Here is a 57,671-nt window from a genome sequence, read left to right on the forward strand (position 1 = left end):
CGGGACCGACCGGAGACGAACCGGCCTGCGCGGCAGTGTGTTCGGCGTGGCCACCGTGCTGGTGCTCCTTGCCGGACTGCTGAGCGCCTGTGGCGACGACGGGCCGCCGACCATCAACTACGTGGTCGACGCCGACATCGACAGCTACAACGCCAACACGGTCGACGGGAACGCCCGCGGCGTGCTGATGGCGACCACCCGGATGTTGCCGGGTTTCAGCTATCTGGGCGCGCAGGGCCAGGTGACCCCTGATCGTGACATCGGCACCGTCACACCGGTTCCGGGCGGATCGTTGACACTGCGGTACGACTTCAACCCGGAAGCGGTGTTCTCCGACGGGCAGGCACTCGACTGCGACGACCTGGTGCTGGCCTGGGCGGCGATGAGCGGACGATTCCCGGGTTTCCATCCGGCCACCACGGCGGGCTACCGCGACATCGAGTCGGTCGACTGCAATCCCGGGGACCGTACGGCCACCGTCACGTTCGCACGCGGGCGCGACTATCGCGACTGGCTGTCCCTGTTCGGGGCAGGCACGATGGTGCCCGCCCACGTCGTCGCCCGGACGGCGGGTGTTGCGGATGTCGTGGCGCCGATCCGTACCGGTAATCGGGCGGTCATGCCGCGGATTGCGAAGGCGTGGGACACCGGATTCGCCCTCACACCCGGGGACATCGATCCCGCCCGCTTCCCGTCGTCGGGACCGTATCGGGTGGAGCGGTACTCGGAGTCGGACGGACTGGTCCTCGTCGCGAACGAGAAGTGGTGGGGCGACGCGCCTGCGACCGGACACATCGCGGTGTGGGGGCGCGGCACCGATGCCCAATCCAACATCGCCGACGGCAAGTTCGACGTCGCCGACGTGACCGGTGGTTTCGCCGACGACGAGATCTCGCCGACGCCCGAGGCGCCGAGCGTGCACCTGCTCCCGCAGCCGAGCCGGGCACTGTCGGTGGAGCAACTCGTGCTCGCCGAGAAGGGCGTCTTCGGCGACGTCGCGATGCGCCGCGCCTTTGCCTCCTGCGTGCCGCGTGATGCTCTGGCCAGGCAGTTCGGGCAAGGCGCGCAGATGTGGAACCTGCGCGTACTCGCGCCGGCCGACAACCTCGCCGGCCAGCTCAACGGCGGTTTCGGTGCGGCGTATGCCCGACCCGATCTGGGTCGGGCGCGCACGCTGGTCGGCCAGAGCGCCGGACCGGCGCGTGTCCGGGTCGGGTACCTCGCACCCACGCCGCGACGTACGCAGATGGTCGCCGCGATCGCCGATTCCTGCAGGCGGGTGGGTCTCGACGTGGTCGACGCCGGCTCGCCGGACATCGCCCCGGTGCTTGGCACCGATGTGGATGCGCTGCTGGTGGCCAACGGCGCGTCCTTCGCCGCAGCGGGGGCCGCCAACCCGTCCCGGGATGCCTATCAGCTGCGTGGCGGCGATCCGCTCAACCTGGGTGGGTTCCGCAATCCGGCGGTCAGCGGTGCGATCGACGAATTGGCCACCGCCGATCTCGCCTCCGACCGTCTCGAGCTGGTCCGCACCATCGAGAACGCGGCGTGGGCGGAGATGCCGTCGATCCCGTTGTTCGCGGCCCCGCGGATTCAGCGATGGGGTGGCGGGGTCGATAATGTGGTGGCCGGGCTGGGGCGCAACGGCACCGGCTGGAACATGGATCGGTGGACGGTACGTGACTGAGCAACAGGAGCCGACCCGCTCCGGCCACGACGACGACGGCGATGCCGTCACCCGCGAGGCGCTGGCCGAGGCCCGTCGGCAGATCGAGGTGCATGCGCGGATGGTCGCCGACTTCCCGCAGCCGGGTATCGCGTTCAAGGATCTGACCCCGGTGCTGGCCGACCCGTCGGGCTTGTCGTCGATCGTCACGGCGCTCACCCACGGATGTCGCGACATCGGCCTGGTCGCGGGCATCGACGCCCGAGGGTTCCTGCTCGGTGGTGCGGTGGCATGCGAACTGGGCGTCGGGGTGTTGGCGGTCCGCAAGGGCGGCAAACTGCCCCCGCCCGTCCACAGCATCACCTACAGCCTCGAGTACGGCACCGCGACCTTGGAGATCCCGGCGAACGGCATCGATCTGTCCGGTCAGCGCGTGCTCGTCGTCGACGACGTGCTCGCCACCGGCGGGACCGCCGTCGCCACCGCCGACCTCCTCCACCAGGCAGGCGCCGAGGTCGTCGGGGTCGCGGTGATCATGGAACTCGACGGTCTCGGTGGCCGTGCGACCATCGCCGAAGGGCTGGGCGCCGCGCTACCCGTACATGCGGTGACCCACGGCTGAGCGCACACCCGCCGGACTAGACTCGTTTCATCGGTTGTTGCAGATCGGGGAGAGGAGGTCGCCGTGACCGACGAGGTCAACACCACTGCTCGACAGCGCGCGGGGGAGGCGTCCGCGGACGCTGCGGCGAACCGTCCGGCGAATCAGCCCGCCGATCTGGGGGCGCCGTCGTCGGCGTCGCGTCGCGTGCGCGCGCGTCTGGCCCGGCGCATGACCGCCACCCGCAGTCCGGTGCGACCGGTGCTCGAGCCGTTGGTGACCCTGCATCGCGAGATCTACCCGAAGGCCGACGTCGCACTGCTGCAGCACGCTTACGACGTCGCCGACGAGCGACACGAGGGACAGAAGCGCAAGTCCGGGGATCCGTACATCACCCACCCCCTCGCGGTCGCGACGATCCTCGCCGACCTCGGCATGGACACCACGACCCTGGTCGCCGCGCTGCTGCACGACACGGTCGAGGACACCGGGTACTCACTGGAGGAACTGGAGAAGGACTTCGGGCCGGAGGTGGCCCACCTCGTGGACGGCGTGACCAAGCTGGACAAGGTCGCGCTCGGCAGTGCGGCGGAGGCCGAGACCATCCGCAAGATGATCATCGCGATGGCGCGGGATCCGCGGGTCCTCGTCATCAAGGTCGCCGACCGTCTGCACAACATGCGCACGATGCGGTTCCTGCCGCCGGAGAAGCAGGCGCGTAAAGCCCGCGAAACCCTGGAAGTCATTGCGCCCCTTGCTCATCGGCTTGGAATGGCCACGGTGAAATGGGAGCTCGAGGATCTGTCGTTCGCGATCCTGCACCCGAAGCGGTACGAGGAGATCGTGCGTCTCGTCGCCGACCGGGCGCCGTCGCGCGACACCTACCTGGCCCGCGTGCGCGCCGACATCAACAATGCGCTCGGCTCCGCACGGATCACCGCGACGGTCGAGGGACGACCGAAACACTATTGGTCGATCTACCAGAAGATGATCGTCAAGGGTCGCGACTTCGACGACATCCACGATCTCGTCGGTATCCGCATCCTCTGTGACGAGGTGCGTGACTGTTACGCCGCCGTCGGCGTCGTGCACTCGTTGTGGCAGCCGATGGCCGGGCGTTTCAAGGACTACATCGCCCAGCCACGCTATGGCGTCTACCAGTCGTTGCACACCACGGTGATCGGACCCGAGGGCAAACCCCTCGAGGTGCAGATCCGGACCCACGAGATGCACCGGACCGCCGAGTTCGGCATCGCCGCGCACTGGCGCTACAAGGAGAACGGCTACCGGGACAGCGGTCGCAAGGGGAAGGGTCCGCGCCGCGCAGAGGTCGCCGAGATCGACGACATGGCGTGGATGCGCCAGCTACTGGACTGGCAGCGGGAAGCCGCCGACCCCGGCGAGTTCCTGGAGTCGCTGCGCTACGACCTCGCGGTACAAGAGATCTTCGTGTTCACCCCGAAGGGGGACGTGATCACGTTGCCCGCCGGGTCGACTCCCGTCGACTTCGCATATGCGGTGCACACCGAGGTCGGGCACCGATGCATCGGGGCCCGGGTCAACGGCAGGCTCGTCGCCCTGGAACGGAAGCTGGAGAACGGTGAGGTCGTCGAGGTGTTCACCTCGAAGGCGCCCAACGCCGGTCCGTCGCGGGACTGGCAGGAGTTCGTGGTGTCGCCGCGCGCCAAGGCCAAGATCCGGCAGTGGTTCGCCAAGGAACGTCGCGAGGAGGCTCTCGAAACCGGTAAGGACGCCATCGCGAAGGAGGTTCGCCGCGGCGGACTTCCGTTGCAGCGCTTGATGAGTGCCGAGTCGATGGCGGCGATCGCGAAAGAGTTGCGGTACGCCGACGTCACCGCGCTCTACACCGCGGTCGGCGAGCATCACGTGTCGGCTCGGCACGTGGTCAACCGGTTGGTCGCCTCGCTCGGCGGGATCGACGACGCCGTCGACGCGATCGCGGAACGGTCCACACCGTCGACGTTGCCCACGCGCAGCCGTCAGGGCGGTGACGCGGGCGTCGTCGTGGAGGGCGTGGACAACGTCGTCATCAAGCTCGCCAAATGCTGCACACCGGTGCCCGGCGACGAGATCCTCGGTTTCGTGACCCGAGGTGGTGGCATCAGCGTGCACCGCACCGACTGCACCAACGCCGGGTCGTTGCGTCAGCAGTCCGAGCGGATCATCGACGTCTCGTGGGCGCCGTCACCGGAATCGGTGTTCCTGGTGGCGATCCAGGTGGAGGCCCTCGATCGGCACCGCCTGCTCTCCGACGTCACCAAGGTGCTGGCCGACGAACGGGTGAACATCCTGTCGGCGTCGGTCACCACCAGCCGCGACCGGGTGGCGGTCAGCAAATTCACCTTCGAGATGGGCGATCCCAAACACCTCGGACACGTGCTGAACGTGGTCCGCAACGTAGAGGGCGTCTACGACGTCTATCGCGTGACGTCGGCGGCCTGAGTTCTCGGCCCTGCGGCTCCTGCTCGGGGGATCGCTTGTCGTGCAGCATCTTTGGCCCAGGTGACCGCCCGCCGCCACGTCCGAATCGCAGATGCGCCCTGGGCGGTTGTCGGCACCGGGGGAACGGCAATCTGTCCGGCCGTGCCCACACGAGATCCGCCCCACCCAGAGCCTGTCGACGTCCTGTCGACGACGGCCCGGGTGGGGCGGATCTCGTGAGTTGATGACCCGCGGAGCAGGTCGTCCGGGTCAGCTCTTGACGGTCGCGGTGGTGATGTCGACCGGCTGCTTCGGCCGGCCGTCCTCGGCACTGCCGTTGGGGCCGGGGGTGACGCCGTTGGCGGCAATCTTGTCCAGCACGGTCAGACCGGCCGGGTCGACCTTGCCGACCACCGAATAGTTCGGCGCGAGTTGGCTGTCCTGCATGACCAGGAAGAACTGGCTCGAGCCGGTGTTGGACTCACCCATCTGCGGGTTGTTGCTGTTGGCGATCGCAACGGTGCCGCGCGGATAGATCACCGGCTGCGTGCCCGACGACGGATCCGGCTGACCGGCCGGCTTGAGGTCGGTGGGCAGTTCGTCGGGGCTCGACCATCCCGGGCCGCCCGCACCGGTGCCGGTCGGATCGCCGCACTGCAGCACCTTCAGCGACTCGCTGTTGGTGATCCGGTGACAGGGGGTGTCGTTGTAGAACTTGTTCTCCGCCAACGAGATCACCGCGCCGGTGTTGCACGGTGCGCCGTTGCGTTCCAGCGAGACGGGGATGGCGCCCTGGTTGGTGTCGAACACCAGGTTCGCGGTCCCCTCCTTGAGCTGCTTGTCGCCGGGCTTGGGTGCTGTCCGCTGCTTGGCCTGACCCGCATGCATCTCGTCGAGGTAGGCCTGCGCCTGCGCCTTCTGATTGGCGGGCACCTCGGCGGGAACCTCCTTGGGCAGCTGATCGAAGCGGTTCGGCTGATCGGTGTACGCGCACGCCGTCCAGCGTGCCGCCTCACGATCGTCGAGGACCTTCTTGACGATCAGGGTGGTGGCGGTCGCGACGATCGCGACCACGACCACCGTGGACACCGACGCGATCACGATCTTGCGGCGACGGGCCTGCTGTCGTTCGCGTTCGAGGCGTTCTGCCAGCTTGCGCTTGGCCGCTTCGCGTCGTTCCTCGTTGGTGGACACGCGCTAAGACCCTCCTGAAGTCGTGGCTCCCCTTGATGATCGGCGCTGATGCTACCGCGACTGGCCAGTGTGCCAGCCGAACCTGAGAGTTCCATGGTCGGGGCGCTTTGTCACAATGGACAGATGCTGATCACCGGATTCGCCGCGGGGATGTTCCAGACCAACTGCTATCTCCTCGCCACCGAGTCGGGCTCCGAGGCCGTCATCATCGATCCAGGCCAGGACGCGGCGGCCCGGGTTCGCGAGTTGCTCGCCGAACACGATCTGACGCCGGTGGCGGTGTTGCTGACCCACGGTCACCTCGACCACACCTGGAACGCCGCCGAACTCTGCGACGAGTACTCGATCCCCGCGTACATCCATCCTGCCGACCGGCCGATGCTGGCCGATCCCGGGCAGGGGCTCGGACGGGCGCTGGGCCCGCTGATCGGCGACATCGAGTTCCGCGAGCCGGAGAAGGTGATCGAGTTCGCCGACGGTGAGGACGTCGACCTCGCGGGTATCCGGTTCTCCGTCGATCTCGCACCGGGACACACCCAGGGTTCGGTGTTGCTCGGTGTCGAGGTGCCGGTCGAGACCGACGCGGGGTCCACCGAGCTGGTGCCGGTGTGCTTCTCCGGTGACGTATTGTTTGCCGGGTCGATCGGGCGGACGGACCTGCCCGGCGGCGATCATCAGCAACTGCTCGACTCCATCGCCGCCAAGTTGCTGCCGTTGCCGGATCACACACAGGTGTTGCCCGGTCACGGAGCCCAGACCTCCATCGGTCAGGAGCGTGCGAGCAATCCGTTCCTGGCCGGACTGGCCACCAGCTCGTCTGACGCAGACGCACCCAAGAAGGGACGATACGGACTGTGAGCGCCGACTTCGCCGCGCCGCGGGGCATCCCCGACTATTTCCCCCCGAACTCCGCGGATTTTCGGCGGGTGCGCGACACCCTCACCGACGCGGCCCGGCTCGCCGGATACGGGCACATCGAACTGCCCGTCTTCGAGGACACCGGGCTCTTCGCCCGTGGCGTCGGCGAGTCGACCGACGTGGTCAGCAAGGAGATGTACACCTTCGCCGACCGTGGTGACCGCTCGGTCACGTTGCGGCCCGAGGGGACCGCTGGCGTGGTGCGCGCGGTCATCCAGCACGGTCTCGACCGTGGACAGCTCCCGGTGAAGCTCTGCTACGCCGGTCCGTTCTTCCGGTACGAGAAGCCGCAGACCGGCCGGTACCGACAGTTGCAGCAGGTCGGCGTCGAGGCCATCGGCGTCGACGATCCGGCGCTCGATGCCGAGGTCATCGCCATCGCCGACGAGGGCTACCGCCGACTGGGACTGTCCGGCTTCCGGCTGGAGATCACTTCGCTGGGTGACGACGTGAGCCGCGGGCCCTATCGGGCGGCGTTGCAGGAGTTCCTGTCGGGACTCGATCTCGACGAGGCGACACGCAATCGTGCACAGATCAACCCGCTGCGGGTGCTCGACGACAAGCGTCCCGAGGTGCGGGAGGCCACCGCCGACGCGCCGCTGCTCGTCGACTATCTCTCCGACGAATCGCGCGCCCACTTCGACGCCGTGCTCGCGCATCTGAAGCGGTTGGGAGTCCCCTACGAACTCAACCCGCGTCTGGTGCGCGGTCTGGACTACTACACCAAGACCACCTTCGAGTTCGTTCACGACGGCCTCGGCGCCCAGTCGGGCATCGGCGGCGGCGGCCGGTACGACGGGCTGATGCGACAGCTCGGCGCCAAACAGGATCTGTCGGGGATCGGTTTCGGACTGGGTGTCGATCGCACCATGCTGGCGATGGAGGCAGAGGGGGTCGCACACGCCGACGTCGCGCGCTGCCGGGTCTTCGGCGTCCCGCTCGGGGCCGATGCCAAATCCGAACTCGTGGGTGTCGCCGGACGGCTGCGGGCCGCGGGCATCAGCGTCGATCTCGCCTACGGCGATCGGGGCCTCAAGGGTGCGATGAAGGCCGCCGATCGGTCGGGTGCGCGTCTGGCCATGATCCTCGGTGATCGTGAGCTCGCCGAACGTCGCATCGAGGTCAAGGACCTCTCGACCGGCGACCAGCACGAGGTCGCGCTCGACGACGTGGTCACCGAGATCGGGCGGCTGCTGGCCTGAGCAGATGCCCCCGTTGCCGGGTGGCGACGCGGGGCAAGGCTCACCGTGTCATCTCGTCGGCGAGCACGTCCAGCGAGACCCCGCCGAGCGCAAGTGCACGGGCGTGGAAGTCCTTCAACGACCACTCCGGGTGTCTGGCCAGCGCCTGATCGCGGGTCTGCTCCCAGACGCGCTGTCCCAGTGCGTACGACGGTGCCTGTCCGGGCCAGCCCAGGTATCGGTTGAGTTCGAAGCGCAGCACCGTCCGATCCATCGCGACCGCTTCGGTGAGGAACCGCCAGGCCTTGTCGGCGTCCCAGATGCCGCCGCCCACCGATTCCGGTGCGGGTAGTTCGCAGTGGACGCCGATGTCGACGACGACCCGCGCCGCCCGCAGCCGTTGCGAGTCGAGCATGCCCATCCGGTCGCCCGGGTCGTCGAGCCAGCCGAGCTCGCCCATCAATCGTTCCGCGTAGAGGGCCCAGCCCTCCCCGTGCCCGGACGTGAACGACGCCAGCTTCCGCCAGGCATTGAGGTCGTCGCTGACGATGGCGGAGCCGAGTTGGAGATGATGGCCCGGTACACCCTCGTGAAAGACCGTGGTGGTTTCCTGCCAGGTGTGGAACACCGACTGTTCGGGCGGCACCGACCACCACATCCGCCCGGGGCGCGTCAGGTCGGCGCTCGGCTGCGTGTAGTAGATGATCCCGGTCGACGACGGCGCCAGACGGCATTCGAGACGCGTCAGGCGCGATGGCAGGTCGAAATGGGTGCCCGCCAGACCCGCGACGGCGCGGTCGGAGAGCTCCTGCATCCATGCGACGAAGGCATGTCGATCATGGATCGCATACTGCGGCAACGAGTTCAGATGGTCCATCGCGTCCCGGATGGAACCGTCGCCGACGAGCTGCGCGGCGATGCCCGACTGTTCGGAGACGATCGACCGCAGATGGTCGAGCCCCCACTCGTACGCCTCGCCCGGATCCACGTCGGCACCGAGATAGGCGGGCAGGAATCGGACGTAGCGGTCGCGTCCGACCGCGTCGACCTCCGATGCGGCCGGCGCGACCTCGCCGCGTAGCACCTCGGCGAGGTGGCCGAACGCACCGCGAGCGGCCTCCAGCGCGATGTGCAGCGCGCTCTGCAACGCAGGGTCCGCCGCGAACGGCGCGGTGTTGGTCGCGATCGCGTCGGTCGCCTCGTCGGCCTGGGCGGCCACCAGCTCCGCCTGACGACGGGCATGCGCTGGTCCGTGCGTGATCCGATGCCGCAGTCCCTCGACCACGGTGTCGACGCAGGTGGGGATCGCGCGCAGGCGAGCGACGAACACCTCGCGATCGTCGGCGGTGTCGGTGGGCATCAGATCGAAGACGTCGCGGATGGCCTGTAGCGGTGAGGCGATGACATTGCAGTCGCCCACGCGTTCACCTGCGTCGCCGAGGGCGATCTCCCGGCGCAGGGACGCGAGCATGGTGGCCACGGTCACCCGGTCGACATCGTCGACGACGGCCGCATCGGTCAATGCCGACACCGCCGACCGTGCGGCGGCGTCCTGCGCGGCGGCACCCGCGGGCGAGTAGTCGGGGAGCAGGTGGTCGTGGTCGCCGATCCCGACCTCGGTGGCGAAGATCGGGTCGAGACGCGCCGAGTCGGCCAGGTGGGCCTCGGCGAGTCGATCGACGGCGGTCGGTCGACGGCCCGGACGGTCGGCCCCGGTCACAGGTCGTTGGTCGCGAACGTGTCGCACTGACGCTGGTCACCGGACTCGTAGCCGATGGTGAACCAGCGGGAGCGCTGTTGCGCCGAGCCGTGGGTCCAGCCCTCGGGATTGGAGCCCGCACCCTGGATCGTGTCGTCGCCGATCGCCTTGGCGGTCTGGATGACGCTGTCGATCTGCTCCTGGGTGAGCGGTTCGAGCATGGCGTCCGGCCCCTTGTCGGCGTGGTAGGCCCACACCCCGGCGAGGCAGTCGGCCTGCAACTCGATGCGCACCGAGCCGGACATGGGTCCCTGCGACCCCATGCGCTGGCCCTTGGCCAGCACACCGGTCAGGTTCTCGACATGGTGGCCGTATTCGTGGGCGACCACGTACTCCTGGGCGAGTGGCCCGTCGCTGCCACCCATCTGGCGCAGCGTCGCGAAGAACGACGGGTCGAAGTACGCGGTTTCGTCGGCGGGGCAGTAGAAGGGCCCGGTCGCCGACGACGCGGCCCCGCACCCGGTGCTCACCGATCCGGAGAAGATCGTGGTCTTCGGTTCGGTGTATCCGGGCATCTGCTCCGACCACACCTTGTTGACGCTGTTCACCGTGGCGACGATGCGGCAGACATCGTCGGTGTTGGCCTTCTCGATGGTGCACGACCGGATGTGCGCATCGAGTTCGGCGGCGTCCTGGCTGCTGACCCCGGAACCGGTGCCGGTGCCGCCGGTGATCGAACCGGGGTTGATCCCGAACAACAGCGCGACGATCGTCAGGATCAGGCCTGCGCCGCCGCCGAGGGCGATGCGGCCCATCCCGCCCCCGCCGCCCCCACCACCGGAGACGGAGCTGGTGTCCAGGGGACCGCCGCCTTGAAATGTCATGGACCGAGCATATTCGTCGTGAGGCGACAGGCGGTTTCGAACGACGACATGACGACACGCGTGTCGGCATGTGTTCCGGCGACGGCCGGTGCAGGTCGGGTCCGGTGCCGAACGTAGGATGAGCTCGGAGATTCATCGATCGCCGTTTCAACTTGTACCCGTCCTGGGAAGGATTCCGAGTGCTCCGCACGCATCTGGCCGGTTCGCTTCGTCGCGCCGACGCTTCGCAGACCGTCACCGTCACCGGCTGGGTCGCCCGTCGTCGTGACCACGGTGGCGTGGTGTTCATCGATCTGCGGGACCGCTCGGGCGTGGTGCAGGTGGTGTTCCGTGCCGAGGAGGTCGCCGAGTCCGCGCACCGCCTGCGCGCCGAGTTCTGTGTCTCGGTCACCGGCGTGGTCGAAGAGCGGCCTGCCGGCAGTGAGAACCCGAACCTGTCCTCGGGCGACATCGAGATCAACGCGCAGAGCCTCGAGGTGCTCAACGCATCCGCACCGTTGCCGTTCCAGCTCGACGAGACGCCCGGCGAAGAAGCGCGCCTCCGGTACCGCTACCTCGACCTGCGTCGCGAGGGACCGAGCCATGCGCTGCGTCTGCGCTCCCAGGTCAACGCCGCGGCGCGCGGCGTGCTCGCGCAGCACGACTTCGTCGAGATCGAGACGCCCACACTGACCCGGTCGACCCCCGAGGGTGCTCGCGACTTCCTGGTGCCCGCGCGTCTGCAGCCGGGCACGTTCTACGCGCTGCCGCAGAGCCCGCAGCTGTTCAAACAGCTGCTCATGGTCTCCGGGATGGAGCGCTACTACCAGATCGCGCGCTGCTACCGCGACGAGGATTTCCGGGCCGATCGCCAACCCGAGTTCACCCAGCTCGACATCGAGATGAGTTTCGTCGACCAAGACGACGTGATCGCGCTGGCCGAAGAGGTGCTGGCCGCGTTGTGGAAGCTGATCGGGGTGGAGATCACCACGCCGATCCCGCGGATGACCTACGCGGATGCGATGCGTCGCTTCGGCACCGACAAGCCGGATCTGCGGTTCGACATCGAACTCGTGGAATGCACCGACTACTTCAAGGACACCCCGTTCCGGGTCTTCCAGGCCCCCTACGTCGGGGCCGTGGTGATGCCTGGTGGGGCCTCGCAGCCGCGTCGTCAGCTCGACGCCTGGCAGGAGTGGGCCAAGCAGCGCGGCGCCAAGGGCCTCGCCTACGTGCTGGTGGGCGAGGACGGAGAACTCGGTGGACCGGTCGCCAAGAACCTCTCCGACTCCGAACGCGCCGGACTCGTCGCGCATGTGGGCGCCGACCCGGGTGACTGTGTGTTCTTCGCGGCCGGACCTGCCAAGGCACAACGGGCGCTGCTCGGCGCTGCTCGCGGCGAGATCGCCGCACGACTCGGGCTGATCAAGGAAGACGACTGGGCGTTCACCTGGGTCGTCGACGCGCCGCTGTTCGAACCGGCAGACGAGGCGACCGCGTCGGGCGATGTCGCCGTCGGCTCGGGGGCGTGGACTGCGGTGCACCATGCCTTCACCTCTCCCAAGCCGGAGTCCCTTGCGGTGCTGGAGTCCGATCCGGGTGCCGCGCTGGCCTACGCCTACGACATCGTCTGCAACGGCAACGAGATCGGCGGCGGTTCGATCCGTATCCACCGTCGCGACGTGCAGGAACGGGTCTTCGAGATCATGGGGATCGGGCACGACGAGGCGCAGGAGAAGTTCGGCTTTCTGCTCGACGCGTTCGCGTTCGGTGCGCCCCCGCACGGCGGTATCGCCTTCGGCTGGGACCGGATCACCGCGCTGCTGGCCGGCGAGTCGTCGATCCGAGAGGTGATCGCGTTCCCGAAGTCGGGCGGCGGCGTGGATCCCCTGACGGACGCACCCGCACCCATCACCGCGCAGCAGCGCAAGGAATCGGGCATCGACGCCAAGCCGGTGCCGCGCAAGCATGCCGAGTCCGAGACCGGGGCCCCGGCCGACGGGGCATGACCACGTCGACACCGGCGCGGTCGGCTGCGGTGATGGTGCCGCGTATGCCCGACTCGCGCCGGACACGTACGGTTCTGCGGTGACCGCCTCGTCGAACACCCCGGCCGCCGACGGCCTGCCCGAGGTGTTCGACCGGTACCGTCCGGGCGGCTCGGCGGTCGGCGAGATCGATCCGTGGACCACCGACGAGACCCCGGGGCCTGCCCGGTACGACGAGATGCTCGACGATGCCGGGCGACCGCGCGCCGCATGGGCCGACCTGGTGGCCGGCTACGGGGCGCGCGGGGAGAACCGACTCCGGGCCGCGGCTGCGCGACTGTCCGCCGCGATCAGCGACGACGGGGTCATCTACAACGATTTCGACGGCCATCAGACCGTTGCCCGGGACTGGCCGATCGATCCGGTCCCGCTGCTCGTCGACGGAACCGAGTGGACCGAGCTCGAGAAGGCGATCACGCAGCGCTCGATGCTGCTGGATCTGGTTCTGCGGGACCTCTATCGCGACCAGCAGACCATCACGGACGGCGTGATACCGCCGGAGATGGTGTTCGGCCATCCCGGCTACATCCGCAAGGCCGCTCGGCTCGAGGTCGCGGGCCCGCATGCCCTGTTTCTGCACGCCCTCGACCTCGGACGCGCCCCCGACGGCACGGTGGAGGTGTTCGCCGACCGCACGGGTGCCCCGTCGGGCGTCGGGTTCGCGATTGTCGGCAGACGGCTGATGTCGCGGACCTTTCCGCAGCTGTTCCAGCAGAGTGCGCCACGTCCCATGACGACCTTCGCCGGCACCTTGCGGCTCGCGCTCGTCGACTACGCGCCGCCCGGCGTCGACGACCCGACCGTGGTGGTGCTGAGCCCGGGAAGCATGTCGGAGACCGCGTTCGACCAGGCATATCTGGCATCGGTCCTCGGTGTTCCGCTCGTCGAGGGCACCGACCTGACCGTCCGCGACGGGGTCGTCTACATGCGCTCGCTCGGCCGGTACAAACGTGTCGACGTGCTGTTGCGGCGCGTCGATGCCGAGTTCGCCGATCCGCTCGATCTGCGGACCGACTCACGTCTGGGCGTCGCTGGACTCGTGGAAGCGATCTCCCGCGGGACCGTGACGGTGGTCAACACCCTGGGCAGCGGTGTGCTGGAGAACCCGGCGCTGCACACGGTGCTGCCGCAACTGGCGCGACATCTCCTCGACGAGGACCTGCAGTTGCCCTCGGTCCCCACCTTCTGGGCCGGAGACGACCTACAGCGCAGCAAGATCCGCGCCGACATCGATCGGCTGGTGCTCACCAACTTCCACACCGGCGAAGAAGTGCTGACCCCCACCGTGACGGCGCAGGAGCGATCCGATCTGGCCGCGCGTGTGGAGGCAGAGCCATGGCAGTGGGTGGCACGGACCGTCGAGGCGTTCTCGGTGGCACCGAGTATGACGCCCGGGGCGGGTGCGGGGCACGGGCCGCTGCGAGCGGCGCCGGTATCGCTGCGTGCCTTCAGCGTCGCGCAGGGCCCGACCTATGCGGTGATGCCCGGCGGTCTCGGGTCGGTGCTCGCCGACGGATCCGCCGGTGCCGCTCTCGGCGGCGTCGCGGCCAAGGACGTCTGGGTGACCAGCTCCGACGTCGTCGGGCACGTGTCGCGTAAATCGTCGACCCGAACCACGCCGGAGGACGAGATCAGTGTGCGACCGGGACTGCCGGCACGCATCGAGTACTCCGATGTGGCGGCCGGGGCGAGCCCGCGCGTTCTCTCCGACCTGTTCTGGTTCGGCCGGTACGGCGAACGCACCGAACTGGTCACGCGGATGGCGAAGGTCGCTCGCGAGCGCTACCAGGACTTCCAGTACCGGCCGTGGATGAGTGGGTCGGCGTCGGTGCCGCTGCTCCTGCACGCGATCGCCACCGCAACCGCAACCGCGGGCTATCTCGGTACGGTCGAGCTGATCGCAGGCCCCGACGAGGCGGCCTCGCCTGCCGACCGGGTCGACGAGGCGCTGGCCAAGATCACCGACCTCACCGTGGCCCGATCGGTGCCGGGCACCATCGCCTTCGCCCTCGACCACCTGGTGTCGACGGCCCGAGCGGTACGCGATCAGATGTCGACGAGCACGTGGATGGTGCTACGCCCGGTCGAACGGGCGTTGGACCGGCTCGCGACCGGTGTCCGCGCCGCGCGAGACGACGACGGCGCGCTGGCCGCCGATTTCGATGTGGCATCCGAACTCGAGAGCGCCCACGACGATGTGCTGCACGGCGTGCTCGCCCTCGCCGGTCTACAGGCCGAATCGATGGTGCACGACGCGGGTTGGATGTTCATGGACCTCGGGCGACGGATCGAGCGTGCACTCACGGTGGCCGAACTGACCGGCGCGATGTTCGGCGAACAACACGACCGCGACGTCGAACAGGCATTGCTGGAGTCGTATCTGATCGCCAACGAATCGTCGGTGATCTATCGACGTCGCAACCGCGGACTGTATCGCCTCGATGCGGTCGCCGAACTGCTGTTCTTCGACGAACGCAATCCGCGAGCGCTGATCTATCAGCTCACGCTGATGCGCCACGACCTCGCCTCGGTTCCCGACGAACTCCGGTCGGCCGCGGCCGAACGGATCGTGGCCGACCTCATCGCCGAGCTGCGTCGATCCGATCCGGTGGATCTCGTCGCGGTCGGTGCAGACGGCAGGCGCGGGGATCTCGCCGAGCTGATGTCGGTGCTGGCGCACGGGTGCCGGGAACTGTCCGACACGCTGGCCCGGACCCGGTTCGCGCTGCCCGTCGAGGCCCAGCCGATCTGGGGCGGGGGAGGTGACGGCACGGCATGACCGCGCGACGCTACCGGGTCATCCACCGGACCAGCTACACCTACGACGACGTGGTCTCGTCGTCGTATGGTCGGTGCTATCTGACACCCCGCGAACTGCCGCACCAACGTGTGCTCGACACCCGGGTCGAGATCAGTCCCGAACCCGACGACCGGTCGACCGGCGTGGATGTCTATGGAAACACCGACACCTACTTCCACGTCCGTACCGGCCACGACGAGCTCGTGGTCACCGCGACCTCGATGGTCGACGTCGATCCGCCCGACCCGGGCGTGTTGTCGTCGCCTGCGGCGCTGGTGCCCTGGGAACAGGCGCGACCCGCGGTGGCCGGGCCTGCCGGCGCGGCGGCGGTGGAGTTCACCCTGGACCTCAGCCCGCCGGAGATCACCGATGCGGTGACCGAGTATGCGCAGGCGGTGTTCACCCCCGGCCGGCCGGTCGGCGAGGCGGTGGTGGACCTGACCTCGCGGATCTTCCACGACTTCACCTACAAGTCGGGGTCCACGGCCATCAGCACCCGGGTGGACACCGTCCTCGAACGTCGAATGGGCGTCTGCCAGGACTTCGCCCGCGTCGCGATCGCCTGCCTGAGGTCGGTGGGATTGGCCGCGCGCTACGAATCGGGCTACCTGGCGACCGATCCGCCGCCGGGTCGCGAACGGATCTTCGGCGCCGACGCGAGCCATGCGTGGGCCGCGGTCTGGCTGCCCGGTGGTCAGTGGCTGGCGTTCGATCCGACCAACGACAAACTCGTCGACGAACGCCACGTCACGGTGGCCTGGGGCCGCGACTACGACGACGTGCCGCCGCTGCGCGGGGTGATCTACACGGAGTCGAAGAAGAGCCGGATCACCGTGTCGGTCGATGTCGGACCGGTCGAGGGGGACAGCGCCGACGACACGCCCGGGCACGGGAGATCCGGCGTCGGTATACCAGAGAACTGACCCGCCTCGGACGATCATGTGCCATTGTTGACCGGCGTTGCGCCAGACCAGATCTGGCGCGCACAGGGGCGGAACTTTCCGATTGCAGTCCGATGACGGGACTGACGATATGAACCACTATTGGGTAGGTTGGTTGGTGCCATGACGGTAATCACTGAAAGTCGCATCGCCACTGTGGTGCGCGCGGCCGAGACGGTGCTCTCGCACCGGGCCGGTTCCCCCGTCACCCTTGCCGATCCCGAAGACCTCGGCGGAAGTGGTCGCACGGTCGTCGTGCGGGCGCGGGTGACGGTCAACCCGTTGTCGATGGATCGCAGCCTCGTCATCAAGGCGCTGCCCGCCGACGAGGACCCGCGTGCCTTCCATCGCGAACTCGCGTCCTACAAGTACGCGACCGCCCTGCCCACCGAGTCCCGGCCGGGTCCGCAGCTGATCGCCTCCGATCCGGAGGCGCGGTTGCTGGTCCTCACCGATCTCGGCCACGGCCGGTCGATGTCATCGCTGCTCTCGGGCACCGATGTCGCCGAGACGTCGCACGCGGTCAGCGCGTGGGGTCAGGCGCTCGGACGGATGCACGCCGCCACCGTCGGTGGTGAGGTGGACTACCTCGCGCTGTTGCGTCACGGGGCACCCGACGCCGACGAGGAGGACGTCCTCGGTGAGGCCGCCCAGCGTGCGGTGGCCGACGCACCGGCGATGCTGACCCGGCTGGGGGTCGAGCTCCCCGACGACGTGCACGCACGGCTCGTGGACGCCTGCGGGCTGTTCGGCGAGGGCGATCACCGTGCTTTCAGCCCCTCCGACGTCGGGCCGGAGAACATCCTGCTCAACGACGACGGTGTGCAGTTCATGGACTACGAGTGGGGTGGCTTCCGAGACGCCACACTCGACATCGCATACGCCCTGGCCACCTTCGGCACCCAGCTCTCCCATGTCGGCGGTGCACATCGCACCGATCTCGAGATCGCGATGATCGACGCGTGGCGCTCCGAGCTCTATCCGATCTGGCCGGCCCTCGGCCACGACGGTGAGTGCTCGCGCAAGATCCTCACCGCCAGGCTCCTGTGGGAGTGGCTCGCGACGGCGTGGATGCTGCCCGCCGACGACCGCGGCGGACTCGGTGCACCCGCGAGTCCCGCGGGACACACCCACGACTGGTCTTTGCACACCAACGACCCGCGCGTGGTGGTGGCGCGCTGGACGGCTCTCGCAGCCGCAGCCGACCGGGTCGGAGACACCGCGACGGCGGAGTTCGCGACCGGGCTGGGCGCCGCGCTGCAGCACACCTGGCTGTCCTGACCGGGGTCGGAATGGATGGCCTCTTCGACCCGCCCACAACCATGCCCGCTGCAGGCTCCGGCGGTCTGACGTCGGACCCCGCGCCCAACGCGCCGTTGGCGGTCCGGATGCGGCCGAGTTCGCTCGACGAGATCGTCGGGCAAGAACACCTCCTCGGCGCGGGATCCCCGCTACGCAGGCTGATCAACGGATCTGGTGCGGCGTCGGTGCTGCTCTACGGTCCGCCGGGCACCGGCAAGACCACCATGGCGGCACTGATCTCACGGGCCACCGGTGGTCGGTTCGAGGCGTTGTCGGCATTGTCGGCGGGCGTCAAAGAGGTGCGCGCCGTCATCGACGTGGCGCGGCGCCGACTCATCGAAGGCCAGCAGACGGTGCTGTTCATCGACGAGGTACACCGCTTCTCCAAGACCCAGCAGGACGCGTTGCTCGACGCGGTCGAGAACCGCATCGTGCTGTTGGTCGCGGCGACCACGGAGAATCCCTCGTTCTCGGTAGTCGCGCCGTTGCTGTCGCGCTCACTGGTCCTCCAACTGCGCTCGCTCACCGACGACGACATCCGTGAGGTGCTCGGTCGCGCGATCGTCGACGAGCGAGGCCTCGCCGGCCGCGTCGAGGTCACCGATGCCGCACTCGATCATCTCGTCGCGGTGGCGGGCGGCGACGCACGCCGGGCGCTGACCGCGCTGGAGGCGAGCGCCGACGCCGCCGAGAAGGACGACCTCGACGTCGCCGACGTGGAAGCGGCCATCGACCGCGCCGCGGTGCGCTACGACCGCGACGGCGATCAGCATTACGACGTCACCAGCGCGTTCATCAAATCCATCCGCGGATCCGACGTCGACGCCGCGCTGCACTACCTGGCCAGGATGATCGCGGCGGGGGAGGACCCGCGCTTCATCGCCCGTCGGTTGATGATCCACGCCAGCGAGGACATCGGCATGGCCGACCCGATGGCGTTGCAGACCGCGGTGGCCGCCGCGCAGGTGGTGGCGCTCGTCGGGATGCCCGAGGCGAGGCTGGCACTCGCGCAGGCAACGATCCACCTGGCCACCGCGCCGAAATCCGCGGGTGTGGTCTCCGCGATCGGAGCCGCCCTCGCCGACGTCGCCGACGGGAAGTCGGGGGCGGTGCCCGCGCATCTGCGCGACAGCCACTACGCGGGCGCGACCGGCCTCGGCAGTGGCATCGGGTACCGCTGTCCGCACGACGACCCCGACGGTGTGCTCGCCCAGCAGTACCCGCCGGACGATCTCGTCGGCGTCGACTACTACCAACCGACCGACCACGGCAACGAACGGGAGATCGGCGCCCGCCTGGGCAAACTGCGCAGCATCATCCGCGGTGCGGTGTCACGCTCCCGGCGCCGGTAACCTTCGGCCCGCTCGCTACGCTCCCGGCGCCGGTAATCCCGGTTCCGCGATCATCCGTTCCGCCACGTCCCGATCGCCACGTCGTTCCGAGACCGACAATCCGGCGATCACCCCGTCGCGGTTGCGTGCCGGCTGGTTCTGCGACAGCTTGGCCTTGCCCTCCCACCGGGTGATCGCCACCTCGACACCCACGATCGCCCGCAACTGGTCGGTCACATAGTCGGCGGGCGCATCCGAGACCGACCACGGCTCGGTGCGGTCGCGCTCATGTCGCTCGCTCAGCGCCGTCACCTGCTCGCGCAGCCAATCGGGGTCGTCGACCACGTGGAGCCGGCCGTAGACGGCGATCACCTCGTAATTCCAGGTGGGTACGGTTTTCCCGGTCTCGGCCTTGGTGGCGTAGAACGTCGGCGAGATGTACGCGTCGGGGCCGGGGAAGATGGCGACCGTCTCCACCTCGGGGCTCGCCGATCGCCAATGCGGGTTCGCCCGTGCCACATGGCCGAGCAAACGGTGACCTGTGTCGTCGTAGAGCATCGGCAACGGGGTGACCGCCGTTGCGCCGCCATCGCGGTCCGGCGTCGTCAGATAGGCGAGGCGAGCCTCTCGCAGGGCGTCGGCCACCTCGTCGTCGCTCATCGAGAACTTCCGGGGTACGTACACGAAGCACACGATATCGATGCCGCACAGCTGCGGCGGCGCCGTCCTGCCGGTGCCGGTGACCTGCTCACACCCGACCCGGCGGTACCCTGGAGTGTCGCGACCGAACTCCTTCGCCGCCAACCGACAGCCCCGAAACCCCTCACCTAGGACGAACTCAGTGCAGACGCATGACATCCGGCAGCGCTTCCTGGATCACTTCATCAAGGCGGGCCACACCGAGGTACCGAGTGCCTCGCTGATCCTCGACGACCCGAACCTGCTGTTCGTCAATGCCGGCATGGTGCCGTTCAAGCCGTACTTCCTCGGTGAGCAGACCCCGCCATACGATCGGGCGACCAGCGTGCAGAAGTGTGTGCGCACCCTCGACATCGACGAGGTCGGCATCACCACCCGCCACAACACGTTCTTCCAGATGGCGGGCAACTTCTCCTTCGGTGACTACTTCAAGCGCGAGGCCATCGGATTCGCGTGGTCGCTACTGACCAACAGTGTCGCCGACGGCGGTTACGGCATCGACCCGGAAAAGCTGTGGCCGACCGTCTACCTCGACGACGACGAGGCCGAATCGATCTGGCGTGACGAGATCGGTGTGCCCGCCGAGCGCATCCAGCGGCGCGGCCTCAAGGACAACTACTGGTCGATGGGCGTTCCCGGACCGTGCGGCCCGTGCTCGGAGATCTTCTACGACCGCGGACCCGCCTACGGCGTCGAGGGCGGTCCGGAAGCCGATGAGGACCGCTACATCGAGATCTGGAATCTCGTGTTCATGCAGAACATCCGCGGTCCGGGTGGCGGCAAGGACAATTACGAGATCCTCGGACCGCTGCCGAAGAAGAACATCGACACCGGCATGGGCATCGAACGAGTCGCCTGCCTGCTCCAAGGCGTCGACAACGTCTACGAGACCGATCTGCTCAAACCGATCATCGACCTCGCCGCCCAGGTCACCGGGCGCGCCTACGGTGCGGGAAATCACGACGACGACGTGAAGTTCCGCGTCATCGCCGACCACGCGCGCACCTCGGCGATGCTCATCGGCGACGGCGTGCTACCCGGCAATGACGGGCGCGGCTACGTGTTGCGCCGTCTGCTGCGTCGCGTCGTGCGATCGGTGCGATTGCTGAGCGCAGGCAGCGAGGCCGGCGGGGCGACCCCGGTGGCCGCCGAACAGCCGACGATGGCGCAGTTCATCAACCTCGTGATCGACACCATGTCGCCGTCGTATCCCAACCTCGCCGAGCAGCGTGAGCACATCGTCGACGTCGCGGTCGGCGAGGAGGCATCCTTCTCCAAGACGCTGGCCGCGGGGTCCAAGCTGTTCGCCGACGCCGCGGCGGCCACCAAGGCCGACAAGCGCTCGACGATCACCGGTGACGACGCCTTCACCCTGCACGACACCTACGGCTTCCCGATCGACCTCACCCTGGAGATGGCGTCGGAGGCCGGCCTGCAGGTGGATCAGGAGGGCTTCACCGCCCTGATGGCCGAGCAGAAGCAGCGCGCGAAGGCCGACGCCACCGCCCGCAAGACCGGCCACGCCGACCTGTCGGTCTACCGCGAGTTCCTCGACCGCGGACCCACACAGTTCACCGGCTTCGACGAACTGATCTCCGAGGCGCGGGTGCTCGGATTGGTCGCCGACGGTGCGCGGGTGCAGACCGCCGCGCCGGGAACCGAACTCACCGTGGTTCTCGACCGGACTCCGCTGTACGCCGAATCCGGTGGCCAGATGGCCGACGTCGGCACCATCACCACCGGCGACGGTGTCCGACTGCGCGTCACCGACGTGCAGAAGGCTGGCAAGAAGGTGTGGTTGCACAAGGTCGTCGTCGACGAGGGAGAGATCGCCGAGGGCGACGAGGTGATCGCCTCCGTCGACCAGACCTGGCGACACGGGGCCACCCAGGGGCATTCGGGTACGCACATGGTGCACGCGGCGCTGCGCCAGGTGCTCGGCCCGTCGGCGACCCAGGCAGGGTCGCTGAACCGTCCGGGGTACCTGCGCTTCGACTTCCACTCCGGAAAACCGCTGTCGGAGGGCCAGCGCCGTGAGATCGAGGAGATCAGCAACGCGGCCGTCGAGGCCAATCACCCGGTGCACACCTTCGAGACCGGGCTGTCGGAGGCCCGGGAGATGGGTGCGCTCGCGCTGTTCGGCGAGAACTACGGCGACATCGTGCGTGTCGTCGAGATCGGTGGCCCGTTCTCGATGGAACTCTGCGGCGGCACCCACGTCGCGTCGTCGGCGCAGATCGGTCCGGTCACCGTGATCGGCGAATCGTCGGTCGGTTCCGGCGTGCGACGCGTCGAGGCCTACGTCGGCATGGACTCCTTCCGGTACCTGTCCAAAGAGCGTGCATTGCTCGCCGGCCTCGCGTCCTCGCTGAAGGTGCCGTCGGACCAGGTTCCCGGACGCGTCGAACAACTCGTGCACCGCCTTCGGGACGCCGAGAAGGAGGTCGAGCGGATGCGTGCGGACGCCGCACGCGCCGCGGCAGGCGGACTCGTCGACGCCGCGGTGACCGCCGGCGCGACCCTGCTCGTCGGCGGGCGACTGCCCGACGGCCTGGACGCCAACGGCCTGCGCACCATCGCCACCGACCTGCGCGGCAAGGTCGCCGACCGCCAGTCGGTCATCGTGCTCTTCTCCTCGACCGGTGAGGGCGAGTCGGTCAAGCTCCCGTTCGTGGTGGCGACCACCGAAGCAGCCCGTGACCGCGGCATCAAGGCCGGTGACCTGGTCAAGGAGATCGGCGCCCTCGTCGGGGGCCGCGGCGGCGGCAAGCCCGATCTCGCGCAGGGATCCGGCACCGACTCGTCGGGTGTGGATGCGGCGATGGCCCGCATCCGCGAGCTCGTCCGGGATCGATGACCTGGACACGCGGACGCCGTCTCGGCGTCGACGTCGGCAGCGTCCGCGTCGGGGTCGCCGTGTGCGATCCGGACGGCATCCTGGCGACCCCAGTGGAGACCGTGCAGCGCACGACCGAAGGCGACGGGGACATCCGTCGTATCGCCGCCCTCGTGGAGGAGTACGAGGCGATCGGCGTCGTGGTGGGTCTGCCCAAGACACTTCGCAACGAATCCGGCGCAGCCGCCGACGCCGCGCGAGAGTTCGGTGGCCGCCTCGCCGCGCGCATCGCACCGGTGGGTGTCGAGTATCACGACGAGCGTCTGACCACGGTCACCGCGACGCAGGCCCTGCGCGCAAGTGGTGTGAAAGCGAAATCGTCGCGCGCCGTGATTGATCAAGCCGCTGCGGTCGCTATCCTGCAGGGGTGGCTGGATACGCGACGATGACTTCCGCATGCGACCGGCCAGACGGCACAGCGCAATTCGCGATCACGAAGTTGCGCTGCAATGCATTCGAAGCCCACACCGTCGGGGGAGGGACCACCCGGTGACCGACGAACGCCGCCGGGTGCGGCGCCACGAGCTCGCCGACGCGCCCACCGAGGAACTCGACCTCGACCGGTTGCGGTACTTCACGCAACCCGGTGAGGGCAAACCGATGACCCGACACCGCCGCCGACGCGCGATGCCGGAGGTGATCGAGCCCGCCGAAGCCGCCGGTACACCCGTCGAGCCTGCTGCGCCGATGCCGCCTGCGCCGGCTCCTTCTGCCCCGCCCTCTTCTGCCCCGCCCGCGCCGACGCCCGCACCCGACCAGCCGTTGCGGCTGTCCTCGGGCGAGTACAGCGATCCGCTGCGTACCGCGGTGCCGCATCGGCAACGGAAACGTCCCGCCCCGGCACCCCGCGCCGCAGCCGCGCGCACTGCCGCCACCCCGACCGCAGCCACCCCGACCGCAGCGGCTCCGGCAGCAGCATCCGCGACTGGATCGATGCCTGCGGCGTCGCGACCCGCCCCGACCGAGCCGCCCGTCGAGGCGCCGGATGCGGCCGGTGGCGGCGGCCGCCGACGAACTCACTTCCTCGACGACGACCGTGACGCACCGGATCGTCGTCGGCGCCCACGACGCACGAGCAACAAGGCGAGCAGAGCCGCCCGGCACACCCGCCGTCGCGTGGTGCTCGCCGTCGTCGGTGTCTGCCTGGTCGCGATGGTGGCCGCGGTCGGGTTGTTCGGGCTGCGGTCGATGGGTGTCTTCGAGAACAACAAGGACTACGACAACGCGGCGGGCACCTCCGATGTCATCGTGGACATCCCGCAGGACTCCACACTCATGGACTTCGGTCGCATCCTGGAAGACAACGACGTCGTCGGCAGTGTCAACGCGTTCGTGAAAGCGGCTGACGGGCAACCGATGTCGGGTGGCTTCTACAAACTGCGGACCCAGATCCCGGCGGCGACGGCGGTGGAGATGATGACCGACGGCAACGCGCATCGGGTCGGACGCATGGTGGTCCCGGAGGGACTGCAACTCGACAACAAGACCGGCATCGACGACAAGATCACCCCCGGCATCTTCCAGATGATCTCGGACGCGACATCGATCACCGTCAACGGTCAACAAACCGGGGCCAGCGTGGAGGCCCTCGAGAAGGCGGCCGCCGAGGACAGTCCGGAAGCCCTCGGTGTGCCGGAGTGGGCTCGTCCCACCGTCACCGAGCTGACCGGCGATCATCGCCGCATCGAAGGTCTCATCGCACCCGGCACGTGGGAGACGATCGATCCGCAGGACTCGCCGACCAAGATCCTGCACGACCTGATCGTCGCCAGTACCAACCGATTCGAGCAGTGGGGCTTGTTGGGGCAGACCAGCTCCGGGCTGACGCCCTACCAGACGCTCGTCGCGGCGTCGGTCGTCGAACGTGAGGTCGCCAGCGCAGACGATTACGCGAAGGTGGCTCGGGTCATCCTCAACCGCTTGGCGAAAGACCAACGGCTGGAAATGGATTCGACCGCGAACTACACGGCCGCGGTGACGAACATCGACGTGCACGGCGACAGCTACAAAGCCGACAACAAGTGGAACACCTACCGCAACCAGGGGTTGCCGATCACGCCGATCGGTGCGGTCGGACAGCGAGCGCTCGCCGCGACGGAGAATCCGACGTCCGGACGCTGGCTGTACTTCGTGACCATCGACCGGGAGGGCACCACACTGTTCGCGGACACCTTCGAACAGCATGTGCGCAACCGGGAGAAGGCATGTCAGAACGCGCTGCTGTCCACGGGGTGCAGCTGACCGCCATGGCCTCCACAGCTCGCCGGGCCGCGGTGCTCGGTTCACCGGTCGGTCATTCGCGCTCACCCGACCTGCATCGTGCGGCCTACCGTGCCCTCGGGTTGACCGACTGGACCTACGACCGGATCGAGTGCACCGCAGAGCAACTGCCCGTCGTGGTGGGCGACGCCGGAGAGGAGTTCGTCGGCTTCTCGGTGACCATGCCCGCCAAGAAGGCCGCACTGGCGTTCGCCGACGAACGCACCGCACGCGCCGAACTGGTCGGCTCGGCCAACACCCTGGTCCGCACCGCGGCAGGCTGGCGCGCCGACTGCACCGACATCGACGGGATCACCGGGGCTCTGGCGGAGGTCGGCGCGGATTCGACGGTCAACGCCTCCGCGGTGATGATCGGCGCGGGCGGCACGGCATTGCCGACGGTGGCCGCCCTGTCCGAGGCCGGGTACACCGAACTGGTCGTGGTCGCCCGCGACGAGGGGCGCGCGACCCCCGTGCTCGAACTCGCCCGCCGACTGGGGATGTCGTCGACGTTGCTGCCGTTCACCGCCGGGGGAGACCTCGATTCCGCATGCGCCGATGGTGGCGTGTTGATCTCCACGGTCCCCGCGGATGGCGCGGCAGGCCTCGTCGACTCGCTACGGCTTGCGCGCACGGTCATCGACGTGATCTACCACCCGTGGCCGACGCCGCTGGCCACTGCGGTCGAGTCCGCGGGCGGTCGGGTCGTCGGCGGTCTGGTGATGTTGCTCAACCAGGCATACAGCCAGGTCGAACAGTTCACCGGTCGCACTGCGCCGCGCGCCGCGATGGCGGCCGCGCTCGACGCGACGATCTGAGCGCCGTCTAGCAGGAACCGCCGGGATGGATGCGCAGGCATCCACAGGCCGGTCAGCGGTGCACAGGTGCCCGCGCACCGGCCGCGTACGTCGCCGGGCAGACCGCATCCTCGACCGATGACGACGTTCGCGTGCCCGATGTTCGTGGTGCCTGTCTGGTTGGCGGTCATCGCGATCACCGACCGGCGAACCGGTCGCATTCCGACCGCGCTGGTGTGGCCCGGTGTCGCGGCGGTGGCGGCATATGCCGCGGTCCACCCCGTCGTGGCGGTGGCCGCGTTCGTCACGGCCATGCCCTATCTGGGGGCCGCTTTGGCGCGCAGCTGTGGTGGTGGCGACGTGAAGCTCGCGTTCGCGGTCGGAGGTATCGTCGCTGATCCGGGTGTCTGCCTGTGCGTCGTCCTGCTGGCCGCGGTGCTGTCGCTGATCACCCACGCCGTCGGTGCGTCGGTACCGCGCGCCCGCCCGCACGGTCCGGCGCTGATCATCGCCACGATCTGTGGTTTGGCACTCACCTGAGCGGCGGGTCGAGGCGCTCGTTCGCGCTGCGACACAACATGGAACAATTGAGCACTGTGTTGCGCTGGATAACTGCCGGAGAATCCCACGGGCCGGCCCTGGTCGCCATCGTCGAGGGCATGATCGCCGGTGTCGAGATCACCTCGTCCGACATCGCCGAACAGCTCGCCCGTCGTCGTCTCGGCTACGGCCGCGGTGCGCGGATGAAATTCGAGGCCGACAAGATCACGCTGGTCGGCGGTCTGCGCCACGGCGTGTCGATGGGCGGCCCGATCGCGATCGAGATCGGCAACACCGAATGGCCCAAGTGGGAGACGGTCATGTCCGCCGACCCGGTGGATCCGGCCGAGCTCGAGGGCAGCGCCCGCAACGCCCCGCTGACGCGGCCACGCCCCGGGCACGCCGACTACTCCGGCATGCTCAAATACGGCTTCGACGACGCGCGCCCGGTCCTCGAGCGGGCGAGCGCCCGGGAGACCGCGGCTCGCGTCGCGGCGGGCACGGTGGCCCGCAACTTCCTGCGCCAGGTCTTCGGCATCGAGGTCGTCTCGCATGTCATCTCCATCGGCGCGAGCGAACCGTACGACGGTCCCGCGCCCCGCTCGAGCGATCTCGCGGCCATCGACGACAGTCCGGTCCGGGCCTTCGACGAGGCGGCCGAGAAGGCGATGATCGCCGAGATCGAGGCCGCCAAGAAGGACGGCGACACGCTCGGCGGTGTGGTCGAGGTGGTCGCCACCGGTGTGCCGGTGGGGCTCGGCTCCCACGTGAGCGGCGAGACGCGACTCGATGCCCGTCTCGCGGGCGCCCTCATGGGCATCCAGGCCATCAAGGGGGTGGAGGTCGGTGACGGCTTCACCACCGCCCGCCGTCGCGGCAGCCAGGCACACGACGAGATGGTTCCCGGCGCCGACGGCGTGCTCCGCTCGACGAACCGTGCGGGCGGACTCGAGGGCGGGATGACCAACGGCGAGGACGTGCGTGTGCGCGTCGCGATGAAGCCGATCTCCACCGTGCCGCGCGCATTGTCGACGGTGGACATGTCCACCGGTGAGGAAGCCGTGGCCATCCATCAGCGTTCGGACGTGTGCGCCGTGCCCGCAGCAGGCGTCGTCGCCGAGTCGATGGTGGCGTTGGTGCTGGCCCAGGCCGCGTTGGAGAAGTTCGGCGGCGACTCGGTGGCGGAGACCGCCGAGAACCTCGCCGGGTATCTCAAGCTCATCGACTCCCGTCCGCCGCACACCGCGTCATGAGTGCCGCGACATCGCCCCGCCGCCCGGCCGTGGTGCTGATCGGCTTCATGGGGGCCGGCAAGTCGACCGTCGGCAAGGTTCTGGCCGACCGGCTGGGCCTGGACTTCATCGACACCGACACCGAACTCGTCCGCCGAGAGGGCCGGGCGATCCCGGAGATCTTCACCACCGACGGCCCCGAACGCTTCCGGGAGATCGAACGCGATGTGGTGCTCGACGTGTTGCGTAACCACACCGGGATCGTCGCACTCGGTGGTGGCGCCGTGATGACGCCCGCCGTCGCCGACGGGCTGGCCGGCCACCGTGTCGTCTACCTGCAGATCACCGCCGACGACGGCTACGAGCGTGTCCGCGGTTCCGACCGGCCCCTGATCGCCGGTCCGGATCCGCACGAACGCTATCGCGAACTGCTCGCCGAACGTGATGAAACCTACCGGCGCACCGGCACTTTCGTGGTCGATGCGACCGCCGGAGACGCCGACGGGGTCGCCGACGTGATCCTCGCCGAACTCGCTCGTGAACTGGTACCGGAAAGGGCGCCGACCACATGACCGACCCCATCGCGATCACCGTGAACGCCGGATCGCCCTACGACGTGATCATCGGGCGGGGCCTGCTCGACGACGTGGCGACCGCGGCCCGTGGTGCCGACCGGGTGGCGATCCTCTACCAGCCGACGCTGGGCAAGACCGCAGAGCAGATCCGCGAGTTCTTGAGCGACAAGGGTTTCGACGCCCACCGCGTGGAGATCCCGGATGCCGAAGCAGGTAAGGACCTTTCCGTCGCCGCGTTCTGCTGGGACGTCTTCGGGCGGATCGGCCTCAAACGCAACGACAAGGTGATCAGCCTCGGCGGGGGAGCGGCCACCGATCTCGCCGGATTCGTGGCCGCCACCTGGATGCGCGGTATCGGCGTCATCCACATCCCGACGACGCTGCTCGCGATGGTCGACGCGGCGGTCGGAGGCAAGACCGGGATCAACACCGACGCGGGGAAGAACCTCGTCGGCTCCTTCCACGAACCCGATGCGGTGCTCATCGACACCGCGACTCTCGAGACCGTGCCGCGCAATGAGGTGGTGGCCGGGCTGGCCGAGGTGATCAAGACCGGCTTCATCGCCGATCCGGTCATCCTCGACATCATCGAGGCCGATCCGGAGAAGGCCGTGGATCCGGCGGGTTCGGTTCTGCCCGAATTGATCCGACGCTCGGTGCAGGTGAAGGCGGACGTGGTCTCGGCGGACCTGAAGGAATCGTCGCTACGCGAGATCCTCAACTACGGTCACACACTCGGCCATGCCATCGAGCGCCGGGAGCGCTATCGCTGGCGACACGGTGCCGCGGTGTCGGTGGGACTGGTGTTCGCCGCCGAGCTCGCCCGGTTGGCCGGCCGCCTCGACGATGCCACCGCCGATCGACATCGGACCGTCCTCGATCTCGTCGGTCTGCCCACGACGTACGACGCGGACGCACTGCCCGACCTCATGGAGGGGATGTCAGGCGACAAGAAGAACCGGTCCGGGGTGCTGCGCTTCGTGGTGCTCGACGGCCTGGCCAAGCCGGGGCGTCTCGAGGGACCCGATCCACAACTGATCGCCGCGGCCTATTCGGCCGTCGCGGGTGACGCGCCGAGCTCCACGGGCGGCGTACTGCTGTAGGGGATCGCCCTGTCCCGACCCTGCGGGTGCCTGCACCATGCGAACCGCCCCGAAGAGCAGACGCTCTCCGGGGCGGTTGTGTGTGAGTCCTACGGCGGAGCTCAGCTCGCGACGTGCTCGCCGTCGCGGTCGGGGTGCACCGACCAGTCGTCTTCGTTGGGCTGCGACTTGCGCTGATCGCGACGGACCAACCAACGTCCGATCGCGGCACCCACGAACGCGGGCACGAAGATCAGCAGCGCGGTGAAGGAGCCGCCGGCGAAGATCTCGATGAAGAAGCCGGACTCCCCGATGCCGGCGAAGACGAAGCGGCCCAGAATCCAGCAGATGAGACCGGCGACGACGCCGGCGAACACGCCTGCCTTGAGCCAGCGGACCGTCAGGTCCTGGTAGTCGTCGGGGTCCGGGTTCGACCGAGCGTCGCCCATGCCGTCGATACCGCCCCAGAGAACCGCCACGAGGACCACTGCCGCGATTGCGATCGTCTTCCAGACGGTCGAGTGCAGCGGGGCGTTGACCACCGCCACACCGAGCAGGACACGGGCGATGACGTGTACGGCGGTCATGAACGAACCGCGCAGCAACCACGAAGACATAGCGGATAGGGTACGCAACGGCGAACGTGTTCCAAAACACATCCCCATCCATCGGGATCCGATCGCGGTCGGCGGCGCACTTGTGAGGGGCGACCGGGCCGTCCTGGACTAGCGTGGAGGGATGCCTGCCGACCTGATCATCAGCGACCATCGCGCGCGCCGCGACCGGCTGCGCGCGCTGCTCGCCGACACCGACCGACCCGCCGAGGCGTTCGTCGTCAGCGACCTCGTCAACGTTCGCTACCTGACCGGTTTCACCGGCTCCAACGGTGCGGTCCTCGTCAGCGCCGACGACCCGTCCGCCGACCGCATCTGTACCGACGGGCGTTATCTGACCCAGGTGGCCGAGCAGGCCGGAGACCTCGAACCCGTCATCGCCCGTAACTGCCTCGCCGAACTCGCGGTCCGTGCTCGCGACAAGGGGGCCGCGACGATCGGCTTCGAGGCGGACGCGGTGACCGTTGCCGAGCATTCCGCCCTCGTCGACCGGCTGGCCGACGGCCAACGCGGTGCCGCGCCCACGTTGATCGCCCGGACCGGGCTCGTCCAGGGGCTGCGCGAGGTGAAGGACGACGGTGAGGTCGAACTGCTGCGTCGTGCGTGCGCGGTCGGCGACCAGGCATTGGCCGCCATCATCGACCGTGGCGTGATCGCGGCCGGGGCCACCGAACGTGAGGTCGCTCGGGCGCTGGAGTGGGAGATGTACGCGCGCGGTGCCGACGACATCGCGTTCGAGACGATCGTCGCTGCCGGTGCGAATTCGGCTGTGCCGCATCATCGTCCGACGGGCGCGGTGCTGGCCGACGGTGACTTCGTGAAGATCGACTTCGGTGCCGTGGTGGGGGGTTATCACTCCGACATGACCCGCACCTACGTGTTGTCGCGGGCCGCGGACTGGCAGCGCGAGATCTACGACCTCGTCGCGACCGCGCAGGCGGCGGGACGTGCGGCGCTGCGTCCCGGTGCCGACCTGCGTGGCATCGACGATGCGGCCCGGTCGGTGATCGTCGAGGCGGGGCACGGTGAGCACTACGTGCACGGCCTGGGGCACGGAGTCGGATTGCAGATCCACGAAGCGCCGGGGATCGGCGCGTCGGCGACGGGTACACTGCCATGCGGCGCAGCGGTGACCGTGGAACCCGGCGTCTACCTCCCCGGCCGAGGTGGCGTCAGGATCGAGGACACTCTCGTCGTCACCGGCCCGCAGACGGGCGGGGGCACGCCGGAACTGCTGACCGCCGCGGACAAGACATTCACCGTCATCTGACGGCAATCCACGACGTTAGGGAAGAGAACAAGCATGGCGACCACCGCCGATTTCAAGAACGGCCTCGTGCTGCGCATGGACGACCAGCTCTGGCAGATCCAGGAGTTCCAGCACGTGAAGCCCGGTAAGGGACCGGCCTTCGTGCGGACCAAGATCAAGAACGTGCTCAGCGGCAAGACCGTCGACAAGACGTTCAACGCGGGCGTCAAGGTGGAGACCGCCACCGTCGACCGTCGTGACATGACGTTCCTATACAACGACGGCACGGACTACGTGTTCATGGATGCGCAGGATTACGAGCAGTTCGCACTCGCCCCGGAGACCGTCGGTGACGGCGCTCGGTTCCTGCTGGAGAACATGACCGTCCAGGTCTCGCTCAACGAGGGCACCCCGCTGTTCGTGGAGCTTCCGGTCACCGTGGAACTCATCGTGTCGCAGACCGATCCGGGTCTGCAGGGCGACCGGTCCACCGGCGGGACCAAACCCGCCACCATGGAAACCGGTGCCGAGATCCAGGTGCCGCTGTTCATCAACACCGGCGACAAGCTGAAGGTCGACTCGCGCGACGGCAGCTACCTCGGCCGCGTCAACTCCTGATCGGCTCGGCGCGCACCCGTGAAGCAACCCGGTACCCGACACAAGGCCCGCCGCCGCGCGGTCGATCTGCTGTTCGAGGCTGAGGCCAAGAACGTCACCCCCGGACAACTCGTCACCGAACGCCGCGAATACGTTCGGTCCGACGAGAGCGTCGGTGCGATCCACGACTACACCGCGACCGTGATCGACGGACTGACCGCCGACATGCCCCAGATCGACGCCGTGGTGTCCTCGCATCTGAAGGGCTGGACGCTGCAGCGGCTGCCCGCGGTGGATCGTGCGATCCTGCGTCAGGCCACCTGGGAGTTGTTCAACGTGACCGACGTCGACACCGTGGTCATCGTCGACGAGGCGGTGGAACTCGCCAAGGAGCTCTCCACCGACGACTCGCCCGCATTCGTCAACGGTGTGCTGGCGCAGATCGCCGAACTCGCGCCGCAGGTGCGTGCCGCGGCCGCCGCCGAGGCGGGTGGCGGCGCCCGGCCACCGGCGGGTGACGCAGCCGACAGCGCCTCCGAGCAGGACTGACGTCACACCGAAACGGTTCGTGGTCGCCCGACCGGTCCGTGTAGAGTGACCGGCGGAAAGACATCCTTTAACGATCCGTCCTGCGAGGCGGAGAAGGAGGTCGGGCTGGCCATGCCCACCGACGATGTCCGGCCCAGGGGCCGGGTCCTGCTCGACGAGTCCGACGTCGCGCGAACCGTCGCCCGCGTCGCCCATGAGGTGATCGAGAAGACCGCCCTCGACGCGCCCGGCGCTGCGCGTGTGGTGATCATCGGAATCCCTACTCGCGGAACATATCTCGCGGCACGATTGGCTGCCAAGATCAACGATTTCGCGGATGTCGACGTCCCTGTCGGATATCTCGACATCACGCTCTACCGCGACGACCTGCGGGCAAAACCGCATCGGCCGCTGGAACGGACGGTGGTGCCGGCGGGCGGTGTCGACAACGCGGTGGTGATCCTCGTCGACGACGTGCTGTTCTCCGGTCGCACGGTGCGTGCGGCGCTCGACGCCCTGCGTGACCTGGGCCGGCCGGCCTCGGTGCAGCTGGCGGTGCTGGTCGACCGCGGACATCGCGAACTCCCGCTGCGCGCCGACTACGTGGGCAAGAACATCCCGACCTCTCGCGAAGAGAACGTCTCGGTGCATCTCGTCGAGCAGGACGGTATCGACGAGGTGGTGCTGACCCCGGCTCCCGATCCCGGCACGACGACCACGGAGGTCGGAGCCTGATGCGGCATCTGCTGTCGGCGCAGGACCTGACGCGCGACGAGGCCACCGAACTGCTCGACGAGGCCGAACGCTTCGAGCAGGCGCTCACCGGACGCGAGGTCCGGAAGCTGCCGACCCTGCGCGGCCGCACCGTCATGACCGTGTTCTACGAGAACTCCACCCGCACACGCGTCTCGTTCGAGGTCGCGGGCAAATGGATGAGCGCCGACGTCATCAATGTCAGCGCGTCGAGTTCGTCGGCGGGCAAGGGCGAGTCGTTGCGCGACACCGCCAAGACCCTGCACGCCGCCGGGGCGGATGCGCTGATCGTCCGGCATCCCGCCTCCGGTGCGGCACACCAGATCGCCGGCTGGACCGCCGACGAGAACGGTGACGGCCCGGCGGTCATCAACGCCGGCGACGGCACCCACGAACACCCGACTCAGGCGTTGCTCGACGCGTTGACACTGCGCCAGCGCCTCGGTTCGCTCGACGGACGCCGGATCGCCATCGTCGGCGACGTGTTGCACTCCCGGGTGGCGCGTTCCAACGCACACCTGTTGTCGACGCTGGGCGCCGAAGTGGTGCTGGTGGCCCCGCAGACGTTGCTGCCGGTCGGCGTCGAGGACTGGCCGGTCGTCACGTCGACCGATCTCGACGCGGAACTCGCGGCGGTGGACGCGGTGATGATGCTGCGCGTCCAGGCTGAGCGGATGAACGGCGGATTCTTCCCGAGTGCGCGTGAGTACTCGGTGCGCTACGGGCTCAATGACCGCCGCCTGGCGATGCTCGCCGACGAGGCGGTGGTGCTGCATCCGGGACCGATGTTGCGCGGCATGGAAATCGGGTACTCGGTGGCGGACTCGCCGCGCGCCACCGTGCTCGAGCAGGTTCGCAACGGCGTACACGTACGGATGGCCGTCCTGTTCCGCCTGCTCGTCGGTACGGACAGTTCGGGAGCACAGTGAGAGTGGAGATGCAGAAGTGAGTGCTGGTTCGGTCCTGATCACCGACGTCCGGCCCTACGGGGAGGGCGACCCGGTCGACGTTCTCGTCGTCGACGGTGAGATCGCCGAGATCGGCCCCGGACTGCGTGCGCCGGATGACGTCGACCGCGTCGTCGGGAACGGAGCCGTGCTGCTGCCCGGGTTCGTCGATCTGCACACGCACCTTCGTGAGCCGGGTCGTGAGGACACCGAGACCATTCGCACCGGTTCGGCCGCCGCCGCACTCGGCGGCTACACGGCTGTGTTCGCGATGGCCAACACCGATCCGGTCGCCGACAACTCCACCATCACCGACAACGTCTGGCGCACCGGTCGTGAGATCGGGCTCGTCGACGTCCATCCGGTCGGTGCGGTCACCGTCGGTCTGGGCGGTACCCAACTCGCCGAGATGGGCATGATGGCCGCGGGCGCGGCGCAGGTGCGGATGTTCAGCGACGACGGCAAGTGCGTCGACGATCCGCTGCTGATGCGCCGCGCGCTGGAGTACGCGAAGAGCCTGGACGTGCTGATCGCCCAGCATGCCGAGGAGCCGCGTCTCACCGTCGGCGCCGTGGCCCACGAGGGCGCGGTCGCCTCGCGACTCGGGCTGGCCGGTTGGCCCCGCGCCGCCGAGGAATCGATCGTGATCCGCGACGCTCTGCTCGCCCGCGATGCGGGTACCCGGGTGCACATCTGTCATGCCTCCACCGAGGGGACGGTGGAATTGCTGCGCTGGGCACGCGAGCAGGGCATCTCGATCAGCGCGGAGGTGACGCCGCATCACCTGATGCTCGACGACACGCGATTGTTGGGCGCCGGGAGCGAAGCGAGCGGGCCCGGTGTGGTGGGCGCCGGGAGCGAAGCGAGCGGGCCCGGTGTGGTGGGCGCCGGGAGCGAAGCGAGCGGGCCCGGTGTGGTGGGCGCCGGGAGCGAAGCGAGCGGGCCCGGTGTGGTGGGCGCCGGGAGCGAAGCGAGCGGGCCCGGTGTGGTGGGCGCCGGGAGCGAAGCGAGCGGGCCCGGTGTGGTGGGCGCCGGGAGCGAGGCGAGTGGGCCCGGCACCGGAGCGTACGACCCGGTCAACAAGGTGAACCCGCCGCTGCGCGAGCGCCGCGACAACCTCGCGCTGCGCCAGGCGCTGGCCGACGGTGTGATCGACTGTGTTGCCACCGACCACGCCCCGCACGCCGCGCAGGACAAGGCGTGTGAGTTCGCGCAGGCCCGACCCGGCATGCTCGGCCTGCAGACGGCCCTGGGTGTGGTCGTCGAGACGATGGTGCGCTCGGGTCTGCTCGACTGGCGCGGCGTCGCACGGGTGATGAGTGAGCGTCCGGCACAGATCGTCGGCCTCACCGACCAGGGACGACCGATCGCGGTCGGAGAGCCCGCCAATCTGGCCCTGATCGATCCGGACACCTCGTGGGTCGTCGAGCCCGACGAGTTGGCGAGCCTGTCCGCGAACACTCCGTATGCGGCGTTGACCATGCCTGCGACGGTCACCACGACGGTCCTGCGCGGGATCGTCACCGCGCGCGACGGTGAGGTGACCAGATGAGCGGTTTCGAGCTCGTCGTGCTGTTGGTCGTGATCGTGGTGTGGCTCGGCTTGAGCGCACTCGTGCTGCGCGGCTGGCGCAGACGAGGTCGACGTCAGGCCGAACTGATCGGCACACCCCCCGCCGTTCCGGACGATCTGCCCGCCCCGACGCACGGCCCGGACTCCGGCCTGTACGTCGGCAGCACGATCGCGCCGAGTTGGCAGAACCGCGTGGCGGTGGGCGACTTCGGGGATCGGGCCGCCGCCGCGATCTCCTCCTATCCCGACGGGATCCTGATCGACCGCAAGGGTGCTTCCGGCATCTGGATTCCGCGGTCGTCGATCACCGCCGTGCGCACCGAGCGTGGGCTGGCGGGCAAGGTGATGACCGCCGACGGGGTGCTGGTGATCCGCTGGGTCCTGCCCAGCGGCACCGAGATCGACTCGGGGCTGCGCGCCGACGACAAGACCGTGTACCCGGAATGGATCGCCGAGGACCCGGATGAAGAGCAGAGGAAAGAGTGATGAGCACAGCAGTTCTGGTGCTGGAGAACGGCCAGGTCTTCCGCGGTGTGCCGTACGGGGCCGTTGGCGAGACCCTCGGTGAGGCGGTCTTCTGCACCGCGATGACCGGGTATCAGGAAACCCTGACGGACCCGAGCTATCACCGCCAGATCGTGGTGGCCACTGCGCCGCAGATCGGCAACACCGGTTGGAACGACGAGGACGACGAGAGCCACGGCGGCAAGATCTGGGTGGCCGGGTACGCCGTGCGCAACCCGACCCGACGAGTCTCGAACTGGCGCGCGACCACCTCGCTGGAGGAGGAGCTGCAGCGACAGGGCGTCGTGGGTATCGCGGGGATCGACACCCGGACAGTGGTGCGGGTGCTGCGTGACCACGGTTCCATGCGTGCCGGGGTGTTCTCGGGTGCGTCGGTTGCTTCCGACGACGAGCTGGTGGCGCGGGTGCGTGAGCAACCGGAGATGAAGGGCGCCAACCTGGCAGGCGAGGTGACCACCGACGCCGGCTATGTGGTGGAACCCGAGTCGGATGTCCGGTTCACGGTCGCCGCGATCGATCTCGGTATCAAGACGAACACTCCGCGGATGTTCGCCCAGCGAGGCATCCGGGTGCACGTGCTGCCCTCGACGATCGGCCTCGACGCACTCACCGACCTGCACCCGGACGGGGTGTTCCTGTCCAACGGGCCCGGCGACCCGGCGACCGCGGACGCGATGGTGGAGCTGACGCGTGGCGTGCTCGGCGAGGGCCTGCCACTGTTCGGCATCTGCTTCGGCAACCAGATCCTGGGCCGGGCGCTCGGCCGCGGCACCTACAAGATGAAGTTCGGGCACCGGGGGATCAACATCCCCGTCATCGACCACGCGACCGGTGCGGTGTCGATCACCGCCCAGAACCACGGGTTCGCTCTCGAGGGCGAGGCCGGCGAGGAGTTCGACACCGACTTCGGGCGGGCGCGCGTGAGTCACGTGTGCGCCAACGACGGTGTCGTCGAGGGAGTGGAACTGCTGTCCGGGCAGGCGTTCTCGGTGCAGTACCACCCGGAGGCGGCCGCCGGTCCACACGACGCCGCTTATCTGTTCGACAAGTTCGTCACCCGACTCGAGGGTGACCGTGCGCAAGGAACGAGGGCCTGATGCCGCGCCGCACAGACATCTCGCACGTCCTGGTGATCGGGTCCGGCCCGATCGTCATCGGCCAGGCATGCGAGTTCGATTACTCCGGAACCCAGGCCTGCCGGGTGCTCAAGTCCGAGGGACTGCGGGTCAGCCTGGTCAACTCGAACCCGGCCACCATCATGACCGACCCCGAGTTCGCCGACGCCACCTACATCGAGCCGATCACCGCCGAGTACGTGGAGAAGGTCATCGAGGCCGAACGCGACGCAGGCCATCCGATCGACGCGGTGCTGGCCACCCTCGGCGGCCAGACCGCGCTGAACACGGCTGTGGCGCTGCACGATCGGGGCTCGCTGGAGAAGTACGGCGTGGAACTCATCGGCGCCGACTTCGACGCGATCCAGCGTGGTGAGGACCGGCAGATGTTCAAGGACATCGTCGCCAAGGTGGGTGGCGAGAGCGCCCGCTCACGGGTCTGTCACACTATGGACGAGGTTCGCGACACCGTCGCCGAACTCGGCTACCCGGTCGTGGTGCGGCCGTCGTTCACCATGGGCGGGCTCGGCTCGGGCATGGCGTACGACGAGACCGACCTCGAGCGCATCGCCGGCGGCGGGCTGGCGGCCTCGCCGACGGCCAACGTGCTGATCGAGGAGTCGATCCTCGGGTGGAAGGAATACGAACTCGAGCTGATGCGTGACAACCGCGACAACGTCGTGGTGGTCTGCTCCATCGAGAACCTCGACCCGGTCGGTGTGCACACCGGCGACTCCGTGACGGTCGCGCCTGCGATGACCCTGACCGACCGCGAATACCAGATCATGCGTGATCTCTCCATCGCGATCCTGCGTGAGGTCGGCGTGGACACCGGTGGCTGCAACATCCAGTTCGCCCAGGATCCGCGTGACGGGCGACTCGTCGTCATCGAGATGAATCCCCGCGTGTCGCGGTCGTCGGCGCTGGCGTCCAAGGCGACCGGATTCCCGATCGCCAAGATCGCCGCGAAACTGGCGATCGGCTACAGCCTCGACGAGATCACCAACGACATCACGAAGGAGACGCCCGCCTGTTTCGAGCCGACGCTCGACTACGTGGTCGTGAAGGCGCCGCGGTTCGCGTTCGAGAAGTTCCCCGGCGCCGACGACACGCTCACCACCACGATGAAGTCGGTGGGCGAGGCGATGAGCCTGGGGCGTAGCTTCGCCGAAGCGCTGGGCAAGGTGATGCGGTCGTTGGAGACCAAGGCTGCCGGATTCTGGACCGAACCCGATCGTCCCGACCCGGCCACCGTCGATCTCGACGAGCTGCTCGAGTCGCTGCGGACGCCCAAGGACGGTCGTCTGTACAACCTGATGTTGGCCTTCGACGCCGGTGCCACCCTGGAACAGATCCACGAGGCGACGGCGATCGATCCGTGGTTCCTCGCCGAGATCGGTGGGATCGCGGCACTCGGCGGTCAGGTCCGCGACGCCGATCGGCTCGACGAAGATCTGCTCCGGCAGGCCAAGTCCTCGGGCTTCTCCGACAAACAGATCGCCGCGCTGCGCAGCGATTTCGTCGACGAGGCCGCTGTGCGCGAGTTCCGGCTGGGGCTCGGGGTCCATCCCGTCTACAAGACGGTGGACACCTGCGCCGCGGAGTTCGAGGCACGCACGCCCTACCACTACTCCAGCTACGAGCTCGATCCGGCGGCGACCAGTGAGGTTGCGCCGCAACCGGATCGGCCCAAGGTGCTGATCCTCGGGTCGGGACCCAACCGCATCGGGCAGGGCATCGAGTTCGACTACTCGTGTGTCCATGCGGCACTCACCCTGTCCGAGGCCGGGTACGAGACGGTGATGGTCAACTGCAACCCGGAGACCGTCTCCACCGACTACGACACCGCCGATCGCCTGTACTTCGAGCCGTTGACGTTCGAGGACGTCCTCGAGGTCTATCGCGCCGAATCCGAGTCGGGCACGGTCGCCGGGGTGATCGTGCAGCTCGGCGGTCAGACGCCGCTGGGCCTCGCCGATCGGCTGTCGGAGGCCGGGGTGCCCATCGTCGGGACCAGCCCGGAGGCCATCAACCTGGCCGAGGATCGTGGCGAGTTCGGCAAGGTGCTCACCGCCGCCGGCCTGCCGGCGCCCGCGTTCGGCACCGCGACCAGTTTCGACGAGGCACGCGAGACCGCCGCCCGGATCGGCTACCCGGTTCTCGTGCGTCCGTCCTACGTGCTCGGCGGACGCGGCATGGAGATCGTGTACGACGAGCCCTCGCTGGCCGATTACATCTCTCGTGCAACCGAACTCACACCCGACCACCCGGTGCTGGTCGACCGATTCCTCGAGGATGCGGTGGAGATCGACGTCGACGCCCTCTGCGACGGCGACGAGGTCTACATCGGCGGCGTGATGGAACACATCGAGGAGGCCGGTATCCACTCCGGTGACTCGGCGTGCGCTCTGCCGCCGGTCACCCTCGGTCGCTCCGACATCGCGATGGTGCGGGCCTCCACCGAGGCATTGGCCAAGGGCATCGGTGTACACGGACTGCTCAACGTCCAGTACGCGCTCAAAGACGACATCCTCTATGTGCTGGAGGCGAATCCGCGTGCGAGTCGCACCGTGCCGTTCGTGTCGAAGGCCAGTGCGGTGTCCCTCGCCAAGGCATGCGCCCGGGTGATGCTCGGTGCGTCGATCGCCGAGCTGCGCGAGCAGGGGTTGCTCAAACCGACCGGTGACGGCGCGGATGCGCCGTCGGACGCGCCGATCGCGGTGAAGGAGGCGGTCCTGCCGTTCAACCGGTTCCGCCGCCACGACGGCAGCGGGGTCGATTCTCTGCTGTCGCCGGAGATGAAGTCCACCGGCGAGGTGATGGGCATCGACGCCGACTTCGGACGTGCGTTCGCCAAGTCGCAGACCGCCGCGTACGGCTCACTGCCGACCTCCGGCGCGGTGTTCGTGTCGGTGGCCAACAAGGACAAGCGGGCGCTGATCTTCCCTGTCAAGCACCTGGCCGACCTGGGGTTCGAGATCCTGGCCACCGAGGGAACCGCAGACGTGTTGCGGCGCAACGGTATCGACTGCCTTACCGTCCGCAAGCACTCCGAGGCGGCAGCAGGCGAGCGCAACATCGTCGACATCATCAAGGCCGGCGAGGTGGCGATGGTGATCAACACGCCGTACGGCAACTCCGGACCACGCGTCGACGGCTACGAGATCCGCAGCGCTGCGGTGTCGGTCAACATCCCGTGCATCACCACGGTGCAGGGGGCGAGTGCGGCGGTGCAGGGTATCGAGGCCGCGATCAACGGCGAGATGGACGTGGAGTCCATCCAACGTCGCCACGCGGTGCTGATCGCGGGCCGACGATGAGCACGCCCGCGCCGGCCGGATTCGACTCCCACCTCCGACATGCGGTGGGGGAGCGCGGACGGTTGTGCGCGGGTGTCGATCCGCACACCGAGTTGCTCGAGCAGTGGGGATTGCCGGTCACGGCCGACGGTCTCGCCCGGTTCGCGGACATCTGCGTGGAGGCGCTCGGTCCGGTCGCCGCGGTGATCAAGCCGCAGGTGGCGTTCTTCGAGGTCTTCGGTGCGGCCGGGTTCGCGGTGCTCGAACGGGTGATCACCGGCTGCCAGGAGGCCGGTGCACTGGTGCTCGCCGACGCGAAACGCGGCGACATCGGCTCGACCATGGCGGCGTATGCCACCGCCTGGCTCGACGACTCCTCGCCGCTGTGCGCCGACGCCGTCACCGTCTCGCCGTACCTGGGGTTCGGCTCGCTCGCGCCTGCCGTCGACGCGGCCCGGGCGGGCGAGCGCTGTCTGTTCGTCCTGGCCCGCACCTCGAACCCGGAGGGCGCCGCCGTGCAGCTCGCCGACTCGGGTGGGCGTCCGGTAGGGCAGTCCATCGTCGACGCCGCGGCCGCGGAGAACGCCGACGGAACCGGGACCGTAGGCCTCGTCGTCGGTGCGACGCGAGCGCACGGACTGGATCTGTCGCGACTGGACGGCCCGATCCTGGCGCCCGGCCTCGGAGCCCAGGGTGCGACGGCCCGCGAGCTTCCGGAGGTGTTCGCCGGTGCGGACACCACACGGGTGTTGCCGTCGAGCAGCCGGGGAGTGTTGCGTGCCGGGCCCGATGTCGCGACGCTGCGTGCCGCATGCGTACAGGCCCGTGACGAGGTCGAGGCGGCCTTCGGCGGATAGGTCGCCCTGTCGTGCTCGCGATCGTGCATTCGTCCCCGCAGTGGGCCCGCCGGCGCGCGTGCGGTGCGGCCCGCGCCTGCGGTGCGGCCCCACGTGCGATCGCCTGCTGCGACACGCGCGAGGGCAAACCTCATTCCGCCAATTTCCGGGTCACCACTCCCGTCACACCCGTATCAGCCCTGGCAGATGCGGGTTTTGCGGTGCGTCGGGGGTGAACCCGTCCCGACCTGCCTGCGGACTGTGTGTGACCTGGGGTTTCTCGGCAAAACAGGTAGTCAACGCGCTGTCGCCGACGACGGTCGGCACGATGGTCGCGACGGGTGGGTGGCGGCACGCTACAGCACCGCGTCGCGGCGAATTCGCAGGGGTGGCGCTCGCAAATGCCTGCTCACGTGAGTACGGTCGCTTTCGCCGCATCATTCGGCGGCGGTGGCCGGATTGCGCCACCCGCCATCAGGCACCGCAAGGCGACTGATGACAGTCCAATCGAAGAACGAAAGACGGAGGAACCCCGTGGCCCTTCCCCAGTTGACAGACGAGCAGCGCGCTGCCGCGTTGGAGAAGGCAGCTGCCGCTCGGCGGGCCCGCGCCGAGCTCAAGGAGCGCCTGAAGCGCGGCGGCACCGACCTCAAGCAGGTCCTCAAGGACGCCGAGAACGACGAGATCCTGGGCAAGATGAAGGTCTCGGCCCTGCTCGAGGCACTGCCGAAGGTCGGCAAGGTCAAGGCTCAGGAGATCATGACCGAGCTGGAGATCGCCCCGACCCGCCGTCTGCGCGGCCTCGGCGACCGTCAGCGCAAGGCGCTGCTCGAGAAGTTCAGCTCCTGACCGAGCAGTCCTCACGCGCGAGGGGCCGACTGGTGGTACTGGTCGGCCCCTCTGCCGTGGGTAAGTCGACGGTCGTGGCCAAGGTCCGCGAGTTGCTGCCCTCCTTGCACTTCAGCGTGTCCGCGACCACTCGGGATCCGCGCCCGGGCGAGGTCGACGGACGCGACTACCACTTCGTCAGCGGAGCGGAGTTCGATCGCATGATCGCCGACGACGCACTGTTGGAGTGGGCGGAGATCCACGGCGGCCTGCAGCGATCGGGCACTCCACGCCGGCCGGTCGTCGACGCGCTCGAACGCGGCGAGCCGGTTCTCGTGGAGGTCGACCTGGTCGGGGCGCGCAACGTGGTGCGACGCCTGCCGGAGGCGATCAGCGTCTTCTTGGCGCCGCCGAGCTGGGATGAACTGGTCTCCCGGTTGACCGGCCGAGGCACCGAGACCCCCGAGGCCGTGGCACGCCGGCTGGAGACCGCGCGCACCGAGATGGCCGCGCGTGACGAGTTCGACCACGTGCTCGTGAACAGCGAAGTCGACCAGGTGGCCTCGGAGTTGGTATCCTTGCTGGTCGGGCCCGACGAGCGACCCGTGGCCGAAGACTTTTCCCACCGAGCACAGTGATGCAGGAGTTTGTGTGAGCACCCAGACGAATTTCGATGTTTCCGAGATCGCCGACGCACCGGCGTATGACACCCCGTTGGGAATCACCAACCCGCCGATCGACGAACTCCTCGAGCGTGCGTCGTCGAAGTACGCGCTGGTGATCTACGCGGCGAAGCGTGCGCGGCAGATCAACGACTACTACAACCAGCTCGGCGACGGCATCCTCGAATACGTCGGCCCGCTCGTCGAGCCGGGTCTGCAAGAGAAGCCGCTGTCGATCGCCATGCGCGAGATCCACTCCGATCTTCTCGAGCACACCGAAGGCGAATAGAGACCCCGGGCGCGCCGATGACCACAGCGCAGAACGCGGGCGGACGCCGTCGTCGGATCCTGGTGGGCGTGGGCGGCGGAATCGCCGCGTACAAGGTCTGCTCGGTGATCCGACACTTCACCGAGACCGGTAACGAGGTCCGGGTCGTGCCGACCGAGGCGGCATTGAAGTTCGTCGGCGCCGCCACCTTCGAGGCCCTGTCGGGCCATCCGGTCAGCACCGACGTCTTCGACGACGTGGACCAGGTCGCCCACGTCCGACTCGGTCAGGGCGCCGACCTCGTGGTCATCGCGCCGGCCACCGCCGATCTGATGGCGCGCGCCGCATCCGGGCGTGCCGACGATCTGCTCACCGCGTCGTTGCTCACCGTGCGATGTCCCGTCCTGTACGTGCCCGCGATGCACACGGAGATGTGGGAACACCCGGCAACCCAGGCCAATGTCGCGACGCTGCGCGCACACGGCGCGACCGTCATGACCCCGGCGTCGGGACGGCTCACCGGCACCGACAGCGGTCCGGGCAGACTGCCCGACCCGCAGGAGATCTCCATGATCGGCGAACTCCTGCTCGAACGCGCGGATGCGCTGCCCTACGATCTGGCCGGTGTCCGAGTGGTCATCAGTGCCGGCGGCACCCGCGAACCGCTCGATCCCGTCCGCTTCCTGGGCAACCGCAGTTCCGGAAAGCAGGGCTTCGCCCTGGCGCGGGCGGCCGCGCAGCGTGGTGCGACGGTCACCGTGGTGGCCGGCTCCACCAAGGAGCCGGGAGACCCGGCGGGTGTGGAGATCGTCCGGGTGGCGTCGGCGCAGGAACTCGCCGACGAGATGACCAAACGTGCCGCCGAGGCCGATGTCGTGATCATGGCGGCCGCGGTCGCCGACTTCCGGCCGATCGCCGTCGCAGAATCGAAGATCAAGAAGACCTCGAGCGGGCCCGCACCGATCGAGCTCACCACCAACCCTGACATCCTGCGAGGACTCGTCGCGAGTCGCGAGGCCGGCCAGATCCCGCCGCAGACGGTGATCGTCGGGTTCGCCGCCGAGACCGGCGACGAGACCGGGGGAGTGCTCGACCACGGACGTGCCAAGCTCCGACGCAAGGGCTGCGATCTGCTCGTGGTGAACGCGGTCGGCGACGGCAAGGCGTTCGGCACCGAGGACAACACCGGTTGGCTGCTGTCGGCGGGCGGCACCGAGACCGCTCTTCCGCTCGGCTCCAAAACGCTCATGTCGAGCAGAATCCTTGACGAGGTCCGCGCATTGGTGCCAGATGATCAGGGCATGGCCTGACCACGAACCCGTCGGGTCCGGTGTGTAGGTTGGAACGCGTTCACCCCGGCTGCCCGGGATGCGAGACAACCCTTCAGTAGAAGACAATCGACGGCAGATGAGACTGCCCAGTGAGCCCGAATCCGGGGCCCAGGAAGCCTGAGAGGACCAGATGACCACCTCTGCGTCACGCCTGTTCACCAGTGAATCCGTCACCGAAGGTCACCCCGACAAGATCTGTGACGCGATCAGCGACTCGATCCTCGACGCCCTGCTCGCCGCGGATCCGGCCGCCAAGGTGGCGGTCGAGACCCTGGTCACCACCGGACAGGTGCACGTCGCCGGCGAGGTCAACACCACCGCCTACGCCGACATCCCGACGATCGTCCGCGAGAAGATCCTCGACATCGGCTACGACTCGTCGACCAAGGGTTTCGACGGTGCGTCGTGCGGAGTCAACGTCGCGATCGGTGCGCAGTCCCCGGAGATCGCCCAGGGCCTGACCGACAGCCACGAGACCCGCTACGGGCAGACCGAGGACGAGATCGACCGCCAGGGTGCGGGCGACCAGGGCCTCATGTTCGGTTTCGCCACCGACGAGACCCCGGAACTGATGCCGTTGCCGATCTCGTTGGCGCACCGCCTCGCCCGGCGCCTCACCGAGGTGCGCAAGTCCGGTGTGCTGCCGTACCTGCGTCCGGACGGCAAGACCCAGGTCACCATCGAGTACGCGGGTGACGTCCCGGTGCGTCTGGACACCGTGGTGGTGTCGACGCAGCACGCCGCCGACATCGACCTCGACAACATGCTCACCCCGGACATCCGCAAGGTGGTGCTCGAGCCGGTCTTCGCCGAGCTGAATCTGCCGAACCCGCTCGACACCTCCGATGTGCGACTGCTGGTGAACCCGACGGGTCGCTTCGTTCTCGGCGGTCCGATGGGCGACGCAGGACTGACCGGCCGCAAGATCATCGTCGACACCTACGGCGGCATGTCCCGTCACGGTGGCGGTGCGTTCTCCGGCAAGGATCCGTCGAAGGTGGACCGCAGCGCGGCGTACGCGATGCGCTGGGTTGCCAAGAACGCCGTCGCCGCCGGCCTCGCGAAGCGCATCGAGGTGCAGGTGGCCTACGCCATCGGCAAATCGGCGCCGGTGGGTCTGTTCGTGGAGACGTTCGGCACCGAGAAGGTCGACCCGTCCACCATCCAGAAGGCGATCTCCGAGGTGTTCGACCTGCGTCCGGGCGCGATCATCCGCGACCTGGACCTGCTCCGGCCGATCTACGCGCCGACCGCCGCCTACGGTCACTTCGGCCGTACCGACATCGAACTCCCCTGGGAGAACACCGACCGCGCGGACAAGTTGCGGGCCGCCGCAGGCCTGTAAGCAGGTGAGCGCGACGTCCACCGGTGGCGGCGCGCGCACGCCCGCCACCGAACGGCCGATCGCCAAGGTACTGCCCATGCTCGGGCTGACCCACCTCGATCGGCCGTTCGACTATCTGGTCGACACCGACCAGGATGCGGATGCGAAACCCGGTGTGCGCGTACGTGTCCGGTTCGCGGGCCGACTCGTCGACGGCTTCTTGCTCGAACGTGTCGCCGAGAGCGATCATCCCGGCAAGCTGGGCTGGCTCGACCGGGTGGTGTCCGCCGAGCCGGTGCTGGAACCAGAACTCGCGGTGCTGTGTCGGTCGGTCGCCGACCGCTACGCGGGGACCATGTCCGACGTGATCCGGTTGGCGGTACCGCCACGCCACGCGCGGACCGAGAAGGAGACACCGCGGGAGCGATCCGAGACACCGGTGACCGCCCCGAACACCTCGGGATGGCACGACTACCCGGCCGCGAGTTCCTTTCTGGCCTCGATGCAGTCGGGGCATCCGCGGGCCGTCTGGCAGGCGCTGCCGGGCGAGGACTGGACGAGCCGACTCGCCGAGCTCGCCGCGACCACCGTCGCCGCCGGTCGTGGCGCCATCCTGGTGGTGCCCGACCAACGTGATCTCGAACGGCTGGAACGAGCATGCGCACCGCTGCTCGGCGACCGGTGCGTCACACTTGCCGGCGGGCTCGGTCCCACCGCCCGCTACCGTCGCTGGTTGGCCGCCCGACGTGGCTCCGCGCAGGTCGTGCTCGGCACCCGCAGTGCCGTCTTCGCTCCGGTACGCGACCTCGGTCTGGTGGCGATCTGGGACGACGGCGACGACAGCCTGAACGAACCCCGGGCGCCGTATCCGCATCCCCGTGAAGTGGCCGTGTTGCGCTCGCATCAGCAGCGCTGCGCGCTCGTCATCGGCGGTTTCGCCCGGACCACCGAAGCGCACTCCCTGGTCACCGCCGGCTGGGCCCACGATCTGGTCGCCGACCGCTCGACGATCCGCGCCCGCAGCGCGCGCGTGCTCGCGCTCAGCGACGCCGACCGTCGCATCGCGCGCGACCCGCTGGCCCGCTCCGCGCGAATCCCCGCGGTCGCCTTCGACGCCGCCCGCGCCGCGGTCGAGGCGGATGCGCCCGTGCTGTTCAGCGTGCCGCGACGCGGATACGTCCCGTCGTTGGCGTGCTCCCGATGTCGCGCGCATGCGCGCTGCCGCAGCTGTCACGGCCCGCTGCAACTCGACGCGTCGGGTGCGATCTCGTGTCGCTGGTGCGGTCGGGGTGAGCGCGCATTCCGCTGCGCGGAGTGCGGTGGAACGCAGATCCGTGCCCTGACCACCGGTGCGCGCCGTACCGCCGAAGAGCTCGGTCGTGCGTTCGCCGGTGTACCGGTGCTCACCTCGGGTGGGTCGGCCATCGCCGACGACGTACCGACCGGGGCCCGGATCGTGGTGGCGACGCCGGGAGCCGAACCGGTCGCCGAGGGCGGATACGGCGCGGCTGTCATCGTCGACACCTGGGCGCAGCTCGATCGTGCCGACCTGCGTGCCGCCGAGGACGCCGTCCGCCGGTGGATGGCCGTGGGAGCCCTGCTGCGTCCGCACGCGGACGGCGGCACACTGGTCATCGTGGCGGACTCCCAGCTCGCTCCGGTGCAGGCGGTGATCCGCTGGGACCCGGTCGGATTCGCCGACCAGGAGTTCGCGCAGCGGGCCGAACTCGGGTTCCCGCCGGCGGTCACCATGGCTTCGGTGGACGGATCGTCGGCGACGATCTCCTCGTTCGCGCAGAGCGTCGAATTGCCACCGGGCGGTGAGGTACTCGGCCCGGTGCCACTGCCCCCGGGCGTCCGTCCGCCCGCGGGATCGGCGGACGATCTCGGCGGTGACGTTCAACGCATTCTGTTGCGCGTGGACCGCGGTGCGGGCAGGGCCCTCACATCGGCGCTCGTCGCGGCGCAGATCCGACGGAACACGCATCGTGACACCGGTTCGATCCGCGTGCAGGTCGATCCCCCTACGATCGGATAGCACGGACACATGAGGGTCGTCCGGGACGAAAGGGTCGCATGAGGGTCGTATTCGCCGGAACGCCGGAGGTGGCCGTGCCATCGCTGCAGCTGCTGCTCGACTCACCGCAGCACGAGGTCGTCGGGGTGATCTCACGCCCCGACGCCGCCGCGGGCCGCGGCCGATCACTGGTCCGCTCGCCGGTCGCCGCGCTTGCCGACGAGCACGAGATCGAGGTCATCACCCCACGTCGGTTACGCGATCCCGGTGTCCTCGATCGTCTGCGGGCATGGCACCCGGATTGCGGTGCGGTGGTCGCCTACGGCGGTCTGGTGCCACCCGGCCTGCTGGAACTGCCGACGCACGGTTGGGTCAACCTGCACTTCTCGGTGCTGCCGGCATGGCGCGGTGCGGCGCCGGTGCAGGCCGCGATCGCCGCGGGCGACGATGTCACCGGGGCGACCACCTTCCGGCTGGAGGAGGGCCTCGACACCGGCCCTGTCTACGGCGTGATCACCGAGACCATCGCGGCGACCGACACCAGTGGTGATCTGCTGGGCCGACTGTCCAAGGCGGGAGCCCAGCTGTTGCGCGACACCCTCGACGGGATCGAGGACGGTTCGTTGACGCCCGTCTCACAGTCGGCGGCGGGCGTCAGCCATGCACCCAAGGTCGACGTCGAGGACGCCCGCGTGCGTTGGGATCTGCCCGCCCACATCGTGGAGCGGACGATTCGCGCACACACCCCGGCCCCGGGCGCCTGGACCACCCTCGACGACGCCCGGATCAAGATCGGCCCGGTCACCCCGGTCGAACCCGTCGGGGACACACCGCCGCCGGGATCGCTGGTGGTGGCGAAGAAGTCGGTGGATGTCGGGACGTCGACCGTCCCGGTGCGACTGTCGTGGGTGCAGCCGCCGGGCAAGAAGGCCATGGCGGCGGCCGACTGGGCGCGCGGCGCGCGCCTGGACGACGGGACCACGGTGCAGTGATGAGGCGGAGCGGACAGGCGTCGGCGGTGGCGCACGGATCGGGTGCGGCGGACGGACGAGCGACATGGTGAACGGTGACATCGTGAAGAAGGCGGCACTGCGCGACAAGTCGATCGACCCGGCGCGATCGGCTGCGCGGGACACCCTGCGCGCGATCCGCGAACGCGATGCCTACGCCAATCTCGTGTTGCCGAAGATGTTGCGGGAGCGCAAGATCACCGGCCGCGACGCGGCGCTCGCGACCGAACTCGCCTACGGGTCGGCGCGTGCCCAGGGATTGCTGGACGCCGTCATCGAGGCTGCGGCTCGCCGGCCGGTGGCCGAGATCGACGGAGGGATCCTCGATGTCCTGCGGCTCGGGACCTATCAGCTGTTGCGTACCCGGATCGGTGCCCACGCCGCCGTGTCGACGTCGGTCGACCTGGTCCGCGCGGAAGCCGGGATGGGGCCTGCCGGATTCGTGAACGCGGTGCTGCGCAAGGTGTCCCAACGCGATGAGGACATGTGGATCGATGCGCTGGCACCGTCGATGGCCGACGATCTGATCGGCAATCTGTCGTTCCGCTACGCCCATCCCCGCTGGATCGGCCAGGTGTTCTTCGACGCGCTCGACGGTTCCGCGGGTCAACTGCAGGCGGCGTTGGCGGCCGACGACGAGCGTCCGCCGGTGCACCTGGTGGCCCGGCCGGGGTTGATCACGGCCGAGGAACTCTCCCTCACCAGCGGTGGGGAGATGGGCCGGTACTCGCCGTACTGCGTGTATCTGCCCGGCGGGGATCCCGGTGAACTCGCGGAGATCCGCGACGGCTACGCCGGGGTGCAGGACGAGGGCAGCCAGCTGGTGGGGCGTGCGTTGACGGTCGCTCCGGTGACCGACGACGCCGGGCGCTGGTTGGACATGTGCGCAGGCCCCGGCGGCAAGGCGGCGCTGGTGGCCGCGATCGCCGAGATCGACGGTGCCCACCTCGACGCCATCGAGGTGTCCGAGCACCGCGCAGAACTCATCCGCAACGTCGTCAAGGATCTGCCCGTCGATGTCCACGTGACCGACGCACGGGCGAGCGGATTGACGCCGGGTTTCGACCGGGTGCTGCTCGACGCCCCGTGCAGTGGGCTCGGTTCGCTGCGCAGGCGACCGGAGGCGCGCTGGCGCCGGCAGCCCGGCGACGTCGACGAGCTCGTGGTCTTGCAGCGCGAATTGCTCACCGAGGCACTGAGACTGACGAAGAGCGGGGGAGTGGTCGTGTATTCGACGTGTTCGCCGCACCCCGCGGAGACGGTCGGGGTGATCGACGCCGTGCTCGCCGACCGCGACGACGTCGAGCAACTCGACGCACGCGGTCTGGTCCCGGTGCCGCTCGAGCAACTCGGCGCGGGTCCCCACGTGCAGCTGTGGCCGCACCTGCACGGCACCGACGCGATGTTCCTCGCGGCGATACGCAAGCTCTGACCGTCGTCGAGAGGCGCGGCGGGACCATACGGGTGACGCCTTACAATCTGTGCCTATGTGTCGCGCCCCCATGATCGCCCCGTCCATCCTGTCCGCGGACTTCGCGAATCTCGCCGCCGAGGCCGATGCCGTCTCCCACGACGGCGCCACCCGGGCCGACTGGCTGCATGTGGACGTGATGGATGCTCACTTCGTCCCGAACCTCACCCTGGGGCTGCCGGTGGTGGAGAGTCTGCTCAAGGCGACCGACATCCCGATCGACTGCCATCTGATGATCGAGAACCCCGAACGCTGGGCTCCGCCGTACGCGGAGGCCGGTGCACACAACGTCACCTTCCACGCGGAGGCGACCGACAACCCGATCGCCGTGGGCCGCGACATCCGGGCGGCGGGAGCCAAGGCCGGCCTGAGCATCAAACCCGGCACCCCACTCGAGCCGTACCTGGAGATCCTGCGCGACTTCGACACCTTGTTGATCATGAGCGTCGAGCCGGGGTTCGGTGGCCAGAAGTTCATGCCCGAGGTGCTGGCGAAGGCGCGTGCGATCCGTGAGTTCATCGACGGCGAAGAGCTGCAACTGCTGGTCGAGATCGACGGCGGCATCAACGCCGACACCATCGAACAGGCCGCCGAGGCGGGAATCGACTGCTTCGTGGCCGGTTCGGCGGTCTACGGCGCCGACGATCCGGGTGCGGCGGTCGCCGCCCTACGCGAACAGGTCGTCGGGGCCCGGGGCTGATCCGTCCATGCCCGACGATCCGATCGGCACCGACATCGCCCGCGCGATGCAGCTCGCGATCGACGAGTCACGCTCGGCGCAACCGGGCAGTTCGCCGAATCCGCCGGTCGGGGCGGTGTTGCTCGCACCCGACGGAACGATCGTGGGACGTGGCCACACGCAGCCGCCGGGCGGGCCGCACGCCGAGATCATGGCCTTGCGCGAGGCAGGCGCCGCTGCGCGCGGATCGACCGCGGTGGTGACCCTCGAACCGTGCAACCACACCGGACGCACCGGTCCGTGTGCGCAGGCGCTGCTCGACGCGGGCGTGACCGCGGTCTACCACGCGCTCGACGACCCGAATCCGGCTGCGGCAGGCGGCGCCGACGCACTGCGGGCGGCCGGGGTGACCGTGGTCGGCGGGATCGAGGTCGCCGCCGCCGCCGCGGGCCCCCTGCGCGGGTGGTTGCACCGACAGCGCCACGGACGTCCGTTCGTCACCGCGAAGATCGCGACCACGATCGACGGCCGCGTGGCCGCCCCGGACGGTACGAGCCAGTGGATCACCGGTGCACAGGCGCGCCGGCGTGCACACCGACAACGCGCCAGGCTCGACGCGATCATCGTCGGGACCGGGACGGTGCTGGCCGACAACCCGGCGCTGACCGCCCGACATGACAACGGCGAGTTGAGATCCCACCAGCCCACCCGCGTGGTGATGGGTATGCGCGACGTGCCCGCCGATGCCCGCGTCACCGACGGCGCGGCGCCGCTCGAACACGTCCGCAGTCACGACCCCGCCGACGTGCTCGCCGCACTCGACGACGCCCTCTGGGTCCTGGTCGAGGGCGGTCCGTCGATCGTCGGGGCCTTCCTCGCGGCCGGTCTCGTCGACGAGATCGAGGCCTATCTGGCCCCGGTGGTGCTGGGGGCAGGCGTGTCGGGGATCGACATCCCCACCGTCACGACGCTTGCCGACGCCGACCGGTTCTCGCTCACCGCGGTGGAAACCCTCGGCGACGACGTCCTCCTGCGTCTGTCCCGGTGAGGACGCCGCGATGGAGGTGACAGTGGGGTATCTCTCACCCTGGTGGCCGGTGCGCGATGTCACCGATTGTGAACGCGTGCTAATTTTGATGTCAGAGTTCTCGGGGCGGGGTGTAATTCCCCACCGGCGGTGTTGATGTCTCCCACCAGGGGTGCGATGTCAGAGCCCGCGAGCGCCCACCGAAAGGTGGGGTCAGCAGATCCGGTGTGAATCCGGAGCCGACGGTCACAGTCCGGATGAGAGAGAACGGGGCGCCGCCGTGGCTGCCTCATCTGCTCCGAGTGAGCTGATGAGGAGTGTCACGTGTTTACCGGCATCGTCGAAGAACTCGGCACCATCGTGCGCCGTGACGATCTGTCCGACGCCGCCCGCATCACCGTTCGTGGCCCGCTGGTCACCAGCGATGCGAAGTTCGGCGACTCCATCGCGGTCAACGGCGTGTGTCTCACCGTCGTGGAACAGGGCACCGACGAGTTCACCGTCGACGTCATGGCCGAGACCCTGCGCCGCAGCTCGCTGGCCGACCTCGGCGCCGGTTCCCCGGTCAACCTCGAACGCGCCATGGCCGCGGGTGGACGCTTCGGCGGGCACATCGTGCAAGGCCACGTCGACGGCGTCGGCCGCGTGGTGTCGGTCAGTCCCTCCGAGCACTGGACGGTCGTGCGGATCGCCATCCCGGCGTCGTTGGCGCGCTACATCGTCGAGAAGGGTTCCATCACCGTCGACGGTGTCTCACTGACGGTCGCCGCCGTCGACGACGGCAGCGACGAGAACGACGGATGGTTCGAGATCTCCCTCATCCCCACGACGCTGCAGGAAACCAATCTGGGGACCGCTGCGGTGGGTGCCCCGGTCAACCTCGAGGTCGACGTCATCGCCAAGTACGTCGAGCGTTTGCATCCCGCTCTGCGGGACCGCGGTGCAGACCAGGAAAACGGTGCAGACGATGATCGAGAACGCACGACTGCGCGAGTGGAGTGAACGATGACGACGGAAACAACGATAGGTGGTGACGACGTGACGGCTTCGACGGAGCAGGACGCCGCAGCAGGGCAGTCCGAGCAGACGGCCGGGGCCGTCGTGTTCGACACGGTCGAACGGGCGATCGCCGACATCGCGGCAGGCAAGGCGGTCGTCGTGGTCGACGACGAGGACCGCGAGAACGAGGGCGACCTGATCTTCGCCGCGGAGAAGGCGACACCGGAACTGGTCGCGTTCATGGTGCGCTACACCTCCGGTTATCTGTGCGTGCCGCTCGCCGGGGAGGACTGCGACCGTCTCGGACTCCCGCCGATGTACTCGATGAACCAGGACAAGCACGGGACGGCCTACACCGTCACGGTGGATGCCCGCGAGGGGATCGGCACCGGCATCAGCGCCGCCGACCGCGCCACCACCATGCGGCTGCTGGCCGACCCGGACAGCAGTGCCGTCGACTTCACCCGCCCCGGACACGTGGTCCCGTTGCGGGCCAAGGAGGGCGGCGTGCTCCGGCGACCCGGCCACACCGAGGCCGCCGTCGACCTGGCGCGGCTGTCCGGACTGGCCCCGGCAGGCGTCATCTGCGAGATCGTGAGCCAGAAGGACGTCGGCTCGATGGCCCAGACCGACGAGTTGCGCGTCTTCGCCGACGAGCACGACCTGGCGCTCATCTCGATCGCCGATCTGATTGCCTGGCGACGCAGGCACGAGAAGCACGTCGTGCGGGTCGCCGAGGCCCGAATCCCGACCCGCCACGGTGATTTCCGTGCGGTCGGCTACTCCAGCATCTACGACGACGTCGAGCACGTCGCGTTGGTGATGGGCGATGTCGGCGGCGCCGCGGGCGACGACGTCCTGGTGCGAGTGCATTCGGAATGCCTCACCGGCGACGTGTTCGGTTCCCTGCGATGCGACTGCGGACCGCAGCTCGACGCCGCCATGGAGATGGTGGCCGCGGAGGGACGGGGCATCGTCCTGTACATGCGCGGACACGAGGGGCGCGGCATCGGTCTGTTGCACAAGCTGCAGGCCTACCAGCTGCAGGATTCCGGATCCGACACCGTCGACGCCAACCTCGCACTCGGACTGCCCGCCGATTCGCGCGACTACGGGCTCGGGGCGCAGATCCTGGTCGACCTCGGCGTGCAATCGATGCGTCTGCTGACGAACAACCCAGCCAAACGGGTCGGCCTCGACGGCTACGGCCTGCAGATCGTCGACCGGGTACCGATGCCGGTGCGCGCCAACGCCGAGAACCTGCGGTACCTGCGCACCAAGCGCGATCGCATGGGGCATGATCTCATCGGCCTCGACGAGTGGGGCGACAATGCCGGACAGGGAGGACCCGCGTGAGCGGACACGGCGAACCGACACTCGACCTCGCCGATGCCGGTGACCTCAGACTGGCCATCGTGTCGTCGCAGTGGCACACCACGATCTGCACCGCGTTGCTCGACGGTGCGGTCCGTGCGGCGGCCGCCGGCGGCATCACCGCCCCGACCGTGGTGCATGTCGCCGGAGCGATCGAGCTGCCGGTCGTGGTGCAGGCACTGGCCCGCACCCACGACGCTGTCGTCGCGCTCGGCGTGGTGATCAAGGGCGAGACCCCGCACTTCGAGTACGTGTGCGACGCGGTCACCGCTGGCTTGACGCGCGTCTCACTCGACGAGTCGACGCCGGTGGGCAACGGGGTGCTCACCACCCTCACCGAGGAGCAGGCACTGGCCCGCGCCGGGCTGCCGGACTCCAAGGAAGACAAGGGCGCCCAGGCCACGACCGCGGCCCTCGCATCCGCCCTGACCCTGCGGTCCCTCGGTGCCTGACACCGCGACCAGGCCACGCTGGGACCTCGAGTACCGGCCCCGGAGGATGCCGAGGGTCGCGATCGTCGTCGCCGTGGTGGTGCTGGCCATCCACATCACGTTCGCGGGTCTGCTCACCATCTCGGACACGGGTGTGCACGTCGGTGGCAGCGATCAGATCGGTCTGGCCCTGATCGGGCTCGTCGAGGCGGGTGCGATCCTGCTGTTCACGCGGGCACGGCTGCGGGTGGGACCCGACGGTGTCGGCGTGCGGAACCTGGTCGGCGAGCGACTGTTCGAATGGGACCGCGTCCAGGGTCTGACCTATCCGGACAAGGGATTCTCGGCGCGTTTGCTGCTGCCCGCCGACGAGCATGTGCCGGTGCTGGCCGTTCAGGCGTGGGACTCCGACCGTGCAGTCGCGGCGATGACCGAGTTCCGCGAGCTCGAGGAGCGCTACCACGGGACGGCACAGCCCGGACCGGACGCGTCGGAAGGCGCCTCGTCGTAGCCAGCCGCTAGCCTGGAAACCGTGGCCGACCCGACAACCTACCGTCCCGCAGCGGGCACGATCCCGACCGACCCGGGGGTCTACAAGTTCCGCGATCAGCACGGGCGGGTCATCTACGTCGGCAAGGCCAAGAACCTCCGCTCGCGTTTGACGTCGTACTTCGCGGACATCGCGGGCCTGCACCCGCGGACCCGGCAGATGGTCACCACCGCAGCACAGGTGGAGTGGACGGTCGTCGGTACCGAGGTCGAGGCGCTGCAGCTCGAATACAACTGGATCAAGGAATTCGATCCGCGCTTCAACGTCCGCTACCGCGACGACAAGACCTATCCGGTCCTCGCGGTGACGCTCAACGAGGAGTATCCGCGGCTGTTCGTCTATCGCGGTCCGCGCAGGCGTGGGGTCCGGTACTTCGGCCCGTATTCGCATGCGTGGGCGATCCGCGAGACGGTCGACCTGCTGACCCGTGTCTTTCCCGCACGTACCTGTTCGGCAGGTGTTTTCAAGCGTCACCGACAGATCGACCGGCCCTGCCTGCTCGGCTACATCGACAAGTGTTCGGCACCGTGCGTGGGTCGGGTCAGTGCCGAGCGGCATCGTGAGATCGTCGAGGATTTCTGCGACTTCCTGGCCGGGCGAACCGATCAGATGATCCGCAACCTCGAACGCGAGATGACCCAGGCCGCAGAAGAACTCGACTTCGAGCGGGCAGCGCGGCTGCGCGACGACGTCGGCGCGATGCGCCGCGCGATGGAGAAGCAGGCGGTGGTGCTCGGCGACGGCACCGACGCCGACGTGGTTGCCATGGTCGGCGACGAACTCGAGGTCGCGGTGCAGGTGTTCCATGTCCGCGACGGTCGGGTGCGCGGCCAGCGCGGTTGGGTCGTGGAACGTTCCGACGACCGCTCGATCGGCGAGCAGGTCACCGCCTTCGTCACCCAGTTCTACGGCACCGAGGTCGATCTCGACGCCTCGGTGGAGATCGATCCGAACCATGTGCGCAGCGAGTCGGTCCCGCGCGAGGTCCTGGTACCGGAGTTGCCCGATGATCACGAAGACCTCCAGCAATGGCTGTCGGAGTTGCGGGGCAGTCGGGTCACCCTGCGGGTTCCACAGCGCGGCGACAAGAAGGCGTTGTTCGACACTGTGGCGCGCAACGCGTCCGAAGCGTTGGCGCAGCACAAGTTACGTCGCGCCGGCGACCTCACCAGTCGGTCCGCCGCGCTGACCGAGCTGCAGGAGTCGTTGGGCCTCGACCAGGCGCCGCTGCGTATCGAGTGCATCGACATCTCGCACGTGCAGGGCACCGATGTGGTGGCGTCGTTGGTCGTGTTCGAAGACGGGCTGCCCCGCAAGTCGGACTATCGGCATTATTCGATCCGGTATGCGGCCGGGCAGGGCCGCTCCGACGACGTCGCATCCATCGCCGAGGTCACCCGCCGTCGGTTCATGCGCCACAGCGCCGACCGTGCCGCCGACCCCGAGGCGCAGCCCGAGTCGGGTCCCGGGGTCGATCCCAAGACCGGTCGGCCGCGCAGGTTCGCTTATCCGCCAAACCTTTTCGTCGTCGACGGTGGTGCACCGCAGGCCCATGCGGCGGCGGCTGTGCTCGACGAACTCGGCGTCACCGACGTCGCCGTCATCGGGTTGGCCAAACGACTCGAGGAGGTGTGGATCCCCGGTGACGACGAACCGGTGATCCTGCCGAGGACGAGTGAGGCGTTGTTCCTGCTGCAGCGGGTCCGTGACGAGGCTCATCGCTTCGCGATCACCTTCCATCGCAGCAAGCGCAGCAAACGTATGACCGAATCGGTCCTCGACGGTGTCCCGGGGCTCGGCCGAACCCGACGGTCTGCACTGGTCACCCATTTCGGTTCGGTCGCACGTCTGCGGGAGGCCTCGCTCGAGGACATCTCGCAGGTGCCGGGTATCGGCCTGGCCACCGCGCGGGCGGTGCGGGCCGCCCTCTCCGAGGATGACAGGACCACAGACAGACCCAGAACCACCGAGGCCCCGGCAACCCGCGACACCCATGCGACCGCCGCGACCACGCCCGCAGGCTCCGGCGCAACGACGAGTACCGCCATCACCGACCGACCAGAGGAGCACACGGGTGACTGAGCGACCCGACACCGACGCGACCGACGATCCGGAGGCGGCGGTCCCGCCACGGCTCACCGTGCTGTTCGTCGCCGGCATGTCCGGAGCCGGCCGATCCACGGCCGCCAACGTGTTGGAGGACGACGGCTGGTACGTCGCCGACAACGTGCCGCCGACGTTGATCTCGACGATGATCGACCTGGTCCGGGAGAGCGATCCGGCCATCACACGGCTGGCCATGGTGATCCGGGCGTCCGACGAGACCATCGGCAGCCAACTCGACGACGTGCAGCGGGCCCTCGAGGTCTCCGGGGCGCGTACTCGGGTGTTGTTCCTGGACGCGAGCGATCATGTACTGGTGCGGCGTTTCGAACAGGTCCGTCGTCGGCACCCGCTGCAGGGCAGGGAGACCCTCATCGACGGGATCGCCCGCGAACGGGCCTATCTGGCGCCCATCAGGAACACCGCGGATCTGGTGGTGGAGACATCGTCGTTGACCGCCGCGAAACTGCGGGAGGTGGTCGAGGAGGTCTACCCG

Annotated in this window: 49 protein-coding genes and 1 riboswitch (2 of these 50 cut by a window edge); of the genes, 44 read left to right on the forward strand and 5 right to left on the reverse strand. The window is 68.7% G+C overall.

What is annotated here, in order from left to right; genetic code table 11:
- From AAFP35_RS10355 to AAFP35_RS10365, 3 genes are all read left to right on the forward strand, one after another.
- On the forward strand, positions 1–1,687 hold the 3' portion of the coding sequence (locus tag AAFP35_RS10355) for an ABC transporter substrate-binding protein (protein ID WP_419221476.1). 14 nt of this gene lie to the left of the window's left edge; only the last 1,687 of its 1,701 coding nucleotides appear in the window; its start codon lies beyond the left edge, outside the window; its stop codon occupies positions 1,685–1,687.
- Complete coding sequence (locus AAFP35_RS10360) at positions 1,680–2,288, forward strand: adenine phosphoribosyltransferase (protein ID WP_419221477.1); 609 nt, start codon at positions 1,680–1,682, stop codon at positions 2,286–2,288. The genes AAFP35_RS10355 and AAFP35_RS10360 overlap by 8 nt, the downstream gene beginning before the upstream one ends.
- A 63-nt stretch (positions 2,289–2,351) precedes the next feature.
- Positions 2,352–4,730, forward strand: a complete 2,379-nt coding sequence (locus tag AAFP35_RS10365; RefSeq protein ID WP_419221478.1) for a RelA/SpoT family protein — start codon at positions 2,352–2,354, stop codon at positions 4,728–4,730.
- A gap of 249 nt (positions 4,731–4,979) precedes the next feature.
- Here the strand turns inward: AAFP35_RS10365 and AAFP35_RS10370 are convergent, their stop codons facing one another.
- Positions 4,980–5,903 (reverse strand): peptidylprolyl isomerase, encoded by a 924-nt coding sequence (locus AAFP35_RS10370; RefSeq protein ID WP_419221479.1) that lies wholly within the window; start codon positions 5,901–5,903, stop codon positions 4,980–4,982.
- A 123-nt stretch (positions 5,904–6,026) separates the two neighbouring features.
- On the opposite strand from AAFP35_RS10370, the gene AAFP35_RS10375 reads away from it, so the two are divergent.
- Together AAFP35_RS10375 and hisS are read left to right on the forward strand one after the other, a co-directional pair.
- Positions 6,027–6,761: an MBL fold metallo-hydrolase gene (locus AAFP35_RS10375; protein ID WP_419221480.1), complete on the forward strand. Its 735-nt coding sequence runs from the start codon at positions 6,027–6,029 to the stop codon at positions 6,759–6,761.
- Positions 6,758–8,023, forward strand: coding sequence for a histidine--tRNA ligase (hisS, locus tag AAFP35_RS10380; RefSeq protein ID WP_419221481.1), 1,266 nt, complete (start codon positions 6,758–6,760; stop codon positions 8,021–8,023). Before AAFP35_RS10375 ends, hisS begins: the two co-directional genes overlap by 4 nt.
- 40 nt (positions 8,024–8,063) lie before the next feature.
- Here the strand turns inward: hisS and AAFP35_RS10385 are convergent, their stop codons facing one another.
- Both AAFP35_RS10385 and AAFP35_RS10390 read right to left on the reverse strand, forming a co-directional pair.
- On the reverse strand, positions 8,064–9,722 hold the full coding sequence (locus AAFP35_RS10385) for a DUF885 domain-containing protein (RefSeq protein WP_419221482.1): 1,659 nt from the start codon (positions 9,720–9,722) through the stop codon (positions 8,064–8,066).
- Positions 9,719–10,585 carry a neutral zinc metallopeptidase gene (locus tag AAFP35_RS10390; protein WP_419221483.1) on the reverse strand — a complete coding sequence of 289 codons (867 nt, stop codon included), beginning with the start codon at positions 10,583–10,585 and terminating at the stop codon, positions 9,719–9,721. Before AAFP35_RS10390 ends, AAFP35_RS10385 begins: the two co-directional genes overlap by 4 nt.
- Before the next feature lie 179 nt (positions 10,586–10,764).
- Here AAFP35_RS10390 and aspS point away from each other — a divergent pair, with 179 nt between their 5' ends.
- The 5 genes from aspS (at position 10,765) to AAFP35_RS10415 (ending at position 19,007) form a co-directional block, all read left to right on the forward strand.
- On the forward strand, positions 10,765–12,573 hold the full coding sequence (aspS, locus tag AAFP35_RS10395; protein WP_419221484.1) for an aspartate--tRNA ligase: 1,809 nt from the start codon (positions 10,765–10,767) through the stop codon (positions 12,571–12,573).
- Between the two features lie 79 nt (positions 12,574–12,652).
- Positions 12,653–15,391 carry a circularly permuted type 2 ATP-grasp protein gene (locus AAFP35_RS10400; protein ID WP_419221485.1) on the forward strand — a complete coding sequence of 913 codons (2,739 nt, stop codon included), beginning with the start codon at positions 12,653–12,655 and terminating at the stop codon, positions 15,389–15,391.
- Positions 15,388–16,335 carry a transglutaminase family protein gene (locus AAFP35_RS10405; protein ID WP_419221486.1) on the forward strand — a complete coding sequence of 316 codons (948 nt, stop codon included), beginning with the start codon at positions 15,388–15,390 and terminating at the stop codon, positions 16,333–16,335. The genes AAFP35_RS10400 and AAFP35_RS10405 overlap by 4 nt, the downstream gene beginning before the upstream one ends.
- Before the next feature lie 141 nt (positions 16,336–16,476).
- On the forward strand, positions 16,477–17,634 hold the full coding sequence (locus AAFP35_RS10410; protein ID WP_419221487.1) for a hypothetical protein: 1,158 nt from the start codon (positions 16,477–16,479) through the stop codon (positions 17,632–17,634).
- An 11-nt stretch (positions 17,635–17,645) separates the two neighbouring features.
- Positions 17,646–19,007: a replication-associated recombination protein A gene (locus tag AAFP35_RS10415; RefSeq protein WP_419221488.1), complete on the forward strand. Its 1,362-nt coding sequence runs from the start codon at positions 17,646–17,648 to the stop codon at positions 19,005–19,007.
- A 15-nt stretch (positions 19,008–19,022) separates the two neighbouring features.
- Here the strand turns inward: AAFP35_RS10415 and AAFP35_RS10420 are convergent, their stop codons facing one another.
- Positions 19,023–19,670, reverse strand: coding sequence for an FMN-binding negative transcriptional regulator (locus AAFP35_RS10420; RefSeq protein WP_419221489.1), 648 nt, complete (start codon positions 19,668–19,670; stop codon positions 19,023–19,025).
- Positions 19,671–19,827: 157 nt separating this feature from the next.
- On the opposite strand from AAFP35_RS10420, the gene alaS reads away from it, so the two are divergent.
- The 8 genes from alaS to aroB all read left to right on the forward strand — a co-directional run bounded on the left by alaS (position 19,828) and on the right by aroB (position 29,087).
- The gene (gene alaS / locus AAFP35_RS10425) at positions 19,828–22,542 is read left to right on the forward strand and encodes an alanine--tRNA ligase (RefSeq protein ID WP_419221490.1); all 2,715 of its coding nucleotides are present in this window, start codon (positions 19,828–19,830) and stop codon (positions 22,540–22,542) included.
- On the forward strand, positions 22,539–22,970 hold the full coding sequence (ruvX, locus tag AAFP35_RS10430; RefSeq protein ID WP_419221491.1) for a Holliday junction resolvase RuvX: 432 nt from the start codon (positions 22,539–22,541) through the stop codon (positions 22,968–22,970). Before alaS ends, ruvX begins: the two co-directional genes overlap by 4 nt.
- Before the next feature lie 100 nt (positions 22,971–23,070).
- Positions 23,071–24,822 (forward strand): endolytic transglycosylase MltG, encoded by a 1,752-nt coding sequence (locus AAFP35_RS10435; RefSeq protein ID WP_419221492.1) that lies wholly within the window; start codon positions 23,071–23,073, stop codon positions 24,820–24,822.
- The gene (locus AAFP35_RS10440; protein ID WP_419221493.1) at positions 24,786–25,658 is read left to right on the forward strand and encodes a shikimate dehydrogenase; all 873 of its coding nucleotides are present in this window, start codon (positions 24,786–24,788) and stop codon (positions 25,656–25,658) included. Before AAFP35_RS10435 ends, AAFP35_RS10440 begins: the two co-directional genes overlap by 37 nt.
- Before the next feature lie 117 nt (positions 25,659–25,775).
- Positions 25,776–26,177 carry a prepilin peptidase gene (locus tag AAFP35_RS10445; RefSeq protein ID WP_419221494.1) on the forward strand — a complete coding sequence of 134 codons (402 nt, stop codon included), beginning with the start codon at positions 25,776–25,778 and terminating at the stop codon, positions 26,175–26,177.
- A gap of 38 nt (positions 26,178–26,215) precedes the next feature.
- On the forward strand, positions 26,216–27,430 hold the full coding sequence (gene aroC / locus AAFP35_RS10450) for a chorismate synthase (RefSeq protein ID WP_419221495.1): 1,215 nt from the start codon (positions 26,216–26,218) through the stop codon (positions 27,428–27,430).
- Positions 27,427–27,981, forward strand: coding sequence for a shikimate kinase (locus AAFP35_RS10455; protein WP_419221496.1), 555 nt, complete (start codon positions 27,427–27,429; stop codon positions 27,979–27,981). Before aroC ends, AAFP35_RS10455 begins: the two co-directional genes overlap by 4 nt.
- Entirely contained in the window at positions 27,978–29,087 is a 1,110-nt protein-coding gene (gene aroB, locus AAFP35_RS10460) for a 3-dehydroquinate synthase (RefSeq protein WP_419221497.1), read from the forward strand. Before AAFP35_RS10455 ends, aroB begins: the two co-directional genes overlap by 4 nt.
- Positions 29,088–29,188: 101 nt before the next feature.
- On the opposite strand, the gene AAFP35_RS10465 is transcribed toward aroB, so the two are convergent.
- Positions 29,189–29,683, reverse strand: coding sequence for a B-4DMT family transporter (locus AAFP35_RS10465; RefSeq protein ID WP_419221498.1), 495 nt, complete (start codon positions 29,681–29,683; stop codon positions 29,189–29,191).
- A gap of 121 nt (positions 29,684–29,804) precedes the next feature.
- On the opposite strand from AAFP35_RS10465, the gene AAFP35_RS10470 reads away from it, so the two are divergent.
- From AAFP35_RS10470 to rapZ, 26 genes are all read left to right on the forward strand, one after another.
- Entirely contained in the window at positions 29,805–30,950 is a 1,146-nt protein-coding gene (locus AAFP35_RS10470) for an aminopeptidase P family protein (protein ID WP_419221499.1), read from the forward strand.
- A 33-nt stretch (positions 30,951–30,983) separates the two neighbouring features.
- A complete protein-coding gene (efp, locus tag AAFP35_RS10475) occupies positions 30,984–31,547 on the forward strand; it encodes an elongation factor P (protein WP_419221500.1) in 564 nt (187 codons plus the stop codon).
- A gap of 18 nt (positions 31,548–31,565) precedes the next feature.
- Positions 31,566–32,075, forward strand: a complete 510-nt coding sequence (nusB, locus tag AAFP35_RS10480) for a transcription antitermination factor NusB (protein ID WP_419221501.1) — start codon at positions 31,566–31,568, stop codon at positions 32,073–32,075.
- A 111-nt stretch (positions 32,076–32,186) separates the two neighbouring features.
- Positions 32,187–32,789, forward strand: a complete 603-nt coding sequence (pyrR, locus tag AAFP35_RS10485) for a bifunctional pyr operon transcriptional regulator/uracil phosphoribosyltransferase PyrR (protein ID WP_419221502.1) — start codon at positions 32,187–32,189, stop codon at positions 32,787–32,789.
- Complete coding sequence (locus AAFP35_RS10490; RefSeq protein ID WP_419221503.1) at positions 32,789–33,736, forward strand: aspartate carbamoyltransferase catalytic subunit; 948 nt, start codon at positions 32,789–32,791, stop codon at positions 33,734–33,736. The genes pyrR and AAFP35_RS10490 overlap by 1 nt, the downstream gene beginning before the upstream one ends.
- A 16-nt stretch (positions 33,737–33,752) precedes the next feature.
- Positions 33,753–35,306: a dihydroorotase gene (locus AAFP35_RS10495; RefSeq protein WP_419221504.1), complete on the forward strand. Its 1,554-nt coding sequence runs from the start codon at positions 33,753–33,755 to the stop codon at positions 35,304–35,306.
- Entirely contained in the window at positions 35,303–35,812 is a 510-nt protein-coding gene (locus tag AAFP35_RS10500; protein ID WP_419221505.1) for a transporter, read from the forward strand. The genes AAFP35_RS10495 and AAFP35_RS10500 overlap by 4 nt, the downstream gene beginning before the upstream one ends.
- Complete coding sequence (carA, locus tag AAFP35_RS10505; protein ID WP_419221506.1) at positions 35,812–36,948, forward strand: glutamine-hydrolyzing carbamoyl-phosphate synthase small subunit; 1,137 nt, start codon at positions 35,812–35,814, stop codon at positions 36,946–36,948. The genes AAFP35_RS10500 and carA overlap by 1 nt, the downstream gene beginning before the upstream one ends.
- Positions 36,948–40,286 carry a carbamoyl-phosphate synthase large subunit gene (carB, locus tag AAFP35_RS10510; RefSeq protein ID WP_419221507.1) on the forward strand — a complete coding sequence of 1,113 codons (3,339 nt, stop codon included), beginning with the start codon at positions 36,948–36,950 and terminating at the stop codon, positions 40,284–40,286. Before carA ends, carB begins: the two co-directional genes overlap by 1 nt.
- Positions 40,283–41,122 (forward strand): orotidine-5'-phosphate decarboxylase, encoded by an 840-nt coding sequence (gene pyrF / locus AAFP35_RS10515; RefSeq protein ID WP_419221508.1) that lies wholly within the window; start codon positions 40,283–40,285, stop codon positions 41,120–41,122. The genes carB and pyrF overlap by 4 nt, the downstream gene beginning before the upstream one ends.
- A 513-nt stretch (positions 41,123–41,635) precedes the next feature.
- A complete protein-coding gene (gene mihF / locus AAFP35_RS10520) occupies positions 41,636–41,950 on the forward strand; it encodes an integration host factor, actinobacterial type (RefSeq protein ID WP_012834141.1) in 315 nt (104 codons plus the stop codon).
- A 32-nt stretch (positions 41,951–41,982) separates the two neighbouring features.
- On the forward strand, positions 41,983–42,567 hold the full coding sequence (gmk, locus tag AAFP35_RS10525) for a guanylate kinase (protein ID WP_419221509.1): 585 nt from the start codon (positions 41,983–41,985) through the stop codon (positions 42,565–42,567).
- Between the two features lie 13 nt (positions 42,568–42,580).
- Positions 42,581–42,880, forward strand: coding sequence for a DNA-directed RNA polymerase subunit omega (rpoZ, locus tag AAFP35_RS10530; protein WP_419221510.1), 300 nt, complete (start codon positions 42,581–42,583; stop codon positions 42,878–42,880).
- A 17-nt stretch (positions 42,881–42,897) separates the two neighbouring features.
- On the forward strand, positions 42,898–44,169 hold the full coding sequence (gene coaBC / locus AAFP35_RS10535) for a bifunctional phosphopantothenoylcysteine decarboxylase/phosphopantothenate--cysteine ligase CoaBC (RefSeq protein WP_419221511.1): 1,272 nt from the start codon (positions 42,898–42,900) through the stop codon (positions 44,167–44,169).
- A 151-nt stretch (positions 44,170–44,320) separates the two neighbouring features.
- Positions 44,321–45,535, forward strand: a complete 1,215-nt coding sequence (metK, locus tag AAFP35_RS10540) for a methionine adenosyltransferase (protein ID WP_419221512.1) — start codon at positions 44,321–44,323, stop codon at positions 45,533–45,535.
- A gap of 76 nt (positions 45,536–45,611) precedes the next feature.
- Positions 45,612–47,552, forward strand: a complete 1,941-nt coding sequence (locus AAFP35_RS10545) for a primosomal protein N' (RefSeq protein WP_419221572.1) — start codon at positions 45,612–45,614, stop codon at positions 47,550–47,552.
- Between the two features lie 38 nt (positions 47,553–47,590).
- Entirely contained in the window at positions 47,591–48,523 is a 933-nt protein-coding gene (fmt, locus tag AAFP35_RS10550) for a methionyl-tRNA formyltransferase (protein ID WP_419221513.1), read from the forward strand.
- A 64-nt stretch (positions 48,524–48,587) separates the two neighbouring features.
- Positions 48,588–49,973, forward strand: a complete 1,386-nt coding sequence (locus tag AAFP35_RS10555; protein WP_419221514.1) for an RsmB/NOP family class I SAM-dependent RNA methyltransferase — start codon at positions 48,588–48,590, stop codon at positions 49,971–49,973.
- A 70-nt stretch (positions 49,974–50,043) separates the two neighbouring features.
- Positions 50,044–50,712 (forward strand): ribulose-phosphate 3-epimerase, encoded by a 669-nt coding sequence (gene rpe, locus AAFP35_RS10560; RefSeq protein ID WP_419221515.1) that lies wholly within the window; start codon positions 50,044–50,046, stop codon positions 50,710–50,712.
- 7 nt (positions 50,713–50,719) lie between these two features.
- Complete coding sequence (gene ribD / locus AAFP35_RS10565) at positions 50,720–51,739, forward strand: bifunctional diaminohydroxyphosphoribosylaminopyrimidine deaminase/5-amino-6-(5-phosphoribosylamino)uracil reductase RibD (RefSeq protein WP_419221516.1); 1,020 nt, start codon at positions 50,720–50,722, stop codon at positions 51,737–51,739.
- Positions 51,740–51,831: 92 nt separating this feature from the next.
- Positions 51,832–51,991: riboswitch (FMN riboswitch) on the forward strand.
- A gap of 51 nt (positions 51,992–52,042) precedes the next feature.
- Positions 52,043–52,720, forward strand: coding sequence for a riboflavin synthase (locus AAFP35_RS10570; protein ID WP_419221517.1), 678 nt, complete (start codon positions 52,043–52,045; stop codon positions 52,718–52,720).
- Positions 52,721–52,723: 3 nt separating this feature from the next.
- Positions 52,724–54,073 carry a bifunctional 3,4-dihydroxy-2-butanone-4-phosphate synthase/GTP cyclohydrolase II gene (locus AAFP35_RS10575; RefSeq protein WP_419221518.1) on the forward strand — a complete coding sequence of 450 codons (1,350 nt, stop codon included), beginning with the start codon at positions 52,724–52,726 and terminating at the stop codon, positions 54,071–54,073.
- Entirely contained in the window at positions 54,070–54,543 is a 474-nt protein-coding gene (ribH, locus tag AAFP35_RS10580; RefSeq protein ID WP_419221519.1) for a 6,7-dimethyl-8-ribityllumazine synthase, read from the forward strand. The genes AAFP35_RS10575 and ribH overlap by 4 nt, the downstream gene beginning before the upstream one ends.
- Positions 54,544–54,589: 46 nt before the next feature.
- Complete coding sequence (locus AAFP35_RS10585) at positions 54,590–55,033, forward strand: PH domain-containing protein (protein ID WP_419221573.1); 444 nt, start codon at positions 54,590–54,592, stop codon at positions 55,031–55,033.
- 21 nt (positions 55,034–55,054) lie between these two features.
- Positions 55,055–57,154, forward strand: coding sequence for an excinuclease ABC subunit UvrC (gene uvrC / locus AAFP35_RS10590; protein ID WP_419221520.1), 2,100 nt, complete (start codon positions 55,055–55,057; stop codon positions 57,152–57,154).
- A protein-coding gene (gene rapZ / locus AAFP35_RS10595) for an RNase adapter RapZ (RefSeq protein ID WP_419221521.1) crosses the window boundary here: on the forward strand, positions 57,147–57,671 show its 5' portion. The gene runs 411 nt beyond the window's last position; the window shows 525 of its 936 coding nt (coding positions 1–525); its start codon is at positions 57,147–57,149; its stop codon lies off the right edge, out of view. The genes uvrC and rapZ overlap by 8 nt, the downstream gene beginning before the upstream one ends.

The sequence above is a fragment of the Gordonia sp. CPCC 206044 genome (assembly GCF_048537895.1).
Lineage (GTDB): Bacteria > Actinomycetota > Actinomycetes > Mycobacteriales > Mycobacteriaceae > Gordonia.

Bases quoted from the DNA above. Each gene is read 5' to 3' on its own strand.
- rpe (WP_419221515.1), top strand. From the start codon at position 50,044: ATGATCGCCCCGTCCATCCTGTCCGCGGACTTCGCGAATCTCGCCGCC.
- pyrF (WP_419221508.1), top strand. From the start codon at position 40,283: ATGAGCACGCCCGCGCCGGCCGGATTCGACTCCCACCTCCGACATGCG.
- efp (WP_419221500.1), top strand. From the start codon at position 30,984: ATGGCGACCACCGCCGATTTCAAGAACGGCCTCGTGCTGCGCATGGAC.
- AAFP35_RS10500 (WP_419221505.1), top strand. From the start codon at position 35,303: ATGAGCGGTTTCGAGCTCGTCGTGCTGTTGGTCGTGATCGTGGTGTGG.
- AAFP35_RS10585 (WP_419221573.1), top strand. From the start codon at position 54,590: ATGCCGAGGGTCGCGATCGTCGTCGCCGTGGTGGTGCTGGCCATCCAC.
- carA (WP_419221506.1), top strand. From the start codon at position 35,812: ATGAGCACAGCAGTTCTGGTGCTGGAGAACGGCCAGGTCTTCCGCGGT.
- carB (WP_419221507.1), top strand. From the start codon at position 36,948: ATGCCGCGCCGCACAGACATCTCGCACGTCCTGGTGATCGGGTCCGGC.
- AAFP35_RS10375 (WP_419221480.1), top strand. From the start codon at position 6,027: ATGCTGATCACCGGATTCGCCGCGGGGATGTTCCAGACCAACTGCTAT.
- AAFP35_RS10405 (WP_419221486.1), top strand. From the start codon at position 15,388: ATGACCGCGCGACGCTACCGGGTCATCCACCGGACCAGCTACACCTAC.
- AAFP35_RS10390 (WP_419221483.1), bottom strand. From the start codon at position 10,585: ATGACATTTCAAGGCGGCGGTCCCCTGGACACCAGCTCCGTCTCCGGT.
- AAFP35_RS10555 (WP_419221514.1), top strand. From the start codon at position 48,588: ATGGTGAACGGTGACATCGTGAAGAAGGCGGCACTGCGCGACAAGTCG.
- ribD (WP_419221516.1), top strand. From the start codon at position 50,720: ATGCCCGACGATCCGATCGGCACCGACATCGCCCGCGCGATGCAGCTC.
- AAFP35_RS10440 (WP_419221493.1), top strand. From the start codon at position 24,786: ATGTCAGAACGCGCTGCTGTCCACGGGGTGCAGCTGACCGCCATGGCC.
- metK (WP_419221512.1), top strand. From the start codon at position 44,321: ATGACCACCTCTGCGTCACGCCTGTTCACCAGTGAATCCGTCACCGAA.
- ruvX (WP_419221491.1), top strand. From the start codon at position 22,539: ATGACCTGGACACGCGGACGCCGTCTCGGCGTCGACGTCGGCAGCGTC.
- AAFP35_RS10545 (WP_419221572.1), top strand. From the start codon at position 45,612: ATGCTCGGGCTGACCCACCTCGATCGGCCGTTCGACTATCTGGTCGAC.
- AAFP35_RS10470 (WP_419221499.1), top strand. From the start codon at position 29,805: ATGCCTGCCGACCTGATCATCAGCGACCATCGCGCGCGCCGCGACCGG.
- AAFP35_RS10415 (WP_419221488.1), top strand. From the start codon at position 17,646: ATGGATGGCCTCTTCGACCCGCCCACAACCATGCCCGCTGCAGGCTCC.
- AAFP35_RS10445 (WP_419221494.1), top strand. From the start codon at position 25,776: ATGACGACGTTCGCGTGCCCGATGTTCGTGGTGCCTGTCTGGTTGGCG.
- AAFP35_RS10575 (WP_419221518.1), top strand. From the start codon at position 52,724: ATGACGACGGAAACAACGATAGGTGGTGACGACGTGACGGCTTCGACG.
- aroB (WP_419221497.1), top strand. From the start codon at position 27,978: ATGACCGACCCCATCGCGATCACCGTGAACGCCGGATCGCCCTACGAC.
- aroC (WP_419221495.1), top strand. From the start codon at position 26,216: ATGGAACAATTGAGCACTGTGTTGCGCTGGATAACTGCCGGAGAATCC.
- AAFP35_RS10490 (WP_419221503.1), top strand. From the start codon at position 32,789: ATGCGGCATCTGCTGTCGGCGCAGGACCTGACGCGCGACGAGGCCACC.
- AAFP35_RS10455 (WP_419221496.1), top strand. From the start codon at position 27,427: ATGAGTGCCGCGACATCGCCCCGCCGCCCGGCCGTGGTGCTGATCGGC.
- AAFP35_RS10465 (WP_419221498.1), bottom strand. From the start codon at position 29,683: ATGTCTTCGTGGTTGCTGCGCGGTTCGTTCATGACCGCCGTACACGTC.
- fmt (WP_419221513.1), top strand. From the start codon at position 47,591: ATGAGGGTCGTATTCGCCGGAACGCCGGAGGTGGCCGTGCCATCGCTG.
- AAFP35_RS10410 (WP_419221487.1), top strand. From the start codon at position 16,477: ATGACGGTAATCACTGAAAGTCGCATCGCCACTGTGGTGCGCGCGGCC.
- pyrR (WP_419221502.1), top strand. From the start codon at position 32,187: ATGCCCACCGACGATGTCCGGCCCAGGGGCCGGGTCCTGCTCGACGAG.
- coaBC (WP_419221511.1), top strand. From the start codon at position 42,898: ATGACCACAGCGCAGAACGCGGGCGGACGCCGTCGTCGGATCCTGGTG.